This is a genomic window from Chloroflexota bacterium (genome assembly GCA_026389585.1).
Lineage (GTDB): Bacteria > Chloroflexota > Dehalococcoidia > UBA2247 > RBG-13-53-26 > JAPLHP01.
In genome coordinates this window covers 1-56,022 of record JAPLHP010000075.1, presented here as the reverse complement: position 1 = coordinate 56,022, position 56,022 = coordinate 1, and the positions used below count along the sequence as shown (strand labels likewise).

Here is a 56,022-nt window from a genome sequence, read left to right as displayed (position 1 = left end):
GGCTTTGCCCTTACTAGGATTTCTGGGTATCTGTCTGACATTGTGGGGCTGTTATCTCTGGACATCCATGAAGAATAGACATTGGCTTTTTGTGTTATGGGGTCTGCTTAGCCCCATAGGTCTTCTCGGCATAGCTTTGCTAAAGGACAAGTCAGCAAATGCCACAACAAAGGATGACACTTCTTCAGGAGGAGAAGTAAAATAGCGCCAAAGCTCAGCCATAATGAATCAAGCCGATTGGGAGGTTATCTATGAATACTATTGATGCGCTCAATTCCCGATACTGCTGCCGAGCTTTCAAACCTGACCCAGTAAGCAAAGAGACGGTGCTGAAGATTCTCGAAGCCGCCACGCGAGCCCCTTCGTGGGCCAACACGCAGCCTTGGGAAATCTACGTTGCCAGCGGTGAGGTGCTGGAACGATTGCGCCAAGCGTATTTGAAGAATCTCCAAGAACAAGCGGCAGGCCATCCGGACCTTCCTCGCCCACAATCATGGCCTCTTGCCTTGCAAAAGCGTACAGAGGATCTAATGGACAGACGTTCGCAACTCCTTGGGATTGCCCGTGATGACAGTGCTGGGCGAAAGACCATGATGCAGGCCAACCACAAATTCTTCGGTGCTCCGGTCGTGATTTATCTATGCATGAATCGCGCCCTCACTCCGTGGTCGGTATTCGATCTCGGGTCGTTGTCTCAGAGCATCATGCTGGCAGCCAGAGACAATGGCCTGGATACGGCAGTGGCGGTTATGCTGGTGGCCTATCCCGATCTGATCCGGGCTCATTTGGAAATCCCTGACGATCTGTCAATCATCATTGGGATAGCGCTCGGCTCCAATGACCCAAACAATCCTGGAAACAGGTTCCGCAGCCCGCGCCGCTCACTTTCAGAGGTCGTGCACCTCAAGGGTTTCTGATAATGCTCCTCTAAACGAACAATTGTCGGGTTGACAGCGAAACCCGCCAGCGTTTCGGTGGTGTCAGTCCGGCGCCTGTACGTGGTCAGTGGGTGCATATTGTCAGCGCCTTTGAGGCACTTGGTCTCCATGGGGTTCGAGAGCAATTTGTGCTATGACAGCCACATAGCGACGTCTTGAAGTCTCGTTTCGTTCAGGCCATCACGTCTCGCGACCAGATAGGTCACAGAAGCCTGTTTCATTCAATGGGTCACAGAGGCCCATTCCGGGCAGTGCTGCGACGACTGATATCAGTTCATCAGGCGTTGCAGGATTAGCTCATTCCTGGGTGTGTCTGTTCTCGCCGGTTGGGGCATGATGGTTGCCACTGGTTGAGTGGAGTAACGAGGGGAGACTACGCAGTCTTGGTGCGCTTGTTTATCAACACCTTGGTAAGCTGGTAGTCAGTCTCCAGATTCAGCCAGAACCGTGCGGGTATCTCCGGCATGACATCCTCAAGTTGCAGGGCAGTCTCGGCGGTGATGGCTTTCTTCCCGTGGATAATCTCATTTAGCGCGTTTAGCGGCCGTCCCATACATCTCGCCAATTCCTTCTGAGACATGCCTCGCGCCTTTAGTTCCTCCGCCAAATACTCTCCAGGAGGGATAGCAACATCAGGATAAGCATCAGTCTTAGTCACCATGGTAATCCTCCACATCCATAATGCGCACTTTGTCTTCTTGAACCTTCTCGACAATAAGCCGATAGTTCCCGGTGAGAGTCATCGAGTACTGCCCAGCGCGATTGCCTTTCAAAGCGTGCAACAGCAACGCCCGGTGCCCGTACAGATGAGTGAATTTCTCCGTAGCTCTCAGAACTGTCAGCCGTTGAATATACCTTCGCCCGATTGGAACGCCGAAAAGCCGGGTAGCCTCTGAAAGATTCACACTTGCATTGGCCAGACGGTTTGACGAGAATTCTATCTCCACCTTTACACCCTATAGGTATAACATAGCTCAACACCTTCAGCCTGTCAAGCACGAGCCATAGGGTCAGGCTCCCCACCTACGCCTTTGTATTACATCCTTCGTCCCCAGCACATGACCATGTCACCATATCCAAACGCACGGCGGGTGAACACATTGAACCAATTAACCCCCTTTCATAAAGTGGCTGCCAGGACAACTCTATCTGACTCCGGTAAGGATGCTTGCCCGCACCGTACTTTCACAGGCACTGAAATTGGTGTAAAATAAGCGTCCAGTAACGTTCCCCGATAGCTCAATGGTAGAGCGGGCGGCTGTTAACCGCTAGGTTGTAGGTTCGAATCCTGCTCGGGGAGCCAGCTTCATTCCAATAACTTGTCTCTGGAAATAGCTGTGTACTTCGTAGATGTCTTGCGTAACCTTAAAGGTCAGATCTATATTGGCTTCACTACTGACCTAGACAGACGTGTGCGGCAACACCAAGATGGGGAGGGCGGCTGGACCAAGGGACGAGGCCCAGGCAGCTTACGCGAACATAGGCTATCGGGCGACGCGAGCTGACGAGCGTGTCTTAGGCCGAATCACGATATCAAGATCGGCGTCGAGGGCTTCAGCCACTCTCTTGACAGTTGAGAGTGAAGGTAGAGAACCGGCGCTCTCCAATCGAGCTATGGCTGACTGTTTGGTATGCACCTTTCTGGCGAGCTCTTCTTGAGTCAATCCCTTGGATAGCCGCAACCGGATCAAGTCACTGGCAAGCTTATACTCCGGCTCCAAGGCCTCGTATTCATTCCTGAACTCAGGATCCTTCATAAGTTGCTTCTTGTGTTCTTTCCAGTTCATGATCATCTCCTTCTCGTCAGAAACTCGGTCCGTCTATCCCTGGCCGTTCGCAAGTCTTGTTGGGGGATTCGCCCCGACTTCTTCATGAATCCGTGGAGGAGAATGAATACCCCTCTCGATCCCCCACACCATGCCCGTCATTATAACAATATTGTTATAATGTTGTCAACGTATCTAAGGTGAGGGTTCTGTTCGGTTGAGGTTGATTTTGATAAGCAGTCATGAGGGAAAGTCCATCACCACCAACCTTTATCGAACAGAACCGAGCCATTCTTGCACACTCGATCCAGATCCCCCCAGAGGCCCTGGTTGCGCGCTCAGGATAACCGCCCCTCCCACCACCGCCGGAGGACCTTGGCTACCTCCACCGCAACTAGAATCGTTAAGGCAAATCCCAAGCATACCCCCCAGTCCTTCGCCGTCATCGAGAAGGTCTTGAACAGACTCTGCAGAGGTGGCACATAGATAACCAGCGTTGTTAGTCCAAGGGAGAGTCCTACTGCCGCCCATAGCCACCTATTGGTAAAAAGACCGATTTCAAACAGAGAGCGCTTTTCGGAACGCGAATTGAAGGCATGCACCAGCCTGGTAAGCAACAGAGTGACAAAGCATATGCACTGTGCCTCAACCAGGCTCCTTCCCGAATCGATTGCCCAGACGAAACTGCCCAGTGTTACCCCCCCTGTCCATATCGCACTGCCAACAGTAAACCCGAGGACGGAGCGGGAAAACATCACATCCTTAAGCTGCAAAGGCCGTCGTTTCATGAGGTCGGGCGTTGGCGGATCCACTGCCAGAGCAACGGCTGCCAATCCATCACCGATCAGGTTTATGAACAGGATCTGCGCCGCCACGAGAGGTAAATCACTAGCTTTCAATCCCAGGCGTGTCCCCGCCAGAAGTGCAATTGCCAATGCCAGTACCTCTCCCATGTTCCCGGAGAAAAGGTACATGAGATACTTTTTGATGTTATCAACTACGCCTCTCCCTTCCTCTACTGCCGCCACAATTGAGGCGAAGTTGTCATCAGTGAGCACCATAGCTGCTGCTTCCTTGGTAACATCCGTACCGGTAATCCCCATAGCCACTCCGATGTCAGCTTGCTTCAAAGCCGGGGCATCATTCACCCCGTCTCCGGTCATAGCCACAACATGGCCTCTCTTGTGCAAGGCTTCGACAACGCGCAGTTTATGGGCAGCCGAAACCCGCGCATAGACCTCTATTTTTTCTACCAAAGATTCAAATTCTGTATCGCTCAAGCCATCCAGTTCAGTGCCGCTAAGGACAACGCCCCCCTTAAGCAAACCTAATTCCTTCGCGATGGCAACAGCAGTCAGTCTATGGTCACCAGTTATCATCACTGACTTTATGCCCGCTTCGTCGCAGAGCTTTATCGCCTCCCTGACTTCTTCTCGCGGCGGGTCAATCATTCCAATCAGACCGACAAAGACCATATCCCTTTCCACTGTCCCGCCCGCTTCCGCATCAGGAAGCCGCTTGTAGGCCATGCCCAGGACCCGCAGGGCTTCACCTGCCATCACTTGAGCTATGGAAAGGATTCTATCCTTGCCCTCTCTGGTCAGCTCTCTTTCCTGATCGTCAACGTAGATGTGGCTGCAAGAATCCAGAATCGATTCCGGTGCCCCTTTGGAATAGGCAACCCCCCCTGCGGGTGTCTGGTGAATTGTGGTCATCCTTTTTGTCTCGGAAGAAAAGGGGATTTCTTGAAGGCGAGGGAATTGCTTGTTAAGGTCTTGTTGCCACAAACCAGCCTTGGCAGCTAACGTCACCAGAGCACCCTCTGTGGGATCGCCATTGATATGCCATGCGTTATTGAGTGAGGCCAAAGAAGCGTCGTTGCATTGAGCACTTATACGGAGCAACATCTGCAAAGCCGTGGATTGATCGGGGTTGAGAGAGATGCCGTCATGGTGGAATTCCCCTTTAGGTTCGTAACCGATCCCGGTGACGTCAATGAATCTGCCACCCACATGAAGACGGCGCACCGTCATCTGGTTCTGGGTAAGCGTACCGGTTTTATCGGAACAAATGAATGTGGTGCAGCCCAGGGTTTCCACTGCTGCCATCTTCCTCACCAGGGCATGGCGCCGCAGCATCCTGCGGACCCCCAGTGACAGGCAGATGGTGACTACAGCAGGCAGGGCTTCAGGGACAACAGCCACAGCCAGACTTATGCCCCAGAGGAACATCTCGGTAACTCCTTGCCCCCGCCAAATACCAACCCCGGCCAAAACAAAGCTCAAGACTAAGGCCCCAATGCCTATCCACTTCCCGATGCGATCAAGATTAGCCTGGAGTGGAGTCTTCTCCGACTTGACTTCCTGCAGCATGGCGGCAATCTTGCCGAACTCGGTAGTCATGCCAGTAGCGGTGACAATAGCCATGCCCCGACCATAAACAACCACCGTTCCGGCAAATACCATGTTTTCTCTTTCACCCACGTTCAATTCGCCCGGCAAGGTTGCGGTGATTTTCTCTACGGGGATACTCTCTCCAGTCAGAGGCGCTTCGTCTGTCTTGAGGTTGATGGCCTGAACGAGTCGGGCATCGGCCGGTATCCGATCACCAGTACTGAGGAGGAATATGTCCCCGGGCACCAATTCTCTGGCGGGAACCTCTGTTTCCCGCCCATCTCTTAGCACAGTCGCTGTAGGTGCAGCCATTTTCTTAAGGGCATCCATCGCCCGCTCCGCCCGGTACTCCTGAACAAAGCCCAGGGCAGTCGCAAAAACCACAATGGCCAGAATGACAACTGCGCTAGCCACCTCACCTCTGATGGCAGACAAGACCACCGCAACGAGGAGGATAATGACCAGGAAGTTTTTGAATTGCTCCAGGAACATCAGCCATGCGGCAACGCGTTTCTTTTCCACCAGCTCATTAGGACCAAACTGAGCTACACGGCGTTGCACTTCCTCACGGCTCAAACCCTGCAGGCTTGAACTCAAGGTTTTAATGGTTTCTTCTGCTGTCAGGCTGTACCAGTTCTTCTTTTCCAAATTGATACCAGTCCCTTTATGATTCAGGCAGAACCAAAGAAGGATGCTCCGCTATACTTCCACGCACTTCACCCGATCTTACATCAGCAGGCGTCATAGATTCAAGACTGCAGAGCCATCCATAATCCGTGGATTCTCAAAGTGGGTGTCAGGTCCCAGACCTGACCCGGAAAACGGAGGCGCAAGTGACAGACGAATTCCATCCCCCTGTCATTCCCTCTCCCTTTGATGGGAGAGGGCTAGGGTGAGGGTGATATTTCTACTGTCATTGCGAGTCCTTCACTCTGGGAAGGGTCCGCGGAAGAGCGACGAAGCAATCTCGGGGTGGTGTGATGCAGCGTGCATGGTCCTCCACCCTGTAGGAACAGCATGTAGGGATAGAGCTTTAGCTCTGTCCGAGGTCGCGAACCAGGGGCAGTGGACAGAGCCCCTACTGAAGGGAGACCCTTCGCCTTCGCTCAGGGTGACAAACCGCCCGAATGTCAGAAGTGTGTGTCAGGTCCCCGACCAGACCCGAATGTCATTCCCGCGAAAGCGGGAATCCAGGGTGTCTTTGCAAGCATCAGATCGAAGCATAGTTGCACTGGGATATCTCTTCCAGTAGAATAGATCAGTTTTGAAGGCAGGGGGCATGCCCTCTCATGGCAGTAGAGCAAATCTATCAAAATATTCCAGGAGTTTGAACATCTCTATTGAGGAAGTGCTGTGGATATCATAAACGCTCCGGTTCTCGTTCTCAACCAGGGCTATCAACCCCTCAACATCTGCCGGGTCCGACGGGCAGTAATCCTGATCATTAACCGCAAGGCCGAGGTAATCGAAAATGGCCGAGGTGAGATACACGCTATCAGTAGTTCCTTTCCTATACCCTCAGTAGTCCGTCTCACGCAGTTTGTCAGACGTCCTCGTTTGCAGAAAAAGCTGACGCGTTTCGAGGTATTCAACCGTGACAAACATACCTGCCAATACTGTGGGCGTGAGATCAAGGATTTAACCCTGGATCATGTTATGCCGCGCAGCCAGGGGGGCACTCACGATTGGGGAAATGTAGTTAGCTGTTGCCTTTCCTGTAATCTGAGAAAGGCCGGGCGAACACCCACGCAGGCAGATATGAAGCTTATCCACCACCCTATCCCACCACCACCCACCACCTTCTCCATTCCTTATCAACACCTTAGCGGCCATAAAGAATGGCAGAAGTTCCTTCCAGCAGCAAACTAGGGTCGCATCAGGTCATTATCTGCCGTTTCGCCAAGTTACGTGAGTGCCAGGTCCCCGGAAGCTGTCTCCTAAGTCCACACTGTTGTCATTGCGAGTTCTTCACTCTGGGAAGGATTCATCAGAAGGACGAACCCCCCGTGTCTTTGCGAGAAGTCCCTCTTCAGAGGGACGACGAAGCAATCTCGGGGTGGTGTGATGCGGCGCGCATTGTCACTCCAGCCTGTAGGGATAGAGCTTTAGCTCTGTCCGAGGTGGGGAACCAGGGGCAGTGGACAGAGTCTCTACTGAAGGGAGACCCTTCGCCTTCGCTCAGGGTGACAAACCGCCCGAATGTCAGAAGTGGGTGTCAGGTCCCCGACCTGACCCGAATGTCATTCCCGCGAAAGCGGGAATCCAGTGTCGTACGGGCGATTCGCCATTCTGCTTGGCCATTGTGTCATTCTGACGTCGCCCACTGTGTCATTCTGAGCGCAGCGAAGAATCTCGATTGTTACTCTGCCTTGTGCCACCAGGCACTATGGTCTGGGGGGCTTTTGCCCTTTTTTCTTCGTTGGTTCCCCAGAGTCCTTCCGTACCACTTCAGCAGCAGGTAATTCGACCGTTGCCTGACTTTCCAGCTCTACTATTACTGTCTCCTTCAAAACATTTACGCCGGTTACACTCCCCTCACCCACGGGAGTGACCACCGACTGACCTATACGAGGCATTTTTTCCTTCATCAACCGATAATACGCGGCCTCATAACCAAGGCAGCAGAGCAAGCGTCCGCAGGCACCAGAGATCTTTGCCGGCTCCAGAGAAAGGCCTTGATCCTTGGCAGTCCTGATAGAAAGGGGATTGAATTCAGTCAAGAAAGTTGTACAGCACAGAGGATAACCGCATCTGCCAATTCCCCCCATTAGTTTAGCTTCATCTCTGGGTCCTATCTGGTGAAGCTCAACACGCATCTTGAGAGCACTGGCCAGATCCCTCACCAGCTGTCGAAAGTCAACTCTCCCCTCCGCACTGAAGAAAATGGTAACGTAGCTACAATCCAAATTGCTTTCGGCACCGCGAAGCTTGATTGGCAAATTGAGATTGCCCGCTAGCTCGGCGCACTTGGCCAGAGCTTCCTGCTCCTTCTGGCGTCCCTTTTCCTGCTGTTCCACGTCTTCAGGGCTTGCCTTACGCAGCACTGGTTTCAGCGGCTCGGTTAGCCCGCTGGCCAGTACCTGCTTTGGCGCGATGACCACTCTGCCTATAGTATGGCCACGTTCGGTCTCCACGACCACGCGGTCATTGACCTCCATGTCAACTCCTGCGGGGTTAAAGTAGTAAACCTTTCCGGCCCGCTGAAAACGAACACCAACCACGTCTTTTCTTTCTTCTACTGGAGATACCATGTCTATTCCCTCTTCCTTTTACGTCTAGTCAACCTTATGTTTACCGCTCTCGCATGCGCATCGAGTCCCTCAGCCTTGGCAATGTTTGCCGCCGCCGGACCTATTGCCCTCAATGCCTTACCATCTATGGCTATCACGCTGGTCACCTTGAGAAAATCGTCTACTGTAAGGGGAGAACCAAAACGCGCAGTGCCCCCGGTAGGCATTACATGGCTCGGCCCGGCAACATAATCACCAACAACCTCGGGGGAGTCCTCACCTATGAAGATACCCCCGGCATTCCTCATCTTCTCCGCACAAGACCACGCATCTTTGACCATTAAAGAGAGGTGCTCCGGAGCATAGTCATTAATCAACTCTGCCGCCCGTTCCACATCATCAACCACTATTATGCCACCCCTATTTTCCAATGAAGCGGTGATGATATCCTGCCTGTCCAGTTCGACCAGTTGCTTTGCCACCTCCTGGTTCACCCGCGTTGCCAGCTCTGCCGAAGTAGTAATCAAAATGGCAGAGGCCAGCACGTCATGCTCTGCCTGAGCCAGGAGATCAGCAGCACAAATGGCAGGATTGGCACTCTCATCCGCCAGAATGATTGTCTCGGTAGGCCCGTAGAAGCCGTCAATATCAACCATGCCATAGACCATCCTCTTTGCCAACTGCACAAAGATGTTCCCTGGACCGCATATCTTGTCCACCCTGGGAACCGTTTGAGTTCCAAAGGCCAGAGCAGCAATAGCCTGAGCACCGCCAATCTTGAAAACACGGTCCACCCCAGCAAGTTCGGCAGCAACCAGCGTCGCTGGAGATACCCCATCCTGCCCTGGAGGGGTGGCGACTATGATCTCACTCACCCCTGCCACCCTCGCTGGTATGGCAGTCATCAGCACAGTTGAAGGATAGGAAGCCCTGCCTCCAGGGACGTAGATGCCTACTGTCCCAAGCGGGCGAATCCACTGTCCCAGGCCGCCTTCGGCAAAATCAACCCAGCTCTGGCGCTTGCAGTTCATGTGGAAAGACTTGATCCTTTGTGCAGCCAGCTCCAGCGCGGATAGAAGCTCACTCCCCACCTTACTGCGTGCCCGAGCAATCTCCTCGGGCCTTACTTCCAGAGCAGCCAGTTTAACCCCATCGATCCGCTTGCCATAATCAAAGAGCGCCCTGTCACCACTTGCGCGAACCTCAGCGACAATGCGCCCCACAACCTCCTGCAGAGTAAGCTCCTCACCAAAAGCTTCCCTCACCTTCAGCTTCAAACCCGGAGAGATTTCCTGCAACTCCAAGGGAGTGCGCACCAGCAGGTTGGCCCTGGCATCCGCTATGTTATAGATTATCTTCACAATATGATCCCTCAGTGTAATCGATTGACAACAGCTAACAGTTATTTATAGGCAGGCCTGCCCAGCGACTTCTCTCAGAGTGCATGTTCCAGTACCAGGGTCTCCGTAATGGCAGGCAGTTGCTCCTTCTTGATCTCCATCTCACTGACACCCAACCGGCGTACATTCTTCCTGCCCTTCAGAAAATCATCCACCCCGGCTACGGGATAGCTACACTTGTCAGTCTTGTAATGCATAGGAATGACCAGTCTGGGTTTCAGCTTTTCGCAGACCTTCGTCGCTTCCTTAGCATCGATAGTATAGAATCCTCCTACAGGCACAAGCAAGATATCCGTATTCCCAATCTCTGCCGCCTGGCTGCTATCGAGCTCGTGCCCCAGATCGCCCAGGTGACATATCTTTACCCCATCCACAGTAAAACAGAAGATTGTGTTGTCTCCTCGCTGTTTTCCTTTCACTGCATCGTGATAGCTGGCAATCCCTTTGAAGTCTATCCCTCTTGCCTTCCTGCTTCCAGGAGTATCAAGCACATCTGGTTTCCCTTTCACATCCGCCACATTATCATGGTCGTGATGCTTGTGGCTCACCGTCACTACATCAGCCGATTCCTGTATCTGACCGTAATCAATACCTCCTCCTAAGGAATAGGGATCACAGACTATCTTAACACCCGTATCCAAGCTTACCAGGAATGCGGCATGTCCCAGCCACTTGATCTTCATGATTCTCACCTCCCGGTAGAATCTGCGAGTAAAGCACGACTTTGCATCTTCCTCATGTCAACATTACCAAGGCCAAGCATGTCGGATATCCCCGATGATGTATCATTCAACCTGGAACTCACTACCAGGCTCACTCCGCAGCCAAAGCAAGGACAAGATTGATTAGAGTCCGTACTGTCACCCCTGTTGCCCCCTTCACCACATAACCCTTCTCTTTGCTGGTATAGGAAGTGCCTGCTATATCCAGATGAACCCAGGGGCTATCACCGGCAAATTCACTCAGGAACTGGGCTGCAGTAATGGCACCTCCAAATCTTCCCCCGCTGTTCTTGATATCAGCCACCTCACTCTTGTTTTGTTCCTTATACTCTTCATACATCGGCATCTGCCAGAGATGCTCGCCTGCTTCCTCTGCCGCTTTGATCACTTCATTCAACAGTTTCTCATCATTCGTGAACGCACCGGTAGCTACATCTCCCAAAGCCACGCGGCAGGCACCGGTTAGGGTAGCTACATCCAATATGGGAGAAAGCCCCGATCTATCAGCATACGATAGCGCATCGGCTAGAATCAGCCTTCACTCAGCGTCTGTACTGATTATCTCGATAGTCTTACCGTTCATGGCTTGAATTACATCACCAGGCTTGAGAGCTTTCCCGTTAGGCAGGTTCTCTGTAGCCGGTATGAAAGCAGTGACATTGATTCTTGGTTTCAGCCGCCCCAGCGCCTGTAGAACAGCCATAACCGTAGCCCCTCCTGCCATATCACCCTTCATTTCACCCATGTCTTCTGCCGGCTTGATCGAAATCCCCCCTGAATCAAAGGTTATCCACTTGCCCACCAAACCTACCGTCCTCTGAGAGGAACTATCGCCTTTATACTGCAGCACTACGAATTTCGGGAGTTGCTGGCTCCCCTGAGCCACACCCAGTAAGGCCCCCATCCCCATTTCTTGCATCTGCTCTTTCTCCAGAACAGTACATTGGAGATCCAGTTCAACAGCCATCTTTCTGGCTATGTCCGCCATATCGCCGGGGGTCATAAAGTTGGCTGGTTCATTGATCATGTCCCGCGCAAAGGTTACAGCCTCCGCAATTACCCTGCCATTCTTGCAGCCTCTCTCCAGTTGAGCGACTTTGCCTTCATCCCTTTCTATAATCAGGATTTCCTCAATACGGCCATTATCAGGCTCCTTGGATATGTGCCTCCGGAAGGTATAGAGGCCCAGGATGCTTCCTTCAACTATGGCCTGAGCAGCCTTTTCCGGCTCAATGCTGCCTACCCCTGCTCCATGAGCAATGGTGGCTATCCTCTTTATCCCCTTTCCCCTTGCATAACGGCATGCCTCGGCAGAAACACGCCTGATCCTGTCCAGGGTCAGCTGGGGTTGCTTCCCCAGGCCAGCGACTATTACCCGCCTGGCCGGAATCCTGCCCAGGGTATGAATAAGAGTACATTCACTGAGTTTGCCCTTGATTTCACCACTGGCGATAAGCTGGCTAACAGCCCCGTCAAGCGCTTTGTCCACAACTCCCGTAGCACCGCCAGGTTGCAGAATTCCTTCAAAAATGTTTACCACAATGGCATCAACTTCAATCTTGGTGACATCACCAAGTACTACCTTGATATCCAGGGTTGTCCTCCTTTCTCAACAGGGGCTATTGATCTATCAGGTGCACGATCTTATCTATTATTGGAGTGATATCCTTTGAGGTATCCACTGTAAAATGATTGCGGCCTATCCTCTCAACAGAGAACCTCATTCTATTATAAACTTCCCAATCAGCCTCTGAATGGTCTGACGGATCTGCCCTTCTTAAACGGCCCTCCAGGCGTTGATATACCACCTCTGGAGGGGCCTCGACTCGTACCATGATCAGCTTCGCTCCGGTCTGCTCAACAATATGGTAGAGACGCTCACGGTGATGCTCTTCCAGATTGGTAGCATCCAGAGCCAATGTTATCCCCCTCCTCAGCAATTCCTCCAGAAGCTTGTACACAGCCTGGAACAGATGCAGGCTCTCCTCCTTACTGTAGCAGGGAGATGGAAACATTACCTTGCGCAGGCTATCACTTTCCAGGATCGCCAGAGGGACTCTCTCAGACAGCCGACGACAGAAATAGGACTTACCTGTTCCAGGCAGTCCGCTAACCACAACCATGGCAGGCCTGACCACAGGCTCCGGCAATTCTCCCAGGCTCTCCCTCAGCCGTCGAACATCATCAGCCACTTCACTTCTGTTCATCGGAGCAAATTATATGGCATTTCAAGATCTTTTGAAATGATCGGGGGCAGTGCCAGGCGAGCGGTCAGCAAATGCAATCGACAGGCGACAGGGGAGAACGCCTATAGAAAGCTGCGGTCCAACAGTAGCCGATTAAGCAGGATGCTCAACTTGTTTCCGCCTGTCTTCAAGTCATCTGTAAGGCCAGCCGTTAACCTCTTGGTTGCTATCAGGGCAAACAGTGCAATGCCAGCGGCCATCGTTTCCCATGGCAACCCCATGGCCCAGCACCCCACCGGAAACAAGGCAAAACCAGTGAGCATACCCAGAGGAAGGCTGAAGCTGGGGGGACCACCGAACTTGAGACGCTCGTCCAGTGTCCGCCTCCGATCTAGAAATCTGGGCAAAGTTCTTACTATGACACCGATTAATATTGGAACCAGCAGGAAAGGTATCGCCTGATAGGCCAATGCCGCCGCCATGCCCAGGCCGGTAGTGTTCGACTTCTCTCCCCTGAAATTGAGGAATACAGACCACATCTCTCCCACTATCACTGCCAGCCCCACCCCCGCCACCACACCCGGCCCCAGATCAAAAACCCTATCAACCACAACTACAGCAATACCACCTTTGGCAACATCCCAGGCAAGACCTATGAACCCCTCAGAGCGCCCCACCTTTCGCCACAGGCTGATATGCATATCTTCTTCTTTTGATAGATCAACACCCCGCACCCTTCCTATGAGATAAACCACAGGTATGGCTCCATACAGGTAAGCACCGATAATCCATAGCGCTGTCCACATAACATGCATATCAACAGTCCTTAATCGATATCTATGGAGCTATTTAGAAGAATGTCTTTCCAGGAAATCCTCACCCTGCTCAGTCTCCTGGTGCGCTATCTTGCGGTCCAGCAGCGCCGGCCCAAGAAGAACGAGGAGGGCTACTAACAACAGGACAACAAAACTGGGGAAGCCAATACTTCCACCGCTGGAGGAAGCCATCATGGTCAGAATGACAAAGCCAGCAGCCAGCAAAACCCCGGCCTTAAGCCACCTTTTCTTTAGACGTGCGAAGAGGATCACAAGGCCAGCCAGCGTGAAGAAACTCAAGGCTATCCACGGCTCCAAGCCAGAAAGCGATCCGCCATCACTCTGAAATAGCTCCTGTTTCCATTGCGCTGTTAAGAACCAGCCAACTACAGCCAACAACGGCAGGATCGTCAATGAGCCAAGCAGCCAATCGCGTTTCAACGTTCGTAGTACTATAAGAACACACAGCAGGCCAACCACAAAGAAATAGACTACCACAGCCAACCATAGCCACCATGATCCGGCAAGGTTATCACGGCTTAATGCCCGCTCTAGAATAACCAAACCTACTGCCAGCAGAGGCATCAAGGTATAACCCAGCCAGGTAAAAAACCAGGTAGGTCTACCATGTCGCCACCCATAGGCCACTACACCAACTACAGACAAAAGGATAACCAACAGCCAGCCAAGGTTTGACCACTGATGAAAAACAAACAGTAGCGAAAACAGGACATGGGGCAGAGCAGACATTAGTGCTTGTGGCCAATTACTGCTGCTATGCACCTCATTTAATTCACCCGCTACAGCTTTCAACGATCCAAAGTCCCGGGCCGCTATCCGGATTGCCTCTTCCTCCGAAAATCCTGACTCCTTTAGTTCCTCCACCCGGTCTTCAAAATGGGTGTACAACTCGGAGAGGATTTCCTTTTCTGAAGAGGGATCAAGCTTGAGGTATGCTCTAGCCCTATTGAGGCACCTTTTAGGTTCTACTAACTCCATTACTTTGCTTCGTTAGTTGGCTGTTGGTTGCATAACCAGATTCACTGCTGAGGAAAAACCTAGCCACTCAGCTATCTTTGCCTCCAGGAATTCCAGCCCCCTCTCGGTCGGGTGATAATACCTCCGCTCCTTGCCGGAGGGAAGCCGCTCCCACCTGCCTATAACCAGACCAGATGTCTCCAATCGATGCAACGCCGGATATAGTGTACCCTCTCTGAACTTGAAGTAACCCTGGCTCCTTCTCTCCAATTCTTTGATGATCTGGTACCCGTACATCGGCTGGTCCTTCAACAAAGAAAGAAGTATGGTTTCAGTGTTTCCTTTTAGAAGCTCTCGTCGATTTTCCATAGTTTAGACCTCTCTCCACATATCGCAGCAAACTCGTCAATCTCTACGACGACGCAATCAACTCAAACCAATCCCCGCAGTAATATCAAAGATACAACTCCGCTCTTAGATTTGACCAGAGCTTCCAATGAAAGCTCAGATTATCACAGGAACCATGTCTACAGCAAGCGCAGGGGGCGCAGGCGACGACCATGAGGGGATGGCTCAAACCTACGCCAAATGCTGATGATGGGCTTCGACCCCCGACTCCCTGATCAGAAGTCATTCAACAATAGTCTATAATGTGCCATCCGCATGTCCCCTTGCGCAAGTCTCCATAACTCCTGGTGGTTTGAGCCAACTTTATCATCTGTCCACCACGTCATGAAATCTTAAACACACGTTCGCCATGCCTGACATTCATGCACAGTGTTAACAGCCCAGCCCAGCCCGTAATCTCAGAAGGGGACACATCAATAATGCCAGAAGCAGGAAGAGACTCGGTCAGAGAATGTCTGGATGGTCTCGTCACAGCCCTTGACTACCACCCAAAGAGTGCCGTGGGTATGTTATCTCACCTCAATCAGACTCTATCGGACCAGGGAGTGTCTCCCTTTGAGGCAGAAGCATACTCCAGGTCGGGTGAGCAATTGAAGCTCCGGATCCAGCTTTCTCCGTGGCGGAAAATGGGAAAGGTGGTCGGAGCAGTCGCTGTGATCAAAGACCTCACCGGGCACAGGCCCACCGAGGAGGCTTCACATGACAGCAGCGAGCGGTTCCGCAATCTGCTCGAGACGACTAGTGACCTGGTGTGGGAATTGAATGAGAAGTCTGTTTACACTTACGTCAACCCCAGAGTGAGGGACATACTGGGCTACGAACCTGAAGAAGTGCTGGGGAAAACCCTCTTCGACCTCATGCCTCTACAGGAAGCAAGCCGCCTGATTAAGGTTCTTTCATCTGCTGTCGCTTCGCAAAAACCCTTCAAATTCGTCCAGATGGCGAAATCCCGTAAGGACGGCCGCACAGTTCTCCTGGAAAGTAGCGGCGTACCATTTTTTGATGGGAACGGAGTACTCCGTGGCTATCGGGGTATCCACAGGGATATCACGGAACGCAGGCAGGCAGAAGAACAAGTTCAGCAAACCTTCAGACAGCTGGAATCGACCGTAGAGAGTGTAATCCAGGCCATATCATTGACAGTGGAAATGAGGGATCGCTATACAGCCGGTCACCAGGAGCGGGTGAAGCAGCTTGCCTGTGCCATAGCCCGGGAGATGCACCTTCCATCAGAGAAGATCCAGGTCATCCGCGTAGCGGGACTCCTCCACGACCTGGGTAAGATATTCATTCCCAGTGACATTCTCACCAAGCCCGGCCGGTTGACCGATGTGGAATTCGCCCTGATCAAATCCCATCCACAGTCAGCCTATGACATCTTGAAAGGCATAGAATTCCCCTGGCCGATTGCCAAGGTCGTTTTCCAGCATCATGAAAGACTCGATGGATCAGGCTATCCTTCGGCTCTTCAGGGTGAAAATATCGAACTGGAGGCACGGATCATTGCTGTGGCCGACGTTGTGGAAGCCATGACCTTCCACCGGGCCTACCGGCCAGCTCTCGGTCTGGACGCAGCCTTGAAGGAAATAAACAAGTGTAAGGCTGTGCTTTACGACCCGACTGCGGCGGAGGCTTGTCTGGACGTCTTCCTCGACCACGGGTTCAAGTGGGGTTGAGTCTGACGGATGGCTGACCTGTTGCATCTACACACGCGTTCACATCCTGTTGAAACCTCAATGGCTCTGATTTACGTCGCTGCGTAGCCGTTACCACAAAGGCCAACCCTCCTGAGCAAATCGAAATTTCCCCTGTAACCGCATGCCCGCAGCCTGATGGACATAATCAAGTGGTTTGCAGTAAGCTATCCCCAGTTTCATGAGATAATGGTTTCGGGAATTGCCAGACCTCAATGTTGAAAGATGACCAAATCCTCATAATCACCAGAGAGCTGATGGAGTCACTCAGAGAAAGGTTGCTCCAACCCGCTGAGGCCAGTCAGTGCCGCGAAGAGATGAAGAGGATACTGGAGATCAAAGAGGCCCTTTTCTGGCGGGCTGATGCAGGGAGGTGCTGCGTTGGCGGCGCTATGTCAGCTAACCTGTTTGGAGAAGTCCGCCTTCTGGAAGGAGCATTGGAAGCCTTCGACGCCGGGGATTACGGCAAAGCAGCTTCGCTGGTGGGAGAATTTGCCCATCAGGCAGAGCGCAACGGCTAACTCTAAGAGAGGAACATGGCAATGGCCAGATCTGTCATAGTGATCGATATGGTTAGGGGTTTCCTGAGCGAGTGATGTGAGGAGTTGAAATGCAAGTGAGGTGCCCTTGGAAGCTGTAGAGCTGGCTAAGAAGATTGTCGAAACAGCTGCAGATAAGCAGGCCTCGGACGTAGTGCTGCTGGACACAAGAAAGGCCTGCTCCTTTGCTGACTATTTCGTTATCTGCAGCGCGGATAATGACCGGCAGATAGAGGCTATCCATGAAGCCATTGATGAGGCATTAAAAAAGGAATCTATCAACACCTACCACTACGAGGGGACAGCTAGCTCTGGATGGGTATTGCTGGTCGTGGGAAACATTATTGTCCATATATTCACCCCATTATCGAGGGAATACTACCAACTGGAGAGTCTGTGGGGCGAGGCCCCTGTCATAGTCAAGATGATCTGATAGGTTCAGACGATGAAACAGAACCTGCGAGAGGCCATGCTTTGTGAACAACTCCCCAACTCGCAGGTGCGCTGCCATGTCTGTCAATGGGAATGCGTTATCAATCCCGACAAGTTCGGGTTATGTAAAGTACGTCAGAATAAAGAGGGAAAGCTTTACACCATGAACTATGCCATGGTGTCTTCAGCGGCTGTCGATCCCATCGAAAAGAAACCTCTCTTTCACTTCTTCCCCGGCAGTCAGGTTTTCTCGCTGGGTGGCTGGGGGTGTAACTTCCACTGTCAGGACTGCCAGAACTGGCAGATAGCCTGCGTAGAGGAACTTCCCGCTGGCTCTCAAATCATCTCTCCCGAAGCCGCTATAGAGGCGACCAAACGAAATGATTGTGCCGGCATCGCCTGGACCTATAATGAGCCGGCCATCTGGTTCGAGTACACCCTGGATTCAGCCAGGCTGGCCAGACAGAATAAACTCTACACGGTTTATGTGACCAACGGCTTTCTTACCGCAGAGGCACTGGACATCATCGGCCCTTTCCTCAATGCCTGGCGGGTGGATATAAAAGGCTTCTCCGACGCTTTTTACCGGAACCTGGCCAGGGTAGCTAGATGGCGAGGTATACTTGAGGTTGCCAGGCGCGCTAAGGAGAAGTGGCGCATGCATGTAGAGGTGGTGACCAACCTCATCCCCACTATGAACGATGATGAGGAGCAGCTAAAGGGGATAGCCTCCTGGATTGTGGCTGAGCTGGGCGAGTTGACTCCCTGGCATGTCACCCGTTTCTACCCGCACCACCTGATGAACCACCTGTCACCGACTCCTACAGCCACCCTGGAGCGAGCCCTGGCTATTGGGCACGAAGCCGGACTGCGCTTTGTCTATGCTGGCAATATCCCCGGCCACCCTGGCGAGAACACCGTCTGCTACTCCTGTGGTAAAATCGCCATAAAGCGGTGGGGCTACCAGGTCCAATTGCTGGGCCTTAGTGGTTCCAAGTGTCAGTCTTGTGGCGCCGATTTGAACATAAGATCAAGAATAGTTGAAAGGTGCGCCTAGATGGACCCCAATAGCAGCGAACCAACAAAACGATTGCACCCACTGACCCGCCTGGCCAAGGAAACCGTGGAAAGTTATGTCAAGGGGGGTTATGTCACAAAACCAATAGCGCTGACGCCTGAGATGAAGGACCGGGCAGGCGTATTCGTTTCCATAAAAAAATTCGGGGAACTGCGAGGCTGCATCGGCACATTTGAGCCCACTCAATCAAATGTGGCTGAAGAGATTATGAACAATGCCGTCAGTTCAGCCACACGGGACCCCCGTTTCCCCCCGGTGACACCAGCCGAACTTCCCCATCTGAGCTACAGCGTAGATGTCCTCAGCAAGCCAGAGCCAGTGGAGAGCCTAGACCAGCTTGACCCGAAGAGATACGGGGTCATCGTGGAGAGTGGGAGGAGGAGAGGGCTGCTGCTTCCCGATCTTGAAGGCGTCGATACTGCAGAATACCAGATTGACATCTGCCGCCACAAAGCAGGGATACTTCCACAGGAGCCTGTAAAGCTCTACCGCTTCCAGGTCGAAAGATACTCATTTGAGTGATCCCGTTGGGCTTCTTTTCCGCCAGGTCCACAACACGTTGATGCTGAAGTTCCACACCATGCCAACCCCGATGGCAATGGCCAGGGCTGCCAGGTCATAGAGTCCCAAAATTCTGGTAAGCGGAGTGTAGATTGCATAGTAGAGGGCGATAGCACCCCCGCTTACCAAAGCAAACTTAAAGGCACGCATCAGGGTGGCTTCCATGCTCTTTACCCTTCTGTCTCTAAAGGTCCAGATATCATTCAGGATAAAGTTAGAAAGTGTGGCAGCAGTGTAGGCAATTATCAACGCCACGAGGTCCTTCAGATGGGCAATTCTGGTGAAGAACCAGAACGTACCCATGTTAACGCCCGTCCCACTCAAACCGACAAGGCCGAACTGGACAAACCTCCTCAGCCCCCATTCCTTAGCCACCAGAGCAAGCCCACGCGCCAAGAGACTTGGCTTCTTTCCCTCAGCAGGATGGTCTTCCCCTCTCATCATTAACCCCTAACCTCGGCTGCCGTGCCAGAGCTACAGTTATTTGGCCAGTGGATAAAATGGTAACCACGAAGAAGCAGAGTGTCAACAAGAGGCATCAAGCCGCCACTAATCACAGGCAGAGAGCGATGATACTTCGCTTCTGTTGTTAAAGCTGGAAACGAGATGCTATAATTCCCCCATCGAAGTTCGGCCAGTCCGAACTATTTTCACTTTTAGGAGATACCTCTTATCATATTCATCGCTGTTGTCGGTGGTAGTGAGTGTTCCGTTGAGCAGGCGTGTCTCGCAGAAGAAGTGGGACAGAGATTAGCCAAGCAGGGGGTTGCGCTGATATGCGGCGGATTGGGCGGGGTGATGGAGGCAGCCTGTAAGGGAGCCAGGTCGGCGGGAGGGTTAACCATAGGCATACTGCCAGGGGATAATCGCCATGCAGCTAATGCTTATGTAGATGTCCCCATAGTCACCGGCATGGGGTATGCGCGTAACGCCATTGTGGTCAAGTCAGCCCAGGCAATAATCGCCATAGACGGCAGCTATGGTACCTTATCTGAGATTGCTTTTGCCCTCCAGGGTGGCATTCCCGTGGTAGGATTAGATACTTGGTCACTGTCTCTGCACGGGCAGATGGATGATGCTCTGATTCCGGCCCAGAATGCCGAGGAGGCAGTGAAAAAAGCTGTTGATGCTGTCAGATCCAGGAATAAAAAACGGAAATGATGAAGACAAACGCAGACACTATTGAGAGCATCAGGGCGCGGGAGATCCTCGATTCCAGAGGCAATCCCACGGTCGAAGTTGAAGTAACGTTGCATAATGGCACCTTAGGACGGGCCGCTGTTCCCTCAGGAGCGAGCACCGGAAGCCACGAGGCAGTGGAGCTCCGTGACGGAGACAAGAAGAGGTTTCATGGCTTAGGAGTACTCCAGGCAGTGAAACACGTCAACCATGATATCAGTGGGATGGTGATAGGCATGTCTGCGCTGGATCAGGCTGTCATTGACCAAAAGATGATAGAGCTCGATGGCACTCCTGATAAGTCCAGACTGGGTGCCAACGCGATTTTAGGAGCATCATTAGCTATTGCCCAAGCTGCCGCAAACTCTTCGGGCATCCCTCTCTATCGTCACCTTGGTGGTGCGGCAGCTTGCACCCTGCCTGTGCCCATGATGAACATCCTCAATGGAGGCAAACACGCCCAGGACTCAACTGATCTCCAGGAATTCATGGTCATGCCCAACGGGGCAAAGAGCTTCGCCCATGCCCTTCGAATGGGCAGTGAAGTCTACCATTCCCTGCGATTGGTTCTAAGGGAAAAGGGATTAAACACCAATGTGGGTGATGAAGGAGGATTCGCGCCTTCCCTGAAGTCAAACAGGGAAGCAGTGGAGCTGATCCTGAAAGCCATTGAAAAGGCAGGTTATCGGCCCGGCACAGATTGCCTTATCGCTCTGGACCCCGCAGCAAGCACATTCTACGACCAGGGTAAATATGTCCTCGCTAAAGAGGGGGGCTCCTTCAGCAGCCAGGAGATGGTGGACTATTACGCTGAGTGGGCATCAAGTTATCCCATTATCAGCATTGAGGACGGCATGGCAGAGGATGACTGGGAAGGATGGCAACTGCTTACAGAGAGACTGGGGAAGAACGTGCAGCTTGTGGGCGATGACATCTATGTCACCAATGCTCAGCGTCTGGCCCGCGGCATCGCTGAACGATCCTCCAATTCAATCCTCATCAAACCCAACCAGGCAGGTACACTGACGGAAACGATCAGGGTTATTGAGAAAGCACGGCAAGCAGGCTGGACAGCCGTGGTCAGCCATCGCTCCGGTGAGACAGAGGACACCACTATCGCCGACCTTGCCGTAGCCATGAACACCGGCATGATCAAGGCTGGCGCGCCCTGCCGCTCAGAGCGGAATTGCAAGTACAACCGCCTGCTCAGAATCGAGGAGGAATTGGGCTCGAAGGGCCACTACGCTGGAGAGCAGGCATTTCATAGCCTGAGGAAAAATTAATGGAGATAGTGCCAGGGATCTATCAGTTGAAACTGCCGATTCTCCTGCTTGGCGACCAGTTGGCAGTCAACGCCTACCTCATTCAGGGAGACCATGGCTGGCTTCTGGTGGACACCGGCTGGAATACCAGGCAAGCATTTGCTGCTATGGAAAAACAACTGGCTGAGATCGGGGTTGGTTTTGATAACATTACCCAGATCATCATCACCCATTTTCACCCTGACCACTACGGCCTGGCAGGACGGCTGGTAGAACTGTCAAAGGCAAAGGTGGCCCTCCACCGGGTGGAAAGGGATTTCATTGACTCCCGATATGTCAACACAGACAACCTACTCGACGAAACAGCCAGCCTGCTTCGTCTCAATGGAGTGCCAGAAGCAGAGCTGCCCCGCCTTCAGAAGGCATCAATGGGAGTAATGCAATTTGTCATGCCTATGTCTCCCGAGATAACGCTGAATGGTGGCGAAATAATTCATCAAGGCAGCTTCGACTTCGAAGTGATCTGGACACCAGGACATTCCCCGGGGCACGTCTGCCTCTACGACAGGTCAAAGAAGATATTGCTATCAGGAGACCATATACTACCTGCTACATTCCCTAATATCAGCTTACACCCGCAGTCAGGGCCTGACCCCCTCAGCCACTACCTCCGCTCACTGAGAACTATCGAAACATTGGATGTTGACCTTGTCCTCCCGGCACACGAGTATGTCTTCACCGGTATAAGGCAGAGAATTAAGGAATTGCTCCACCACCATGAACAAAGAAGTACCGCCATCGCCAATGTCTTGAAAGAAGGGCCCAAGACAGCCTATGATATTTCCCTTCAAATCCCCTGGATTGTCAATGGCCTCACCATGTCTTTTGGGGAACTGCTCCCTCTCGATAAACGCCTGGCGGTAATGTCAGCTCTGGCCCACCTGGAACCGTTGTGCGCCGAGGGAAAGGCAGAAAGAGTCCACAATAATGGCACCATCCTCTATAGAACCCCGGGGGTCCAGTGAAACTTACTGGCATGACCAATACCACCATCGTAGAGGTGCTCCATGGATAGAGCGCTACATTGTGCTCAGGCTTTCTGCCAACAGCCATTGGTGATATCATATTCCATGAAGTATCCATTGATATGCTTAGTCGCAGCCAAAGACTGCTGAACAAGGTAGGTGATTCTATGAAAGGCAATATGTATGGGCTCTGTTCTTAAGTGGCGCCAGAAGAAAATGGCCAAACACAAGCACAAAAAGATGTTGAAGAGGACCGCTTGGGCGAGACGGCATAAATAGGTCTTCTGACAAATAGAATAATACAGACACTTGAGTACGCTACGAGCGACCAGGAGCATTAGGCTGCTGGTATACGTAGTAAAGCAAGAAGGGAGGAAGGCAAATGGCAACCAAGATTGGCATTAACGGTTTTGGTCGCATTGGGAGGTTGGCCTTCAAAGCTATCAAGGAACGCTATCCTAAGAAACTGGAGGTGGCTGTTGTCAACGACCTCACTGATGCCAAGAGCAATGCCCACCTCCTCAAGTACGATAGCAACTATGGCATTTATCCAGGCAAAGTAGAGGCCACCAGCGACTCTATCATCGTTGATGGCAAGGCAACCAAGGTCCTGGCTGAACGAGACCCCGGCAGGATCGAGTGGAACAAATATGGGGTGGAGATTGTAATCGAATCCACCGGGCTATTTACTGATGGTGCAAAGGCATCAGCCCACTTCCAGGGCGGTGCAAAGAAGGTAATCATCTCCGCTCCTGCGAAAGACGAGGACATCACCATTGTCCTGGGCGTTAATGAGGGGAAATATGATCCCGCCAAGCACCGCATCATTTCCAATGCCTCATGCACTACCAACTGCATCGCTCCGGTGGTCAAGGTACTGCATCAGAATTTTGGCGTGAATAAAGGACTGATGTCTACCATCCATGCTTACACCAACGACCAGAGGATCCTCGATACGGTGCATAAAGACTTGCGCCGCGCCCGGGCAGCGGCTATGAACATCATTCCCACCACCACTGGCGCCGCCAAGGCTGTAACCCTGGTCCTTCCCGAACTCAAGGGTAAGATCCATGGGGTTGCCTTCAGAGTTCCGGTCACCACCGTGTCCCTCTGCGATTTCGTAGCTGATCTAGGCAAAGAGGTCACTGCAGCAGAGGTGAACCAGGCATTCAAGAAAGCTGCTGAAACCAACCTGAAGGGTATACTGGAGTATTGCGAAGAACCGCTGGTCAGCATCGATTTCAAGGGCAATACAGCAAGCTCTATCGTGGATGCCGAGAATACCCTGGTCGTTGCTGGCAACATGGTGAAGGTGCTGGCCTGGTACGATAACGAATGGGGCTATTCCTGCCGCCTGGCTGACCTTGTCTCATACCTGGTGGATAAAGGCCTATAATTACAGTACCTTACCACTGACTCGAGACAGCCGAGTAGAGGCCACAGGCGTTAACCCTTCATACCGGGCTTCTCAGTACGCTAACTTGAGACCACATGAACAAGGTCAATCATCTACCTCTCGGCTGAGGCTTGATGACGTCTGCGTTTCGGGGAGAAAACGAAGCAAAGGAAGAAGATAGCCGCCGCAGTCAGCACAATGGTAGCGCCGGAAGCCAGGTTAAGCCAGTATGAGAGAAATAGTCCCGCCACACTCGATACCACTCCCAGGAGCACCGAGAGCAACATCATCCGAACAAAGTTGCGCGTCAACTGAAAGGCCGCCGCGGCCGGTATGACCAGAAGCGCTTCCACAAGGATTATGCCCACAATCTTTATGGAAATAATCACGGTCAGCGCCATAAGGCCTAAGAGCAGAAAGTAAAGTGTACGTACCGGAAGGCCGCTTACCGCCGCCATCTCCTCGTCAAAACTCATGAAGAAGAACTCCTTAAACAGGAGAATGACCACTACGATCACACCGAGACCCAAACCCAGGATAAGCCAGATATCAGAACTGGATACTGAGAGAATGGAGCCAAACAGATAGCCAAAAAGGTCCACATTGTAGCCCGCCTTGAGTCCGATGAAAAGCACGCCCAATGCCATGGAACTGGCAAAGAAGATTCCAATAGCAGTGTCCTCTGAAACCCTACCTTTCTTACTCACCCAGCCGATGGCCATGGCCGCAGCCAGACAGAAGGGGATGGCCACACCTATCGGATTGACCCCCAGCAAGTAGCCCAGGGCAACACCACCAAAGGCAGAGTGGGAAATGCCAGCGCCGATGAAAGCCAATTTCTTCAAGACCACATACGTGCCGATGACCGAGCAGACAACTCCCACCAGCACCGCAGCCACCAAGGCCCTCTGCATAAAGGCGTAATGCAGGATATCCATATCACTTATGCTCCTCTACCACACGATGCGGAATCCTGCCGTGAGCCAGGATCTCCATCTCACACCCATAGACCTTCTCCAGCGTCCCGGTGGTGAATACCTCAGTGGGTGAAGCATGTGTATACAAAGTCTGATTCAAACAGGCCAGCTTCTCTACGTGCGAGGAAACGACCGCTATGTCGTGAGTCACCACAACGATAGTCAAACCGTGCTTCTCCTTCAGCTCCTTCAGCAATCCATAGAACTGTTCCTCACCATGCGCATCCACACCGGCTGCCGGCTCATCGAGCAGCAGCAGTTTGGGCTCAGTGGCCAGTGCCCGGGCGATCAACACCCTCTGCTGCTGACCGCCTGACAACTGAGCCAATTGCCGCCGGGCAAAGTCCTTCATCTGGACAGCTTCCAGCGATTTCAAGGCAATGGCTTCATCAGCAGAGGAAGGACGCTTGAACAAACCGATGCGACCATACCGTCCCATCATGACTACGTCGATAACAGAAACAGGGAAAGTCCAGTCGCCATTGCTTCTCTGAGGGACATAGCCGATGAGATGATGCTTGTAACCCAGTTTGCCCGGTGTCACTCCGAACACCTTCACCTGGCCTCTGTCCGGCTTCACCAGGCCGAGGATGACCTTGATCAAGGTAGTCTTGCCGCTGCCATTGGGGCCAATGAGACCCAAAAACTCACCGTCTTCTATCTCCAAGCTGACAGCCTCCAGAGCCGTGGTCTCCTGGTAGTACACCCAGACATCTTCAAGGCTGACTACACTCGATATTGTCACTGCATCGCCTGCTTCATTTGGTCCAGGTTATATCTCATGAGGTTAATATAACTGTCCCTGCCTGGCAGGTCAGCACCACCGATAGCGTCAAGAAAAAGAACCTGGGATCCGCTCTCGGCAGCAATAGTGTCTGCTGCCTTAGAGCTGAACTGAGGCTCAGCAAAAATGGCTTTCACCTTGAGCTCCCGTGCCAGGTCAACCACCTGTTGGATATAAGCCGCTGAAGGCTCCCCACCTGGCGACTCCTCTATCACGGCTGCCTCGACCAATCCATACCTCCCGGCAAAGTAGGTCCAGGAAGGATGAATGGTAATGAAATCTCGGATAGAGAACAACTGCGTTGTGTTTCTGATCTCCTCATCCAGAGACTTTAGTTCGACAACGTAGGCAGCGGCATTTGCTATGTAAGCATCCTTGTTCGCTGGGTCCACCATAATGAGAGCTTCTGCAATGGCCTCAACCTGCTTCTGTGCCAGGAGAGGGTCAGCCCAGACATGAGGATTCACCCCTCCTTCATGCTCATCACCAGTAAGCAGAGCGCCTTCCATCGCAGGTATCGCAGAGGTATCCACCACCACCAGATCGGGGCTGGCTGCTGCCTTGACCACCTTCTCTGCCCAGAACTCCAGTCCTGCCCCATTGATGACGAGAAGCCTCGCCTCAGCAATCGTTTTCACTTGCTCCGGCAATGGTTCCCAGGTATGTGGATCTGCTCCAGGTGGCAGGAGAGTGATCACCTCCACCCTATCTCCAGCCACGTTCTTCACAAAATCCGCCAGAGGAAATATTGTCGCTACAACCTTGAGTTTCCCCGTGCTCGCACGTGGCGCGCAGGCAACAGCACCCAGAACCACAAGCAAAGCCAGTAACAAGACAGCAATGCGTTTACCGAACTCAAATCGTGGCTTCACCAAACCAAGCATTATTTCTTCTTTTCACAGCACCGCAGTCAACGGCAGCGCTGACAAAGACCTGAGGATTCGGTCAGATGATGCTCAGCCTGAAATCCCAATCTCTGAGCAATCTGACTCTCCTGACGGCACAACGAATCATCAGTGAACTCCTGGAGTATTCCGCAGCCACGGCATACCAGAAAACGATGGCAGCCCGGCTCCTCAAGCAAATCGCATTTAACGAATCCGCCGCGTGACAGGACTTTATGTACCAGGGTCAAGGAACACAACAGGTTAATCACCCGGTAGACAGTGACAGGGTCCAGATGCTCGCCATGCTGTTGTACCATTCTTTCAATGTCATAGGGCGAAACGGGTCCTGCAGCATTCTCAATCGCCTCAAGTACCTGCTTTCGAGGCCTGGTCACCTTATAGCCTCTGGAGCGCAGCACCTTTATGGAATACTCAACGAAAGACATTCACAGACTCCAGTCCCACAACAGCCAGCCAAACTATAGCACGACCAGAGAGCAAATGCAATAGTATTGCATTACGGTCACAACCCAGGGTCACCAATCATTACAAGGGCTACTACACACATCATCAGGGCCTAGCAGGCACTTGCGGATATTGTGCCACCGTTTTCTGCAGCTCAAACCCTTATTATCTCGGTCTTTATCTCATCGCCGATGGTCAGGATGCCGAAGGAGTTCCTGCACCGACCCGGGTTAAACAAGAGAGCTCCGTTAATATATTCATTCACCAACTGGTGCGAATGACCGTAAATGATAAGGTCCACATTGTCGAATATATCTCTCACCTTGCCTGCCAATCCCCAGGGCGGACCTGAACCATGAGTCAGCCCTACCCTTTTCCCGCCGACCATGAACTGCTCCTTTCGGGGCAGCATTCTCTTGATTTCATTCGAGTCCATGTTGCCGGCTACCGCCTTCACTTCCGCCAGCGTTCTGAGCCCCTCCAGCACCGCCGTTTCGGTGAAATCGCCAGCATGCACGATGAGGTCCACCTCACCTAGAGCTTTCAGAATCGGGGACGGGATCTGTCCGAGCGAATCAACGTGGGTATCAGAGAGGACGCCAATTTTCAACGTGCACCCCCATCACAATAGCATGGCTGTTTCTATTCATTCCAGGCTGCAACACCGCTTATTCTATCACGGTGGGTGGTCCCGTAACACCGTTCCGAGCACAATGGAGTCACCTTAACCAACCAATGGTGGACTTAAACCAGTTATGCTAAAGTCTATGATAACGAAGAGCAACAGGAGGGGGAATGGAATCAGAGGAATCTGCTGCAATGACCGACTTCGCCAGGAAGTTTGAAGAGAGAACCAGAGAGGTATTCAGTTCAGAGACTAATCGGGAAAGGGTAGGCAAGCTGGCATACGAGAACTACAAGAAGTGTTTTGGCTGTTCTCAATCGATGTTCCAGGCATTTCAAGATGTTCTGGAACTTAGGGACGACTTCTGGTTCAAAGCGATAGGTGGGCTCCAGGGTGGAGGAAGCTGCGGCTTGACCTGCGGCGCATTGACCACAGGCTTCGTGCTTATCAGCGCCAGAGTGGGACGAACCAGCATCGACCAGGGGCTTGAGGCTATCCTGCCGGCCTTCGAGCCCTCGCACCAGCTAACTCTCTGGTTCAAGCCGATGTTCAAGAGTACTGTCTGTTCAGAAATCACCGGTGTCAACTGGTTTGACATGAATGAAGTGGTTAATCACTATTTTGGCCCACGGGGTCCGGAGACCATCGAGAAGTGCGCCACTCTGACCGGGACGACAGCGCATAGAGTGGCAGAAATCCTGAGCCAGTTGTAGCTTTCAAACACGGGCGGAGAGTTCTTTGATATCTAGCGCCCCAGCTTTTTCCTCACCGACTCCACCTTGCCGCTCATGGTCGGGGGCTTGTCTCTCCGGTCATCGATATTAATGGTAGTTACCGCCCTCTGACCACATGCTCGCTCACAGAAGTGCTTCCTGTGCCGATGGGAATAACACTTATCTCTGCTACTGCCATCTTAATCACCTCAACAATTCTTGTTGGGGTCATTCTGGCAAGCAAGGAGCATAATGCAAACTACTCTTTGAAGGAGGCGGAGATTTTCACTGCCTCTGAGTCGCAGGACTCGATACATTTGCCACAGCGGGTGCAGTCAGTACAGTTCTCTATCTCCTCCAGTTTCTCGATTTTGGCCGGGCAGACCTTGAGGCAGTTCTCACAGCGGGTGCATTTACTGAAGTCCACCTTCACTTTCAATATGCTTACCGGATTGAAGGCACCAAATATGGCACCGAGCGGACAGAGGTAGCGACACCAGAACCGCCCGATGAGAAAGAAGGCCACCAGCGCTACTGCCAGCGTCGCCAGATGGACATAAAAGAAAGTCCCGAAGTCAAGATCAGGCGACACAAACCGGTGCGGGATGGCGGCAAACAGGCTGCCCGCCGGACAGACCTTGCAAAAGAGGGTCTCCGCAGCCAGCCAGGCCAGAAGTAGAACCACCCCCAGGACCAAAAACTTGGTCCAGGCAACACGGGGGAGCCGGAATGTGTCATCACGCCGTCTTATCCAGGCAACCAGGTCCTGCACTGTGCCAAAGGGGCAGGCCCAGCCACACCAGAACCGCCCCAGGGCCAGACCAAACAGGCCCACCACACCCAGGGCATAGAAGGGAAACTGCTGCAGAGCAGCGTAATGCTGAAAGACGCCTATGGGGCAGGCGAAGGCGGCTGCAGGGCAACCATAACAATAGAAGAAGGGGCAGGGGATGCCTGTTTTCAGGATTTGTATGAAGCCAATATTAGCCAGGGCCAGGGCAAGGAACTGCGTCAACCACCGTAGCCTCCTCATTGGTTCTCAGCCACCCAGCCCCAGGCAGGAAGTACACAGAAACCTGACAAAGCTGTGAACGAGGCCATACTGGGCTGCAGCAAAGACAGCCACAGAGGCAATGAACAGACCCAACAGCACTAAGCGAAGGGTGAGCAATCTACTCCGCTTCATATCTCGAGTCTCCCAACATGCGCCATCCTCAGGGCTGAGGGCTCCACTGGCTCAGCATTGCCTGAGCATCCTGATAGAACCTGGCAGGTGGCGTGAAGCCAACCCATTTCCCAATCCGTGTTCCATCTGGCGAGAGAAAAACAATCGCAGGAATGCTCACTATGTTGTAGTTCGAGGCCAGCGTCTTATTCTTGTCCACATTGATCTTCAGGCAGACGAGGTTTTCATTCAGAAAGGCACTCAGTGCATCATCAGAATAGGTATCCCTGTCCAGTTGCCGGCAGGGACCACACCAGTCAGCATAGAAGTCTATCATTATAGGCTTGTTCTCACTTTGCGCCCGGCTCAAGGCATCATCCATGTCGTAGAGCCAATTTACTTTCGATTCGGCTCCTCCACTATTTATAACGCAACCTGCCGCACTGATAAGAAGCAGGGCTACCAGGGATACCAGAAAGGCAGCCTTCACAAACCTTGTGAGTCTATCCACGCCTGCCGTATTCACTATATTCACTAATCTAATAACAAATAATCCTCAAAGGGTAATCCGTGTGCCGGCGTTATTGAAGAAGAAATTCTGACCAAACTCCTGAGCCAGCCGCACTGCTGCCATCATGCCGGTGCAGTGAGATACCCCTAACCTCTGCACCCCAAGCCCTTTCAGATCAGCGATGGTCATCTCCAGTTGCGCCTCAGACGCCCGAATGAGGTGCGTTCCTCCGACCACGGTATGAATAAGATCCACGCCGGTGACACTCCGGGCATGACGTAGAGTATTGATAACCCCACGGTGAGCACAGCCCAGAATAACCACCAACCCCTTATCTGTCTTGATGAAGATGGCCTGATCATCAGCCAAAGGATCAGGAAAAAACTCACCACCCTCTCCAACGTAGAGACCAGGGTCGATGCTCTCGTAGTCAGTAGTCATCGGAATCTCGCCGCTGGTGACCACATTCTCCGACAGCCACACGGGATCGTGAGTGAGTTGAAAGTCGGCACCCAGGCTTTCCAGTTCCACTTTCTGGCATGGTATTCCAATATAGGCAGGGGCTTTATCCTTAGCTATCTGTAGATACTTCGCCGTCCACACATCAGGATGCGCAATCACCCTCACCCGCTTCCCGATCTTGCCCAGCGCCCTCCGCAAGCCAGCAGTGTGATCGTAGTGTCCATGACTGAGGACTATGGCATCTATTTGAGTCCACTCTACGTCAAGAAGGTCGCCGTTATTAACAGCAGAAACACTCTGTCCCGCATCCAGAAGAATCCTGACATTACCCACCTCCACCAGGACACTCAGTCCCCACTCCCCGAGCAGTCCCCGCGGCACGGCTGATGAAACCGCATTCTCACTCAAAGTAGTTATACGAAGTCCCATTTTGCTCACCCCTCACTAGATTTTTTGCCGTCCCTGATAACCAGAGAGCCCACAGGGCAAACCTGCACACATTCAAGACAGGAATCACAACTAGAATCAATCAGCGGAATATTATCGAAAGTGCTCACCCTGGTATCAATACCTCTATGGGCAAAATCAATGCTGCCGATACCCCGCTCATGGCAGACCCAGACACACTTGCCACAAAGAACGCACTTATTCGGGTCGTAAATAAATAGGGGATGACTGGAATCTACAGGCAACGACATGGGAATGCGCCGGAACCTCTGCAGTTTCATCTTGAACCCTTCGCGGGCGGCAATTCGCTGCAGTTCACAATTCCGATTCCTGGCACAGTGGCCACAATCGAGATGGTGATGCGAGAGGAGGAGCTCAAAGGCAGTGCGGCGCAGCCGTTTCACCTTGGGGGTAGTGGTAAGGACCACCATCCCCTCCTCAACGAACTGACTGCAGGCAGTCACCGGAGCCCGCCTGCCCTTGATCTCAACGAAGCAGAGCCGGCAGCCGCCAAAGGGCAAATCGGCTTCCCGGATGGCACAGAGATTGGGAATATAGATGTCGTGATCCAAAGCCGCCCAGAGGAGCCTTTCTCCTCTGCGGGCCTTGACTTCCCTGCCGTCGATGGTCAGAACGACTTCTTTTGCTATGGTCTCCTCCAAAAACGAATATGCTTGTTCTAATTGCCAGACCCCGCCTCAGGGGATATAATGACCCCGTCTCAGGCAAAATCAGTTCATTTTACCATCACAACCTCTGATATTATAAACAAGTTGGCAACAGTCATGACCGTGGCCTATTGCACAGAAGGAGAAAAACGCAATGGTGATCGAGATAAGTGACAAGGACTTCGAGCAGCAGGTCTTGAAATCCAGTCTCCCTGTCGTAGTAGATTTCTGGGCCCCCTGGTGCGGCCCCTGCCGCATGATCGGCCCTATCGTGGAAAAACTCTCAGAGGAATTCAAGGGGAAATTGAAGTTCTGCAAGGTCAACGTGGATGAAAATCAGCAACTGGCCCAGAAATACAAGGTGATGAGCATACCCACGCTGATATTCTTCAAGAATGGCCAGTTGATCGAGCAGAGTATGGGGGCCGTTCCTGAGAAAACGCTCCGTTCGAAGGTGCAGGGGCTACTTTAGTAAAACCCCACAAAATCTGCGATTTTGCGGGGATCCCCCTCCAGCAAGTGATCCCCGCCAGTAAGCTGGCGGGCAGAGATGGTAATGGATTGGCCTATCTGCTGGGAACAAAAGGCTCTATCTTCCGGTAGGCCCGTTTCCACGGCTCCCGCTGCAGGGAAATGTAATCGCTGAGCGCCAGCCTCAATGTGTTCGTTGCCAGAGCAGCACAGTGAACCTCGGACTCAGGCAAGCCATCCAGGGCATTTAGAATATCATCCTCGGTGATCGCCAGGGCCTCGGTGATGGTTCTCCCCTTCACCAGCTCTGTTGCCATGCTGCCACAGGCAATAGTCGGTCCACAGCCATCAGTGACGAATCTGGCATCCACGACTCTGCCGTCCCTCACCTGGAGACAGATCTGAAGAGTATCCCCGCAGGATCGGCTCGCCCTTCCGAACCCATCGGGACGTTCGAATTCGCCCACGTTCCTCGGATTCAAGCTGTGGGCAATCACCTTTTCAGAGTATGTTGCCCCTGCGTCATCCATAACAGGCCTCTCCAGTTCTTCGAGGGGAACTGCCTCCGAGAATATCTCCCCTGATCTCTCCGGGACAGGTCATCTGCCAATAGTGGCTTTCAGTCCCACGTCTGCGATGACCTTCTCACACCGCTTGACAAGGTCGTCAGACGGAAGCGGCGTCTGCTCCATAGGATACTGCCGGCCCAGCCTGCCATATTTGGACTTTCCCCAGATGTGATAAGGAAGCAGGGAGACCTTCTCTGCCCCGATCTCAAGGCCCAACCTGGCTACCGCCTTCAGGTTTTCCTCAGAGTCGTTATATCCAGGGATAAGGGGCACCCTGAGCCAGGTTCTCACCTTGGCCGCAGTCCTCCGAGCATTATCGAGAATGAGCTCGTTGCCCTTACCTGTTCCCCACTGGTGCCGCGCTGCATCCATATGTTTGATATCGAAGAGGGCCAGATCCGTATAATCCAGAATCTTGGCCAGCACCTCCCAGGGTGCATATCCCGAGGTTTCGATGGCAGTGTGAATTCCCTTTTCTTTGCAATCCTTCAGCAATTCCAGGGCGAATTCCCACTGCATGAGAGGATCACCACCAGAGAGGGTGACACCACCTCCAGAGTTCTGATAGAAAAGACCATCAGCCTCAACTTCCTTCATCACCTCTCCTAGAGTCATCCACTGGCCGGTGACCGCCAGGGCCCCGGTGGGGCAAACGTCAGCGCACTTCAGGCACAGATTACAGAGTGAGCGATTGAGCTTCCGCCCCCCCTGATCCACCACTATCGCATCTACCGGGCATACCGGCTGACAGCGGCCACATTTGGTGCACTTGACATCGTTGGTAACAATCTCAGGGTAGTCGTTCCAAGACTCAGGATTAGAACACCAACGACAGCGCAGGGGACAACCCTTGAAGAAGACAGTGGTCCTGATACCAGGACCATCATGAATGCTAAATCTCTGAATATTGAAAATCAGACCCAACTTGGGCGGAGTCTGGCTGTGCTCCAGCGATGATTCGATCTTGAACCTCCTTCCCATATAATAGGATAGCCCAAGCCTCGTTCAGGTTCAAATTGACAGAGGTACCTGAATATAGTGCCGTCACCCTGGCACTCTGGAGTTATGTTAAGTTGAAAAGTCCTTTTCTGCAGGCTGTCTTGGAACATCGTGGTCCTGATATAACCTCGTCAACTTGACAGACACCGCTCAGCGACCTAAATTGTTTAACTGCATATCCTACCCACGTTCTGATAATGCACTGCAGCATCAAGAGATCTTATGCAGAGTGGGGTATTACCCCCAAATGAATTTGAGGCATCAGCGACTGTTAGTTGTGAGCAGGGCAGTGTACCGAAAGACATCTCGTCCCCTGTTCATTCCAGGCACCAGGCAGAATACCACAATCCAAAGAAGTGATTGAATAATGGGTCTTTTGGCCAGCCTGTTTTACAAATACCGCAGGGTTATCAAGGCCATAAGACTGTTCCTGATGATTGCCGGGCCGGGCATTATTGTGATGGTGGCAGACAATGATGCCGGTGGCATAACCACCTACATAGTTACCGGTTCCAAATTCGGTTACGGTCTGATCTGGTTTGTCGTGCTGCTGGGGCCGGTGGCCTATGTTGTCCAGGAGATGACAGTGCGTTTGGGAGCTGTGACCAAGCGCGGTCATGCCGAGGCTATCTTCGATTCCTTTGGCCCATTTTGGGGGTGGTTCTCCCTCCTCGATTTGTTCCTGGTGGATTGGCTGACTCTGATTACGGAGTTCATCGGCATGACCGCAGCGATGAGCATCTTTCACGTCCCTCCCATTGTCACCGTGATCTGCGTTTCAGTCCTCATGGGAGCAATGGTTATACAGGGGCGCTACTGGACCTGGGAAAAACTGGTGATGCTGTTCTGTGTCTTGAATCTGATCTATATCCCCACTGCCTTCCTCGTTCATCCGTCGGTTTCCAGCATTCTTCGGCAGGGCCTGGTGCCCGGCTTTCCCGGCGGATTCAATAATGAGATTTTCTTCTTCCTGATGGCTAATATCGGGACCACCATCGCCCCCTGGATGATCTTCTTCCAGCAAAGCTCAGTGGTCGATAAACGCATGCAGGAAAAGGATATCCCCTGGGAACGGGTGGACACTGCTTTCGGCTCGGTATTCACCGTGGTGGTGGCCGTTTTCTGCATTATCGTGAGCGGGACGCTTCTAAGGGGTGTCAACATAGATAGTGCTGCCCACGCCGCCCAGGCACTCAGAGGAGTAAATCAATATGTGGGCACGTTTCTGGCCATCGGCCTTTTTGATGCAGGACTTCTCGGTGCTATTTGTATCTCCCTGGCCAGTTCCTGGGCTTTTGGCGAGGTTTTCGGCTGGGCACATTCACTGAATAACAAGATCAAAGAAGCTCCGTGGTTCTATATCATCTATTTCTTGGTGTTGATTACCGCCGGCACAGTGGTCCTGGTATCCTCCTCGAAAGTGCTCGTTATCATTACACTCTTCGTGCAGGTGGTTGCCGTAACCCTGCTCCCGGCTGCACTGGTATTCCTGCTACTGCTTCTTAACGATGCAGAGGTGATGGGGAAATACAAGAATACTCTGTTTCAGAACATTATTGGCTTCAGTATAGTAATAGCCATTGTTATCCTGTCGACATTGTATGCCGTGAGCGCGCTTTTCCCCGGGATATTCAAATGAGAGAGCTCAGTTGCGGGAGGGATAATCTATGGTGCAGGACTCCAAAGGGTTAATATGGTAGACAAATGAAGCACTTCCTTCAGGGCAGATTTCACAAATTCACAGAGATCAACAGGAAGTATAGTACACCGCGTATAAAACAGACCAGACTGGTCAGCATCGCTCTGCTGATGCTCCGACTTTACTTGCTGGTCCTCGTGGGAGTATTGTTTTATAAGTTCTTCACGACGGTGGTAAAGTAAACCGTGGCTTTCAGGTGAATGATAAACAATAGCATTTCGGCAAAGAGCAAGCAGCACGAGCAGGTTTATTTCCTGACTGAACTTCTTGGAGCGAGGGTCATCCGAAATGGCAAGAGGATTGGCAGGCTGGCCGATTTTGTTATTGTGGAAAACGGCAGAGTACCGGTAGTGACCCACATTTACGTCAACCGCCCGTTTGGTAACCCCGCCCTTCTTATTCCGTGGGACAGAATCCGGTCGCTAACCACCAGAGAGATCACTACTGATATTGATTCACTGCAGAAGTATGAGGCGAATCTTGGCAAGGAGACCTTGTTGAAGGACTATATCCTGGACAAGAAGGTTCTGGACTTGGAGGGCAGGGAGGTGGAGGTGGTTTACGACGTGAAAATGATCCTGGTCAACAACAGACTATATGTGAGCGAAGTAGACGTCAGCAAATACGGATTACTTCGACGGATGGGGCTGAAGAGGATGGCTGACCTGATCAATAGCATGGCTAGCAGGATGAAGAGGGAAACGATTTCCTGGACTTACTTCCAGGCCCTGCCGACGCATATTAGCAGCTTCAAAGGAGACGTTAAGCTGAACATCCTGAAGGAGCGACTGTCCGAGATGCACCCCGTTGATCTGGCAGACATCCTTGAAAGTCTGGACCAGGAACAACGGGCTTTGATCTTTGATGAACTCGATACCAGCCACGCATCGGATACTCTGGAGGAAATCGACCCCAGTGTGCAGAGAGCCATCCTTTCCTATCTAAGCAAGGAGAAAATAGCTAAGCTCATTAACGAGATGACGCCGGGCCAGGCCGCGGATGTTCTGGCAGTTCTGCCATCCTCGGAGGCAAATGCCATCCTAAAGCTGCTGGACAATGAGAACGGCAGAAAGATCCAGTCTATATTGGAAAGACATGAGGAAAAGATCCTCAACTATGCCACTTCGAATTTCCTGAAATTCGGGCCAAATATGACCATCCAGCAGGCAGGCAGAGAGTATCGCCGCGTCGTCAAAGATGCCGACGTAATAATGTATCTCTACGTTGTTGATGAGCAGGATAAGCTGCTGGGCGTCATCGACGTTCGAGACATGCTCAAGGCAAGCGAGAATGCCCTGTTGAAAGACGTTATGACTGATGTAGTGGCAAGCTTGAAGCCCACAAGCACACTGAGGGAAGCCTCGGCCAAGTTCACGCGATATGGCTTTCGGGCCATTCCCGTCGTTGACGATGACACCGGCAAGATACTCGGGGTAGTTCCCTATCGGGACATGATGAATTTGAAACACCGCTTTCTGGAGTAGCCAGCATCTTATCCTGATATCTACTCGAAAACTGGCATCGAGTCAAAAGGTTTGCCTTGTCTCTTATTCCCTAGTGGACGGTCGCAGGTCATTGATACCGACCTTATTATGTGATTCGACTCCGATAGACTTCTAGGTAACTGCTCTCGGATAGAGCCGACCGGCAATGATAACCAGCACTATTGTGACCGATGCCAGAACCCCGAAGTCGAGAGCCAAGCCGAAGGAACTAGTGCCACCACTCAACATCAAAGCCCGCAGTGCATCTACCTCATAGGTCAGCGGGTTACCATGTGCGATTACCTTCAACCAGCCAGGCATTATCGAAATGGGATAGATGGCGCTGCTGGCGAAGAAGAATGGCATGGTCAGCACCTGGCCAATGCCCATAAACCGTTCACGTGTCTTGACTAACAGGGCGATAATAAGAGAGAAGGCGGAGAATGCGGCCGCCCCCAGCAAGATAGCTGTCAGCACTCCGATCAGGGCTAGGGGATTCCAGTCTATCTTCACACCTAGAATGGCGGCCAGAACATAGACCAGGATGGACTGTGGAAGGGCACGGACTCCACCGGAGAGCGCCTTGCCCAGCGCCAATGCCGTTCGTGGTGTAGGGCTGGCCAGGAACTTGTGGATAATCCCCAGGTCCCGCTCCCAGATGAGCGACATGCCGCTGAAGATGGCGATGAAAAGTACGCTCTGGGCCAAGATGCCAGGGGCCAAGAAATCGATGTAGCTCATTCCTGGGGTGGGGATGGCATGTATGCGGGTGAACACCTGCCCGAATACGAGCAACCAAAGCACCGGCTGTACTGCCCGAGTGATCAGTTCCGTAGGATCGTGCCGCAACTTGCGGATCTCAAGCTCAGCAATGACCCAGGTCTTATAGACAAATCTGCTGACTGTGATCAAGGGATTCATTGGCTGTTTCAGTGCCTTTTCAACCGAGCCGCTTGGCGGTTCGCCTTGTTTGACGGGTCTCACGGTAATTTGCTCCTGACTCCGGTTCCAGTTTGTCACCGGCAAAGTGGATAAAGACATCCTCCAATGTGGCACCATTCATGCCAATGGATGCTTTGAGGTCAGCCGGTGCTCCCAGTGCAACGAGCTTCCCATGGTGCATAATCGCCACACGAGTGCAGAGGTGGTCCGCTTCCTCCATAAGATGTGTGGTCAAGAAGATGGTAGTGCCGTATTCAGCACGCAGTTGACCGATGTGCTCCCACAGCGCTTTGCGAGCCAAGTGGTCCAGTCCCACCGTTGGTTCATCCAGGAAAAGAACCTTGGGACGATGAAGAACGGACTGCACAATCTCCAGCCGACGGATCATGCCGCCGGAGTAGGTGCGCACCAGCTTGTTGGCAGCATCCTCCAGCCCCATAAACGAGAGCCCTTCCATAACCCGCGATTTGCGTTCGGCGCGCGGTACGTCGTAGAGCTTGGCAAAGACCATCAGGTTTTCATGGCCAGTGAGCGTGCCGTCTGCTGAGATAAGCTGGGGCACATATCCAGTGACACGCCGCACATCCGGGGCTCGGCGGGTGATGCTGAAACCAGCAACACTTGCCTCGCCAGACGTTGGTAGCAGCAGGGTGGTGAACATCTTGATGACCGTGGTCTTGCCGGCACCGTTGGGGCCAAGCAATCCGAATACCTCACCAGGCTCTACAGAAATAGTCAGGTTATCCACAGCAGTGAGGTCTCCAAAGCGGCGGGTGAGTGCGACAGTCTCTAAAATTGGATTTGGCACTGAATTACCAGCCCTCTCCGGCTGCAGCAGCCCTCTCCGGCGCGAAGACAATGCGTAACGCTTGTAGTGCTTCCACGATCTTAGCCTGCTGTGCAGATGACAATACTGCGAGCGCTTCCATTAGGTGTGCCTCAGCGATGCGGCGCGCCCGCTTGAGCTCGGCGAGCCCGCGTGTACTTAGCCTTAGACTAATGTAGCGGCGGTCGGCCGGAAGCACCCGACGGACGACCCATCCTCGGGTAACTAGCACATCGACTCCCTTGGACATGGAGGGCAACTCCAGCCCAATGTGCTCTGCAAGTTCGGAAAGTGAAGCGCCCTCGTTCCGGTAGAGATATATGAGGGCACGCAATTGGGGCACTGAAAGGCTGGGCATCCGCTGGCTGCGCATTTCCATGCGGATGCGGTGCATCACGAGAGGAACCACATCCATCAGCAGCGCAGCACATTCGACATCGGGGGCCAGCACATCAGTTTCCTTATGCAATAGTTTCATACTGAAAGTATATACTCACCACCGAGTCCCGTCAATAGGACAACCTGCCGCCCGGAGATCGGCACAGGGAAAATGTCCGATTCTATTCGCAACTTGACATCGGGTCGCTGGGCAAGTCATACTCTCGGCCAACTGGGGAGAAATTCTGCGTACCCTGCATTGCTGATCGGGTTTCATGCATGGAGGGTGATATCACCCAGTAGAAAGCAAATCAAGGAGGCAAAGGTGAGAAGCGTCGTTATAACGGGGGTCTCGGGCTATCTGGGTGCCCAGCTACTCAAAAGGCTGGATGAGGAAAAGGAAGTGGAGACTGTTGTTGGCATAGACATCAGGCCGCCCAGTTACTCCACTAGCAAGCTCAAGTTCTATTCGCGGGATGTACGTGAGTCCTTAATTGACATCTTCGCTCAAAACAAGGTGGACACGGCGTTGCACCTGGCTTTCATTGTCCCGCCAAAAACCCACGTTGATGCCCACGGCATCAATATAGGTGGGACACAGAGTTTCCTGCACGCTTGCGAGGCGACGTCGGTGGAAGCCCTTTTCTACCAAAGCAGCCATACCGTTTATGGGGCGCACCGTGATAATCCCGCACTGATCACCGAAGATCAGCCACTGAAGCCCACTCCCAATTTCCCCTATGGTGAAGACAAAACCGAGGTTGACCTGATGTTTCAGGAGTACGGGAAGGCTCACCCGAAGCAGTGCGTGACCATTGTGCGCGTCGTATCAGTGACAGGGCCGGAGGCCGGTCCCTCGGGTCTGAATGTTCTGTTCATGCCAATAACGATGTACTGTGCCGGGTATAATCCAGGGTGGCAATTCATATACGAGCAAGACCTGGCCAGACTGGTAGTAACTCTGCTCAAAGAAAGGCGCGCGGGGATCTTCAACGCAGGCGCCGATGGGTCTGTGAGCTACAGAGATATGCTGAGGGCTACTGGCAAACCGTCTCTCGGTCTTCCTTCGTGGGTCTGGTCACCACTGATAAGCATCAGTTGGGCACTGCGTATCCAGAAGAAATCCCCGGCCGGCGGTCTCGAGTACATGAAGTACCCGATACTGGTCAACACCGAGAAGCTCACCAAGACGACCGGATTCAAGTTCACCTATAACTCGCGCGAAGCCTTCAAGCTTTTTATGGATGCCAAGATCGCTGGTGCCAAGGCTGCCAAAAAGTCCTGAAGTTGCCATTGCAGCACTTTTGGATGTCGTGTGCCAAAGGGGGTATGCTTCATTAGAACAATGGCTGGTTGGGAAGAGGACGCCCTGAGTAACAATAAGTGGACTGTGGTGATGATAGGCAGGGCAAATGTCAGCAGGCAATGAAGCCCAAGATAACCTGGCAGAGTTCAAAGCGAAGATAGAAAAGGAGCCTATCAGCTCCTTTCTGGATATGAAACTGCTCGAACTGGCACCAGGTCACGCCAAGGTGACCATGAAGCTGCGACCGGGATACCTTACCTTCAATCAGTTCATCTTTGGCGGCATCGTCATGTCTGTAGCTGACCAGGCTTTTGCCTTTGCTGTTAACTCCATGGGCCGTCCCAGCATCGCCACCCAATTCAACATTCACTTTATCGCCGCGGCATCACCGGAGGATGAGCTTACCGCCGAGTGTCGGGTTTTGCGTAAGGGAAGGCGAGTGGATATCGCAGAGATGACAGTGACCAATCAGGAGGGCAAGCTCATCGCCAAAGCTACGGGAACAGCCATACCAATGGCCTAGTAGTCAACACAAAGCTGGTAAGGAATGGGCAAAGGAAAAGGTACACATCTCTGCCCACCCGATCAGCAACCTATAGGGCCCAGAAGCCCTGTAGCACAATCCGCATTGTAGATAGAGAAAATCAGAGGCATCCCCCAACCTGGATTCCCTTTTGCACGGGAATGACATAATCGGCTAATGACACACGAGGAGAGCCAGCGGGGTCAGAGAGCGATGCAGCAAGCCCAACAGGCAGGATGCAGCCATCCTTCATGGCCGGTCACTTGCCCAGGGAGGCCAGCCTCTCAGTGAAGGCCCGGGCAAGGCTGTCAAAAGCTTCGGAGTTATAACGCTCTATCAATCCTTCGTCGCAAAGCCTGGCCAGCTCAGGGTCCAGGGGCAACTGACCCAGGAGCGGGGCGCCGGCTGTTTTCGCCATCTCGGCCCCTTTGCTCTTGCCGAAGATCTCCAGCTTCTTCCCCGTCTCAGGCAAGACGAGGTAGCTCATGTTCTCCACCACTCCCAGCACGGGTATCTTCATCATCTGCGCCATCTTGACCGCCTTCCTCACCACCATAGCCGTCAAATCCTGCGGAGTGAGGGCAATGACAACGCCTGAAAGAGGAAGAACCTGCATTACAGTAAGAGGAGCATCAGCCGTTCCGGGAGGCAGGTCAACAAAGAGGCAATCGAGATTGCCCCAGAGCACATCCTGCCAGAACTGCTGGATTACCTTGCCGATGAGAGGGCCACGCCAGATAACAGCGTCATCATCATGAGGCAGCAGCAGGTTGATAGACATAACCATGATTCCCGATTTCGATGGCACAGGCAGTATGGCCGCATCGCTGCCGCCCGGATGGGAATCGATACCAAACATCCTGGGGATACTTGGACCGGTGATATCGGCATCCAGTATGCCCGCCCTGCCGCCCTGACGGTTGAGGGCAATGGCCAGCAGACTGGTGACCAGGGACTTGCCGACCCCTCCCTTGCCACTCATCACCGCAACAATATGCCGAACCTGGTTCAGCTCCTGGGGTGGGGCATCAACGAACTCTATGCTTACCTCAGCTACCTTGGGGAGACTCTCCACAGCGCTGCTGGCTCTGGTCTGAACCCAATCCTTGACGCCGGGATTCAGTCCGGTGGAGGCCAGGGTCACCTTCACCTTACCACCTTTTATCTCCACGCTACGAACCATATTCAGGTCCGTCAGGCTGCGAACCACCTGCGGAAGAAGCACTTCGCCCAGCGCAGCTTTCACCTGATTCTCAGTGGGCATCGGCGCCTCCTACAATCATAAAGTGATACATATTCATGATCATACGTTAACACATGCTGATGTACAAGAAAATGAGGGAGGGCACGGGGACTACGCGGTGACCTCTACCGAGGCATAGCCCACCACCTGGGAGTGATCGCCAGTGATGTCTCCTGAGGTAGCATAGCGCAAGAGACGGGCCTTCTTTGCCCCCAGAGCCTTACAGGCAGTCAGCATACTCATCACCGGCCCGGGGCCGCACATAGTGATGCTGTGGCTGATCACTGTCTCCTCCAACCGCTCCGGCTCCAGATTGAGGATGGCTTCCAGAGCCAGGTGGTCTTTCTTGCTGGCCATCGACTGGGATTCGTAGTGACTGAAATCAGAGCTGGCAATTATGACAGCGTTTTTCCCCTTGAGAGCGGCAGCTACAGCCCGGCCCAGTTCCCGGCTAACCTCCCAATCCTGCCTCAGCATAGAGATGGAGACAATCCGAAATCCGTTTTCGTAGATATACTGGAGGAAAGGCACCTGAATCTCGATAGAGTGTTCCATGCTATGGGCCAAGTCATCCAACCGAGCCCACCGTGTGGCAGAGACAATCGCCTGCCCCACCTCAACATCAATCTCAACAGAACCCAGCGGCGTCTGCCACGCATCCTGTCCACCAACAGCCACGGCTGCTCCCAGGCCGCGATGGTTGGGCCCCAGGATAACCACAGTCTGAGGCTTTCCTTCTGCGGCTATTTGAAAGAAGCCATTCGCCGCCACAGGACCGGAGTAGATGTAGCCCGCATGAGGGCTGACCAGCCCCAGGATACGCCTCTCCACCGCCCTGGCAGAACCAGGGAGCGCCCCCGGACCCAGGGGGTGCTTGAAGCAATCCTCAATCTGGCGGCGCAGTCCTGCTGCTGAACCATCGTAGAAGGAACCGGCTACCGCAGGCTTTCTCATTTCTTTCCTCTGCCGGCATTATACGCCCTAAAATGGGGCAGTTTCAAGCGATGATCATAAAGGTGGAGAGTAGAGTGCCTTAACGAAGTCAAAGGCTCAGGCTACTTAATAAAATGCGCCAGCTTCTGTTCCAGGTCCCTCTGCCTCATAGCGATGGTCAGATCACCGCGGGTCTTCTCCAGGATACCCCGGACTACATCGGTTAACCTTCTCAAGCCATAGGTCAGGGCATCCGGGAAATCCATAGTCACCAGGACACCGTAGATATCATCCATGCTGGACAGAAACTCCTCACAACTCGAGGGATCATCTTTCCTGATGACATCCAGCAGATGGCGCCGCATCTCTCCCACCGCTTCTCCCAGCCCATGAAGGTAGGCGGCATTGCTAACGCTCAATGACTCAGGCGTGGGCAGAACACCGTTCGTAACCAGCGCCAGGGTGATACAGCCTTCGGCATACTCCTTCTGGGAATCATGAAGGTAACCGGTATGGTTCATTTCACCGTGCTGGGACAAGGCTTCACCCGCCTCCTGCAGATGGGCCCGGGCAGTTTCCAGTGAAGAACGCGCCTGGTCAAACTCACTGCGATGAACAGCACGGATGGAGTTGGCACTGTAGCGAATGGCCTCTCTACAGAGCCGGAGCGCCTTCTCCCGAGACGCGTCCCTAGCCGCAAAATCCGCTCGAATCCTCTGGGCGATTTCCTCCAGATTGGAAGTTGATTTAGACATATTCTACCTCCGCCAATAAGATTTACTTCAGCCTGGCCGCCAGCCTTCGGGTTGCCTCCTCCACATCATCCTCTCCCAGCACAGCACTGATCACCGCCACGCCAGTGGCCCCTGCTTTCATGACCTCTTTTACATTGGTATGATCTATGCCCCCGATGGCTATCAGAGGCAACGATACCCTTGATCTAACCCGCCTTAATGTCTCCAGTCCCACCAGCTTGAATTTCTCCTTTGACAGTGTGGGGTATATCGACCCCACGGCAACATAGTCAGCACCACCGGCCTGGGCCCTAACCGCCTGGGATAAACTGGTGGCAGAACAGCCGATAAGACTGTCTATGGGCAGAAGCCGGCGCGCCTCGGCCAGCGGCAAATCCTCCTGCCCCAAATGAAGTCCGTCAGCCCCTGCAGCCAGAGCTATATCCAGATAGTCATTAACAATAAACAGTACGCCCTTCTCAGCACAAATCTCCTTGAGCCTCCGGGCAATCTCCAGCACCTCGCCTCTCATAAGATGCTTATCGCGCAGTTGGATTACCTTCGCCCCGCCGCGAATCGCCCGGGCAGCCACCTCTACTGCATCACGCCCCTTCAGCGCCTGAGTATCGAGAACAAGATAAAGCCCGCTCAGCCGGCTCAGCTTATCGTGCCGGAGCAATTTTGAAACGAGCTCCTGCTCCAGCTCATAGGCTTCAAAACGGAACCGCTGCAGCTTCGCTGGCTTCGCCCCAATAGGGGCGCTTGAAAGGCGGGCGAACTCCTCCAGAACCCTTATCGACTCCTGGACCCTTCTGGAATTGGCCGTCACCAGAGCAACGAGGTCCTGGTGTTCGGTTCCTGCGGGCAATTTTGCGGGGGCACCGACATCCTCCGCCACCCTTCGGGCCGACAGAAGCTCCTGCTCCAAGGGCTGAACGTCTCTAACCAGCTTATGGCGCAGGGTTTTCAGCCGCCGACAGAGCGCAGCGTCATTAAGAAGGAAGCGGGCTACATCTTCAAGTACCCTGAGTCCTTCTCCGAGACGGTCGATATTAGCATCGATAAGACGCAGCACTAAACCTCAGTCAGACCGGGCTGAAGATCCTTCACCGACTCAGGCATGTCTCCTTCACGGGCAGCCTGGATCATATCCTGAACCTGCGAAGGCATCTCCATTCCCATTTCCCCAAACTTCTTCTCTGTCCACCGGCCAATATTGCGGGGGTCTTTATAATAATCCGCTCCGGGACTGTCTGGCTCGCCAGACTCCTCATGAATGGTGGCCAGCGACTTATGGTAAGCAAAGCTGGAGATAAGCCGGCTCAACTCCCGGCTGCCGCAAATGGGGCAGGCCGGAGACGGAGACTCACTAACGCTCCTGACAAAGAAACTCGATTTCTTCTGACACGAACGGCAACGAAACTCGTAAACCGGCATGACGACCTACTCTTCCATACCAGCGCCGGAATCAGACTCAGACGGAGAATCGGCGGCAAGCTCCTTCTGCTTCATATCGGCCATCACTCCCCCGGGATTTTCCCCCCTCTCCAACCGTTCCACCATCTCCTGATATTCGGGGGCTTTTTCCCCCTCGGTCCCACCCATTCTCCGGGACCACTCGATCAGGGACGTGGGGTCATTGGCCATCATCCTTTTGGTCAGATCAGGATCAGAGAGGATATCATCATAAATATCCATATCTGTCCTGCCCATAGCAAAAGTGGAAAAAAGGCGAACCAGGTCCTTGCTTCCACAGGAGTTGCAGGCGGCTTCAGGTGTTGTGGAGAACCCCCTGACATACACTGATACTTTGCGACGGCAGCTCTTGCACCGATATTCATAGACTGGCATAGTCTCCTCTCCTTGAAAAAACCACATCTGCCTCAGGCAGAAAGGCAACCTAGCCACCACACCCCACAACAATCATAAGTCCCGCGATCCGCTCCTCTGCCTTAAGGGCCTACAACCTGATTTTAACATAAAGGAAAACAAACGGTAAAAGCCATTCAATAAGGTCGGGGTGTCATAAGGCTGCTGATGCCAGGGGTTGACAGACACTATTGCCTGTTTGTATTATCCTAGTCGGCTTCCGCATACAAGCTTTCTGGGACACAACTGGTACCCGAACGGGGTAAGGGCGAGATACTTATAAAAAGGGGGGGGCAATGTGGGAAGGGAATCGGCATCATAGTGGATTAGTTTCCCAACACGAGGATGATGAGTTCAAGAAGTACATCCGTGACATCAAGGACTGGCCGAAGCCAGGCGTGACATTTCGCGACATAACACCTCTTCTGCGCAAGGGTAACATCCTTAAGAAAGCCATTGACAAGATGGCGTATCGTTTCAAGAACGAAGAGATTGCCTTAATAGTTAGTATGGAAGCCAGGGGCTTTATTCTTGGAGCCGCGCTGGCAAATGAACTGGAGTGTGGTTTTGTGCCAGTCCGTAAGGAAGGAAAACTTCCGTATGAGAGACTCACGACGAACTACACACTTGAGTATGGTTTAGGCACATTGGAAATGCATGTTGACGCCATCGACGAAGGCCAGCGTGTCCTAATTGTGGATGACGTCCTGGCAACCGGTGGCACAGCCAGAGCGGCTGCCGACTTGGTCAAAGCCTCCGGCGGGAAGCTCATCTGCGCTGCATTCCTGATTGAATTGACCGAGCTTGGTGGTAGAAAACTTCTAGATTGTCCTGCGTACTCTTTAATAAGGTATTGACAGAACACAAATGACATGCCCCCAAGATCGAGGCAAGGTACAGAAAGCTCATCGGAGCTCAAGGGCTGCTTAATAAGGCGATCTCCAAACAACTTCAGTAGTGTCTCGAACCACCCGGTTCATAGTGCGCCTTTCGCCAGTCTCTCAAGGGGTGGGCAGGGATGTCCGCCCTTCTTGTTTTGTCATATGCGCAGGCATCTCAGCTGCGCCTCGTAGAACTCTAAGCTATCCACACAGCGATATCACCGACCTATTGACATTATATGATGATAAGGCTATATTATCATCGGCATGAATAAGGAAAGGAAAGCCAAGCCTGCCTTCACAACTACCCCACCCTCAACTACATCACCTTTCCCTCAGATGGGTGAGGAGTTATCCAGAGACTATGTCCTGCCTTCACTGAATTGCCTGAGATGCGGCCATCAATGGATACCACGGAAACGTGATAGGCCACGAGCTTGCCCCAGGTGCAAGAATCCCTATTGGGATAGACCACGGGCGGTATGAGGGGTGCTGATGGGAGCTATGGAAACGGCAGGAAGGAGGCAGAAAATGGGCAAGAAGGGCACAACCCAAACCCAGGCACAATTGGAAACACTGTGGCAGAAGCTCGATAAGTGGGTAGCCCTTTGGCAGCAAGAGCTTGGGGGTTGCCCCCCAAATAAAGACGAGGCTTCGCAACCACAAACAAGATGAGTTTGAAACAAGGTAAAAGTGGATAGAAGGCTGGGATGGTTCATCTTCCTATGCAATTCTCCAGGCTTTGGCCCCCCCCAATAGCCTGGACATACCCTTCTGCACATGCCCATCCCAGCCTTTGTTTCACTCGCTAGCCTGGAAGAGAACAAGGCTCTTGGGCTTTGGATATTAGACGGATTGATAGAACTTCGGCCTGTCCCCTGAATTCACTGCCACCTATGATTTAGAGCAGCAGACTACTACTCCGCTATTCTGACTAAGCTTGCTTCCTTCCCAAACTATCGATGAGGGAGGCATTTATGTGAGCTTGGTATGCCTCATTGAATCCCAGCGCTTGGCAGTGTCTTCTGGTCATCTCCAGAGTTCAATGACCCGGGAGATACTGGCGGTAGAAGATCCTCCAGTCAATTCCCTCAGGTCAAAATTGACTGGAGTGCCCTGCTCCAATATACTAATTGAGCAGCTTTGAGGCTCTGGCTTGGGCCGTTCTCTCTTAGCTTCATTGGTTGCCGAGGTAGCTCAGGTGGTAGAGCAGCGGACTGAAAATCCGCGTGTCAGCAGTTCGACTCTGCTCCTCGGCACCAGTTTTTCTTCACTCAACACTCTGCGCAAGGACTTCCTCAAGTCCCGAAGGCAGGGACTATCACCACGAACCATCACCTGCTATGATGGTTACCTTCAAAGAGCCAGCAGTGTTGTAGGCTTACACGTAACAAGTCGTGACATAGCCCAATTCCTGCAGTCGCTACGTTGTCACAACGGTGGTAAGCACGCATACTACAGAACACTCCGAGCCTTCTACAACTGGCTATATTCCACAAGGTCCGGCTACAACCTCAAGACTCAAGACAACCCCATACTCGCAGTCGAACCTCCAAAGGTCGAGAAGAGGATATTACCCAGCGTCACTGAGCAACAGGTGAATGCTCTCATCGATGCTCTGGATAACCCACGAGACAAGTGCATTGTCAGTCTCCTAGCTGACAGCGGCATGAGGCTCAGCGAATTGGCGAGTATCAAAGCAGACGATATTAACTGGGATACCTTCACCATCACTATCATTGGCAAGGGCAATAAGCAGCAGAGAGCACCATTCGCAGAGAGGTCTGCAACGCTGTTAAGAGCACATCTAGGCAGCGATCACAAGACGGACACAATCTGGGGGTGTGAATCAAGATGGTATTAAGACTATGCTCAGAAGGCTGCAAGAGGCCACTGGTATCAAGTGCAATCCTCACAGCTTCAGGAGAGGCTTTGCCTGCAATTTGCACAGGAAAGGGCTGTCTACCCTCGACATCATGCACCTTGGAGGCTGGCAGGACTTGAGCATGGTTTTACGCTATACCAGAAGCATCACCTTTGACGACTGCTTGAAACACTATAGGTTAGTGCTCAACTGACAGCAGCTTCACTGCCTGCCGACATGCTGCCAAAAGCAGGTTTTGTCTTGGGCATGGAGATTATGCTGAGGGGGATATAGTGGCTGTTTCAACGCCAGCGGATTTTTTCGGGATTTCCAGAGTGTGGAATCATCTGGGAGATCAGGGAGAGATGCAATTGATGAATCAAGTCTGAGGGCAGTCTGAAGCTGTGTCGGTCTGCACTCTATTGAGACCCCGAGGTTTCGGAGCCGGAGTGAGTTGTTAAGCGTTGATGTGCAGTCAATACTTCTCCACTTCAAGATTCAAGTTAGCGAACTTTGATGCCCCATAAAGGTCTGGAAATAGCGAAGCATGGTTTATGTTCATTCTGTTTAGCGATCTCAAAGCTGTTTCTCGTTCTGTTTCGGGAAGTTCGATTTTCCTCAATCGGACCTTTTTCTCGTCTTCAGGGAAATTCGCAACTACCCATTCCTCAAGGTCCATCCCAGACGGTGAGCGGGTGAAGAGGGCACGTTGGTTAACAAGCCGAGGATTGTCGTCAGAAAAAGGCTCGACACACTCAACTATTGGTGGGCGGGTACTTCCCGTGTGATGCTTGGCTATCTCCTTGGATTTGCGCTCAGCTGCAGTTTTAGAGACTCCAAAAACCATGCGACGTCCTCTAGAGCTTGGTTCGTTTGATTCATATGCGAAGAACGCCGCTACAAAGGGGGATTCAGTCCAATCCAAAAGTGGAGTGGCTAGGCCATGATGTTGACCTAGGGCCCACCAATCATTCTCACTTGCCATTCCGGGGGGATTACTGCCACGACGACCTCGGGTTGCATACGTGAACCGCAACAAATGTTCATTAGCTGCTTTTGTGTCTCCTGCTTTGCCCAGCCTTCTAAGAACCCTATCTAGGGTTGGTTCCAAGAGCCAAGTTGAATCACGTTGCCCTCTCCATACATACTGAGGAAACAGCAATTTTGAATCTATGAACGCTACGAAATCGCCCCAGTCAGAGGCTCTCAAATGCTCAATGCCGTGCTTAGACGATATATTATTCATTCTATGCCATGCCCAACATTCATCTTATTCTGTGATCGCAGTGCAGATGATACAATGGGGTTAGGGATAGAGTCAAGAGCGATGATCTGTTACACATGATACGACACAGTATAGACTTATCACGATCGCAGCACTAACCCCAATTTGGACACAAAGACAGTCCTCCGCCTCAAATCGATTCTGTCTTCGGTCTGGAGATTGTATGAAGGAGGCTTAGAGGGCTGTTTCAATTGCAGTAGGATATTTGGAAGAGTCCATACCTATGCACCAATATGATCATTGATCAGGTATAACTCATATGTTACAATCTGTTGTCCAAGACCACGATACGATTCAATGTCGTTGTCAGCAAACCACCCTGGCTTTTGGACGGATGCGAAAGGAGGCAAGTGCAAGTGGGAGCGAAGACTGAGGGAACAAGTAAGGGAAGAACAAAAGGAAAGAAGCAAGGATCAAAACCACATGGCCCAAGAGACATCCACGGTGCCTTCAGGTCAAATCTAGAGAGCTTAGAGATATTTGTGGGCAGGGTCGCTCCCATAGCCAAAGAGTACGACAAAGCAACGTCAGACAAAGTGTTGGAAACATTGGAGGAACTCATCAGGGGAAATGCCATAAAGCAGGAAACAGCCGAACCTGAAAGCTCCAAAAGCAAGGTTAAACCAAAGAAAGGAGCCCAAGACGGCGTCAAGATCATAATAGACCATAGATCGTACGCAAAACTTCTTCAAATCACAAGTAAGATCCCTCTTCTTACTGCTACGCAGATTGACCTACTATATAAGAGTTCGCTTGTTATGTTGCTGAGCTACTTTGATTTTCTAGTGTCTGACTTGATTCACTGTTACTACCAGAGCTACCCAGAGAGCCTTTCTGATTCTGAAAAAGACCTATGTCTGAGATTAGACGAACTACGGCTTTGTAGTGATCTGACTGAAGCAATGAATTGCGTCGTAAACAAGGAAGTAGACAAGGTTTTGCGGGACAACCTGGAGACTCAAAAGAAATACCTTAAACAACGGCTTGGCATTGAACTTCAAGAGGACATCGTGAATTGGCACAGAATCAACGAGGCAATAGAGCGAAGAAACCTAATAGTTCATAACAACAGCAAGATTAACAGGTTCTATTTGAAAAACGCTGACATTTCGATTGCCCCTGAGAAACCAAAGGATTTGAGGGAAGGCAAGCAGATTGGTGTAACGGAAGACTACTTCTCAGGGGTCTTCAACGAGATCTATCTAGCAGGAGTTGTATTGCTTCAATCTTGCTGGCGGCATTGGAGAAAGGATGATATTAGGTCTGCTGACGGCACTCTGCTCGCAGACTGTTACGATGCGCTCTGTAAGCAACAATGGAATGCTGCGGAACGAATTTGTCTGTTTGGCAAGCAACAAAAGATTTCAGACGGAGCCGTTCGTCTAGGGTTAGATGTGAACTACTGCCAATCCCTCAAGTGGCAGAATAGAACCAGTGAATTACAGAAACAGCTTGCCACATATGACATGTCCACGCTCAGTCCAATGTATAAGCTGGCACTTTGTGCACTAGAGAGTGACAGGGATGGCTTCTACGCTAATCTCCCTAATGCAATCATCGTGGATGAAATGGAAGAAGACTATTTTGCTCAATGGCCTCTGTTCAGGGAGCTCAGAGAAGACCCAGACTATGAGCAGAGGGTAAAGTCAGCGTTCATGTCTATCCCCCTGAAGGGAGAGGGAAATACGGTTTCTTCAGACTAAGCTAGACAGACGACTCATTCCAGAGAGCCCAACTCCGCTGAGGTAATTTGGAGAAGACCGAAGATGAAGGTTATTTAGTCTTTATCTGCCCTCATTTGTAGCCTTTCCACACTCCAATGACAACATCCCCATTTGAAAACCGCTGTTTTTACTATTCGCATCCCAAGAGCTTCTGTCTTGGGGCACAGAAACCAATGGAGCAGGTGCAAATGCCACTCGCAATGCTAGCGACAAGAATCGAGGCATCAGCTTCAAGGTCAGCCAAACGTCAGTGACGGATTCAGACTGCACTCACAATATGCCTCTTCCCCCAGCAACAGGGCATCACCCATCATTCACCATTGCTTGAAGCATTTCGGGCACTTCAACTACCAGTCTGACTCCAGTCAGCAGTTCGACTCTGCTCCTCGGCACCAGTCTATAAGAATAGTTTGACGTTCAACAAAGCCACACTGGGGCAAGGCTAGACGGCAATAAAGAGGCGGACTCGACCAGATCTATTCGATTCTCTTTACACTACCGTTGCCAGATACTTCCTCTGTCACTTGAGGGTTTCCCTTATAGCAGACGTCCACATCTCCATTAAGCCTGACATCCAAGCTGTCACTCACATTAAGACTAACCCTGCACTCTGGAGAATCTGTATGGAAAGTGGTGGCATTAATCTCCACCGTACATTCAGTACTTTCAAGCCCTTCAGCTTCGTAAACGCCAACACCCCTACTAGTAATTGTCTGTTTATCTGCTTTGCCTGACAGGCTGACAATGCCCAAATCAGTGATCTCAGTGGTAATCTCCTTGGCTACAAGGTTCTGAATCGTCACTCCGCCAATACGGTTCGAATTGATCTGCAAGCCCTCTGTCACCACAAGGTTATCAGTAGTCATGTCCCCAAAACCACTCGAGTTGATCACCAGGTTCCCTTCGACAACAAGATTGTCAATACTGATATCCCCGTAACTAGTCAGATCCATCTCCAGACCCTCGGTGTGTAAACCACTAGCAGCTATTGAACCAAGACTACTATTAGAGATGCTGTTCAAGTCTTTTGCCATTAGACGAAAGTCCATATCCCCCTCGCTGTATCCAACCCCATAGCCCTCTTTGAAACCAATGGTCAATTTGCCAGAAGAAACATTGGTTGTAACCAGAGTCATCAGGTTTTTATATGTTTCTATGCTTATGGAATCCTTGTCACCCTGCTCAATAACTAATGTTCCACGCACTGTAAGTTCTACACTGTTGAAGCTTTCTAAGTCTCTCACCTCAGTAGTCTTATTCCCTGAAGGATCCACTATAGTCTGTGCTGAGCTACATGAGCTGAAGGCCACAATAGGAAGCCCCACCAGGCTGAAGACAATAAGCAACTTGATAATGTCGTCTATTACTCTTATCCTCACTAGTCTTCTTCGCATCAGGGACTCCTTTCCTTTCATCACTGCCTCTACCTGCTCTTCTGACTTTGGCAACACCCTTTGAGGCATCGTGTCCATACTAGCAGGACATGGTCACGAGGAGATTATACCACTCATCCTCAGCTTGGATACAAAAAGAGTCCTCCATCTCAAACCGTTTCTGTCTTGGGGCAGGGATTTCTCTGGAGCGAGAGCAAGTGCCAGTCGCAACAAGGTGAAGAGGGCACGTCCAGCCGTCACTCACAACCTCTTCGAAGGGACTTCTCAACCCACTCTCCTGTCTGCTATATTCTGAGTTGATGGGCAACGAAAGAAGGGACTGGCCGAACCAATGACCGAAGCCTACCTGGATATCGAAACTACTGGCCTATCTCCGTACTTTGACGACGTAACAGTCGTCGGCATCTACGTCGTTGGGGGGAGTACTCCCAGGTTTGTGCAACTGGTAGGCGAGGAGGTAACCAGAGAGAGACTCCTCAAAGCGCTGGACGGAGTAGATACCATTTTCACCTACAACGGCAAGCGCTTTGACCTTCCCTTCATAAAGGCCCGCTTAGACGTAAGCCTTTCGACCCAATTCCACCACCATGATCTGATGTACGACTGTTGGCGGAACAATCTCTACGGCGGTTTTAAAGCCGTAGAGCAACAACTGGGCATCCCGAGGCGACTAACGACCATTGGCGGATTTCAGGCGGTGCTGCTCTGGTGGAAATACAAAATCGACGGCGATCAGACCGCCCTGGATCTGCTGCTGGAGTACAACAGAGAGGATGTCGTGAATCTGAGAGTGTTGAGGGAGAGACTAGATGGATGTTGACCCATGGAGAGTGATGCATTGTGTTCAGACGGCTTGAGTTCGTAAGACACACGTGGTTCCTGGCGCTTGCTGGCGGGTTTGCTCTTTTCGCAGCTATGGACGCAGCGCTGGTCGTCACAAGTAACCCCAACCTCCTGCCAACCGTAATTCTCCTCGGTGCCTCCCTCGTGCCCGTGACGTTTGTGATCTATGTTTACCAGCGTGTTCAAGTGAAGAATGTCCCCGTACCAACCATCGCCGTCATAGTCTTCCTGAGTGGCGCAGTGGGACTGATTGTGGCCGGACTGGTTGAGTATGCAACGCTGCGCAAACTGGGATTCCTTCAGTTGCTCGGTGTGGGCGTGATCGAGGAAAGTGCCAAACTAATCATTCCAGTCGCAGTGTATCTACGCGGCCGCTACCGTTCGGAAGCTGATGGGTTGCTCTTCGGCGTCGCCAGCGGCATGGGATTCGCCGCTCTGGAGAGCATGGGGCATGGCCTCACAGCTTTTCTGCAGTCTCAGGGGAGTATCGGCTCCCTTCAGGAAACGCTCCTTGTCCGGGCGCTGGTCTCTCCCGTCGGGCACGGGGCCTGGACGGGCCTCGTGTGTGCCGTCATGTGGCGGGAGCGGCAACGGGCGGGTCACAGCGTTCTGAACTGGTCAATAGCCAGCGCATTCCTGGCTGCCGTCCTGCTACACGCCGCGTGGGACATACTGGGGTCTTTGACCGGTCGCATATCAATCCGTTGGGTCGGCATTGAGTTCATCGGCTTGATTGCTGTCGGGTTGGCCAGTCTAGGTCTGCTCATTCGGCGCATGCGCGAAGCCGGGCTGAGGCACCCCTCTCACTTCAGTGTCATCTCGTAGGGCTTGAGATCATCCTCATGCTCCTGGTGTTGTGCTGCCTGGTTGGACAATTGCCCAAATCGATGTAGAATATTGGACAATGTAACAAAAATTACATGGAGGAATAGAGTGAAAGATGCTGCACAGATGAATGGGAACGAGAAAACGTGGGAACGCCTGGTCGTAACCTACACGATCCTGGAAAGGGCCAGAGAGCTGGAGCTAGGCCAAGCTGGCCTTTCGCTTCCTCAGGCGGCAGTCATATACTTCCTGAAGACAGTCGAGGGGCCGCTAACACCCTCTAAGCTGTCACGCCTGATTTATAAGGAGCCCCACACCCTCTCCGGGCTTCTGAGCCGCATGGAAGCGCAAGGCCTCGTGAAGAAGACCAAGGACTTGAAGAGGAAGAACCTGGTCAGAGTGTCATTGACCAAGAAAGGCGAGGAGTCCTTCAAGCGTCAAGTGAATGTGCGAACCGTCAGGAATGTCACCTCCTGCCTCTCAAGCAAGGAACTTGCGAGTCTGAATGAACTCCTGGACAAGCTCTACGCTAAAGGTATTGAACTGCTTCGAGAGATGCAACCATATCCATACGGCACTACGCCCCACTGAGAGAGCGGCGTACGCAGGTTAGCTCAAGGGTGCTTCATAGAACTGCAGCATCAGCAGAATCTTCTCGGTACCACCCCAACCCCAGCCTGGATACAAAGGTGGGAATAGGCTGAAGTTCTGCTAAGCACCACACCCGGGGGGCCTACCAGCGATTTCTGTGCACTTTCGCTTCGTCGTATCGACTAGTCGGTTTGGGCCGCTCTGAGACGGGGTATCCGAAGGGAACAAAGGAGATTGGAATGACATGGTCTGGCAGATTCAGTAGCTTGCGCACTTCCGGAATAGCGTTGGGGAAGACAGCAGTCCAGACTCCTCCCAGTCCCTTTGCATGAACCGAGAGAAGAATGTTCTGTGTGGCAGCACAACAGTCATGCAGATAGAATCCGCCGAGCTTGTCCAGCTTCTTATCGCCACAAACAAGGATCCCCACAGGTGCGCCCTTGGCAGTGTTCCCATTGATTTTGAGAAAGTCTTCAAGGACTCTTCCGCTCAGCAGAACGAACTGCCATGCTTGCTCATTCACCGCTGATGGGGCATTCATTGCCGCTTCCAGCACATCTTTGATGTCCGCATCGGAAACGGCATCGGATTTCCACTTCCTGACACTCCTTCGTGAGACAATCACGTCCAGGATGCTATCCATCTGTCCTCCATTTCTTCTAGCACCTTCTCCTTGGTGTGACCCGCCTGCCACCATTGTACCAACCAACCTCAGCTTGGATGGAAAGGGGGATTGGCTGAGGTTCTACGGGGTGATGGTTATAGTGAGTGCTATTCAGTCTTGGGGTGATCGTAGCTTCACCTTGGCAGCCTCAGGGCGACCACTACGCCCCGTGCCAGCCTCGTATTCTACCTCTTGGCCTTCCTTGAGGGAAGAATAGTCCACACCTTCGAGCTGACTCTGATGAAAGAAGAGGTCTTTCCCTTCCTCAG

62 protein-coding genes, 2 tRNA genes and 2 pseudogenes are annotated in these 56,022 nt (G+C 52.3%); 27 read left to right on the top strand and 39 right to left on the bottom strand.

What is annotated here, in order from left to right; all coding sequences use genetic code 11:
* The first annotated feature begins 251 nt into the window (after positions 1–251).
* Complete coding sequence (locus tag NTZ04_06595) at positions 252–917, top strand: nitroreductase (protein ID MCX5991977.1); 666 nt, start codon at positions 252–254, stop codon at positions 915–917.
* A gap of 394 nt (positions 918–1,311) precedes the next feature.
* On the opposite strand, the gene NTZ04_06590 is transcribed toward NTZ04_06595, so the two are convergent.
* Together NTZ04_06590 and NTZ04_06585 are read right to left on the bottom strand one after the other, a co-directional pair.
* A complete protein-coding gene (locus NTZ04_06590; GenBank protein ID MCX5991976.1) occupies positions 1,312–1,599 on the bottom strand; it encodes a HigA family addiction module antitoxin in 288 nt (95 codons plus the stop codon).
* The gene (locus tag NTZ04_06585; GenBank protein ID MCX5991975.1) at positions 1,589–1,885 is read right to left on the bottom strand and encodes a type II toxin-antitoxin system RelE/ParE family toxin; all 297 of its coding nucleotides are present in this window, start codon (positions 1,883–1,885) and stop codon (positions 1,589–1,591) included. The genes NTZ04_06590 and NTZ04_06585 overlap by 11 nt, the downstream gene beginning before the upstream one ends.
* A 281-nt stretch (positions 1,886–2,166) precedes the next feature.
* Between NTZ04_06585 and NTZ04_06580 the strand changes: the two genes are divergently transcribed.
* Positions 2,167–2,241: transfer RNA gene (locus tag NTZ04_06580), tRNA-Asn, on the top strand.
* A gap of 181 nt (positions 2,242–2,422) precedes the next feature.
* Here NTZ04_06580 and NTZ04_06575 read toward each other — a convergent pair.
* Complete coding sequence (locus tag NTZ04_06575; protein ID MCX5991974.1) at positions 2,423–2,725, bottom strand: helix-turn-helix transcriptional regulator; 303 nt, start codon at positions 2,723–2,725, stop codon at positions 2,423–2,425.
* Positions 2,726–3,042: 317 nt separating this feature from the next.
* Positions 3,043–5,745 carry a cation-translocating P-type ATPase gene (locus tag NTZ04_06570; protein MCX5991973.1) on the bottom strand — a complete coding sequence of 901 codons (2,703 nt, stop codon included), beginning with the start codon at positions 5,743–5,745 and terminating at the stop codon, positions 3,043–3,045.
* A 705-nt stretch (positions 5,746–6,450) separates the two neighbouring features.
* On the opposite strand from NTZ04_06570, the gene NTZ04_06565 reads away from it, so the two are divergent.
* Positions 6,451–6,966, top strand: coding sequence for an HNH endonuclease (locus tag NTZ04_06565; GenBank protein MCX5991972.1), 516 nt, complete (start codon positions 6,451–6,453; stop codon positions 6,964–6,966).
* Positions 6,967–7,481: 515 nt separating this feature from the next.
* On the opposite strand, the gene NTZ04_06560 is transcribed toward NTZ04_06565, so the two are convergent.
* The 8 genes and pseudogenes from NTZ04_06560 to NTZ04_06525 form a co-directional block, all read right to left on the bottom strand.
* Positions 7,482–8,348: a stage 0 sporulation family protein gene (locus NTZ04_06560; protein MCX5991971.1), complete on the bottom strand. Its 867-nt coding sequence runs from the start codon at positions 8,346–8,348 to the stop codon at positions 7,482–7,484.
* 2 nt (positions 8,349–8,350) lie between these two features.
* Positions 8,351–9,688, bottom strand: a complete 1,338-nt coding sequence (hisD, locus tag NTZ04_06555; protein MCX5991970.1) for a histidinol dehydrogenase — start codon at positions 9,686–9,688, stop codon at positions 8,351–8,353.
* Positions 9,689–9,762: 74 nt separating this feature from the next.
* Entirely contained in the window at positions 9,763–10,410 is a 648-nt protein-coding gene (locus tag NTZ04_06550; protein ID MCX5991969.1) for an MBL fold metallo-hydrolase, read from the bottom strand.
* Between the two features lie 130 nt (positions 10,411–10,540).
* Positions 10,541–11,989 (bottom strand): annotated as a pseudogene (locus NTZ04_06545) (leucyl aminopeptidase).
* A gap of 79 nt (positions 11,990–12,068) precedes the next feature.
* On the bottom strand, positions 12,069–12,641 hold the full coding sequence (locus NTZ04_06540) for an ATP-binding protein (protein ID MCX5991968.1): 573 nt from the start codon (positions 12,639–12,641) through the stop codon (positions 12,069–12,071).
* Between the two features lie 116 nt (positions 12,642–12,757).
* The gene (locus NTZ04_06535) at positions 12,758–13,441 is read right to left on the bottom strand and encodes a glycerol-3-phosphate acyltransferase (GenBank protein MCX5991967.1); all 684 of its coding nucleotides are present in this window, start codon (positions 13,439–13,441) and stop codon (positions 12,758–12,760) included.
* A gap of 39 nt (positions 13,442–13,480) precedes the next feature.
* The gene (locus tag NTZ04_06530; GenBank protein MCX5991966.1) at positions 13,481–14,449 is read right to left on the bottom strand and encodes a permease prefix domain 1-containing protein; all 969 of its coding nucleotides are present in this window, start codon (positions 14,447–14,449) and stop codon (positions 13,481–13,483) included.
* Positions 14,450–14,461: 12 nt separating this feature from the next.
* Positions 14,462–14,797: a PadR family transcriptional regulator gene (locus tag NTZ04_06525; protein ID MCX5991965.1), complete on the bottom strand. Its 336-nt coding sequence runs from the start codon at positions 14,795–14,797 to the stop codon at positions 14,462–14,464.
* Between the two features lie 458 nt (positions 14,798–15,255).
* Here NTZ04_06525 and NTZ04_06520 point away from each other — a divergent pair, with 458 nt between their 5' ends.
* The 5 genes from NTZ04_06520 (at position 15,256) to amrA (ending at position 19,101) form a co-directional block, all read left to right on the top strand.
* Positions 15,256–16,512: an HD-GYP domain-containing protein gene (locus tag NTZ04_06520; GenBank protein MCX5991964.1), complete on the top strand. Its 1,257-nt coding sequence runs from the start codon at positions 15,256–15,258 to the stop codon at positions 16,510–16,512.
* A gap of 233 nt (positions 16,513–16,745) precedes the next feature.
* Positions 16,746–17,051, top strand: a complete 306-nt coding sequence (locus NTZ04_06515) for a hypothetical protein (GenBank protein ID MCX5991963.1) — start codon at positions 16,746–16,748, stop codon at positions 17,049–17,051.
* A gap of 100 nt (positions 17,052–17,151) precedes the next feature.
* On the top strand, positions 17,152–17,502 hold the full coding sequence (gene rsfS, locus NTZ04_06510; GenBank protein ID MCX5991962.1) for a ribosome silencing factor: 351 nt from the start codon (positions 17,152–17,154) through the stop codon (positions 17,500–17,502).
* A 12-nt stretch (positions 17,503–17,514) separates the two neighbouring features.
* Positions 17,515–18,558 carry an AmmeMemoRadiSam system radical SAM enzyme gene (gene amrS, locus NTZ04_06505; GenBank protein MCX5991961.1) on the top strand — a complete coding sequence of 348 codons (1,044 nt, stop codon included), beginning with the start codon at positions 17,515–17,517 and terminating at the stop codon, positions 18,556–18,558.
* Positions 18,559–19,101: an AmmeMemoRadiSam system protein A gene (gene amrA / locus NTZ04_06500; GenBank protein MCX5991960.1), complete on the top strand. Its 543-nt coding sequence runs from the start codon at positions 18,559–18,561 to the stop codon at positions 19,099–19,101.
* On the opposite strand, the gene NTZ04_06495 is transcribed toward amrA, so the two are convergent.
* Positions 19,090–19,584 carry a GtrA family protein gene (locus NTZ04_06495; protein ID MCX5991959.1) on the bottom strand — a complete coding sequence of 165 codons (495 nt, stop codon included), beginning with the start codon at positions 19,582–19,584 and terminating at the stop codon, positions 19,090–19,092. The two genes, amrA and NTZ04_06495, sit on opposite strands and share 12 nt — an antisense overlap.
* 228 nt (positions 19,585–19,812) lie before the next feature.
* On the opposite strand from NTZ04_06495, the gene NTZ04_06490 reads away from it, so the two are divergent.
* The 5 genes from NTZ04_06490 (at position 19,813) to gap (ending at position 24,002) form a co-directional block, all read left to right on the top strand.
* Positions 19,813–20,301, top strand: coding sequence for a TIGR00725 family protein (locus NTZ04_06490; protein MCX5991958.1), 489 nt, complete (start codon positions 19,813–19,815; stop codon positions 20,299–20,301).
* On the top strand, positions 20,298–21,602 hold the full coding sequence (gene eno, locus NTZ04_06485; GenBank protein ID MCX5991957.1) for a phosphopyruvate hydratase: 1,305 nt from the start codon (positions 20,298–20,300) through the stop codon (positions 21,600–21,602). Before NTZ04_06490 ends, eno begins: the two co-directional genes overlap by 4 nt.
* Positions 21,602–22,606, top strand: coding sequence for an MBL fold metallo-hydrolase (locus NTZ04_06480; GenBank protein ID MCX5991956.1), 1,005 nt, complete (start codon positions 21,602–21,604; stop codon positions 22,604–22,606). The genes eno and NTZ04_06480 overlap by 1 nt, the downstream gene beginning before the upstream one ends.
* Before the next feature lie 183 nt (positions 22,607–22,789).
* The gene (locus NTZ04_06475; protein ID MCX5991955.1) at positions 22,790–22,885 is read left to right on the top strand and encodes an AURKAIP1/COX24 domain-containing protein; all 96 of its coding nucleotides are present in this window, start codon (positions 22,790–22,792) and stop codon (positions 22,883–22,885) included.
* Positions 22,886–22,988: 103 nt separating this feature from the next.
* Positions 22,989–24,002: a type I glyceraldehyde-3-phosphate dehydrogenase gene (gene gap, locus NTZ04_06470; protein MCX5991954.1), complete on the top strand. Its 1,014-nt coding sequence runs from the start codon at positions 22,989–22,991 to the stop codon at positions 24,000–24,002.
* A gap of 113 nt (positions 24,003–24,115) precedes the next feature.
* On the opposite strand, the gene NTZ04_06465 is transcribed toward gap, so the two are convergent.
* The 5 genes from NTZ04_06465 to NTZ04_06445 form a co-directional block, all read right to left on the bottom strand.
* On the bottom strand, positions 24,116–24,940 hold the full coding sequence (locus tag NTZ04_06465) for a metal ABC transporter permease (protein ID MCX5991953.1): 825 nt from the start codon (positions 24,938–24,940) through the stop codon (positions 24,116–24,118).
* Between the two features lies 1 nt (position 24,941).
* The gene (locus NTZ04_06460) at positions 24,942–25,718 is read right to left on the bottom strand and encodes a metal ABC transporter ATP-binding protein (GenBank protein MCX5991952.1); all 777 of its coding nucleotides are present in this window, start codon (positions 25,716–25,718) and stop codon (positions 24,942–24,944) included.
* A 2-nt stretch (positions 25,719–25,720) separates the two neighbouring features.
* The gene (locus NTZ04_06455; GenBank protein ID MCX5991951.1) at positions 25,721–26,647 is read right to left on the bottom strand and encodes a zinc ABC transporter substrate-binding protein; all 927 of its coding nucleotides are present in this window, start codon (positions 26,645–26,647) and stop codon (positions 25,721–25,723) included.
* A gap of 26 nt (positions 26,648–26,673) precedes the next feature.
* Positions 26,674–27,096, bottom strand: a complete 423-nt coding sequence (locus NTZ04_06450; GenBank protein ID MCX5991950.1) for a Fur family transcriptional regulator — start codon at positions 27,094–27,096, stop codon at positions 26,674–26,676.
* Between the two features lie 173 nt (positions 27,097–27,269).
* Positions 27,270–27,725 carry a metallophosphoesterase family protein gene (locus NTZ04_06445; protein ID MCX5991949.1) on the bottom strand — a complete coding sequence of 152 codons (456 nt, stop codon included), beginning with the start codon at positions 27,723–27,725 and terminating at the stop codon, positions 27,270–27,272.
* A gap of 185 nt (positions 27,726–27,910) precedes the next feature.
* Between NTZ04_06445 and NTZ04_06440 the strand changes: the two genes are divergently transcribed.
* A complete protein-coding gene (locus NTZ04_06440) occupies positions 27,911–28,453 on the top strand; it encodes a C-GCAxxG-C-C family protein (GenBank protein ID MCX5991948.1) in 543 nt (180 codons plus the stop codon).
* A 32-nt stretch (positions 28,454–28,485) separates the two neighbouring features.
* Here NTZ04_06440 and NTZ04_06435 read toward each other — a convergent pair.
* From NTZ04_06435 to NTZ04_06410, 6 genes and pseudogenes are all read right to left on the bottom strand, one after another.
* Positions 28,486–28,652 (bottom strand): annotated as a pseudogene (locus NTZ04_06435) (hypothetical protein).
* Between the two features lie 60 nt (positions 28,653–28,712).
* Positions 28,713–29,468, bottom strand: coding sequence for a 4Fe-4S binding protein (locus tag NTZ04_06430; protein MCX5991947.1), 756 nt, complete (start codon positions 29,466–29,468; stop codon positions 28,713–28,715).
* Between the two features lie 24 nt (positions 29,469–29,492).
* Positions 29,493–29,639: a hypothetical protein gene (locus tag NTZ04_06425; protein MCX5991946.1), complete on the bottom strand. Its 147-nt coding sequence runs from the start codon at positions 29,637–29,639 to the stop codon at positions 29,493–29,495.
* A 28-nt stretch (positions 29,640–29,667) separates the two neighbouring features.
* Positions 29,668–30,129 carry a thioredoxin family protein gene (locus NTZ04_06420; protein ID MCX5991945.1) on the bottom strand — a complete coding sequence of 154 codons (462 nt, stop codon included), beginning with the start codon at positions 30,127–30,129 and terminating at the stop codon, positions 29,668–29,670.
* A gap of 45 nt (positions 30,130–30,174) precedes the next feature.
* On the bottom strand, positions 30,175–31,020 hold the full coding sequence (locus tag NTZ04_06415; GenBank protein MCX5991944.1) for an MBL fold metallo-hydrolase: 846 nt from the start codon (positions 31,018–31,020) through the stop codon (positions 30,175–30,177).
* A 5-nt stretch (positions 31,021–31,025) separates the two neighbouring features.
* Complete coding sequence (locus tag NTZ04_06410; GenBank protein ID MCX5991943.1) at positions 31,026–31,700, bottom strand: 2Fe-2S iron-sulfur cluster-binding protein; 675 nt, start codon at positions 31,698–31,700, stop codon at positions 31,026–31,028.
* Between the two features lie 136 nt (positions 31,701–31,836).
* Here NTZ04_06410 and trxA point away from each other — a divergent pair, with 136 nt between their 5' ends.
* On the top strand, positions 31,837–32,178 hold the full coding sequence (trxA, locus tag NTZ04_06405) for a thioredoxin (GenBank protein MCX5991942.1): 342 nt from the start codon (positions 31,837–31,839) through the stop codon (positions 32,176–32,178).
* A gap of 94 nt (positions 32,179–32,272) precedes the next feature.
* On the opposite strand, the gene NTZ04_06400 is transcribed toward trxA, so the two are convergent.
* Both NTZ04_06400 and NTZ04_06395 read right to left on the bottom strand, forming a co-directional pair.
* Positions 32,273–32,707 (bottom strand): iron-sulfur cluster assembly scaffold protein, encoded by a 435-nt coding sequence (locus NTZ04_06400; GenBank protein MCX5991941.1) that lies wholly within the window; start codon positions 32,705–32,707, stop codon positions 32,273–32,275.
* A 69-nt stretch (positions 32,708–32,776) separates the two neighbouring features.
* Entirely contained in the window at positions 32,777–33,727 is a 951-nt protein-coding gene (locus tag NTZ04_06395) for a glycyl-radical enzyme activating protein (GenBank protein ID MCX5991940.1), read from the bottom strand.
* A 385-nt stretch (positions 33,728–34,112) separates the two neighbouring features.
* On the opposite strand from NTZ04_06395, the gene NTZ04_06390 reads away from it, so the two are divergent.
* The gene (locus NTZ04_06390; protein MCX5991939.1) at positions 34,113–35,384 is read left to right on the top strand and encodes a divalent metal cation transporter; all 1,272 of its coding nucleotides are present in this window, start codon (positions 34,113–34,115) and stop codon (positions 35,382–35,384) included.
* A 260-nt stretch (positions 35,385–35,644) separates the two neighbouring features.
* Positions 35,645–36,928, top strand: a complete 1,284-nt coding sequence (locus NTZ04_06385) for a CBS domain-containing protein (GenBank protein MCX5991938.1) — start codon at positions 35,645–35,647, stop codon at positions 36,926–36,928.
* Between the two features lie 132 nt (positions 36,929–37,060).
* On the opposite strand, the gene NTZ04_06380 is transcribed toward NTZ04_06385, so the two are convergent.
* Genes NTZ04_06380 through NTZ04_06370 form a run of 3 tightly spaced genes read right to left on the bottom strand, consistent with a single transcriptional unit; the run spans position 37,061 to position 39,174 of the window.
* A complete protein-coding gene (locus tag NTZ04_06380) occupies positions 37,061–37,849 on the bottom strand; it encodes an ABC transporter permease (protein MCX5991937.1) in 789 nt (262 codons plus the stop codon).
* Between the two features lie 19 nt (positions 37,850–37,868).
* Entirely contained in the window at positions 37,869–38,678 is an 810-nt protein-coding gene (locus tag NTZ04_06375; GenBank protein ID MCX5991936.1) for an ATP-binding cassette domain-containing protein, read from the bottom strand.
* A gap of 4 nt (positions 38,679–38,682) precedes the next feature.
* The gene (locus NTZ04_06370; GenBank protein MCX5991935.1) at positions 38,683–39,174 is read right to left on the bottom strand and encodes a MarR family transcriptional regulator; all 492 of its coding nucleotides are present in this window, start codon (positions 39,172–39,174) and stop codon (positions 38,683–38,685) included.
* Between the two features lie 225 nt (positions 39,175–39,399).
* Here NTZ04_06370 and NTZ04_06365 point away from each other — a divergent pair, with 225 nt between their 5' ends.
* Together NTZ04_06365 and NTZ04_06360 are read left to right on the top strand one after the other, a co-directional pair.
* Complete coding sequence (locus NTZ04_06365) at positions 39,400–40,359, top strand: NAD-dependent epimerase/dehydratase family protein (protein ID MCX5991934.1); 960 nt, start codon at positions 39,400–39,402, stop codon at positions 40,357–40,359.
* A gap of 127 nt (positions 40,360–40,486) precedes the next feature.
* Positions 40,487–40,903, top strand: coding sequence for a PaaI family thioesterase (locus NTZ04_06360; protein ID MCX5991933.1), 417 nt, complete (start codon positions 40,487–40,489; stop codon positions 40,901–40,903).
* 259 nt (positions 40,904–41,162) lie between these two features.
* Here NTZ04_06360 and NTZ04_06355 read toward each other — a convergent pair whose 3' ends face one another.
* From NTZ04_06355 to NTZ04_06330, 6 genes are all read right to left on the bottom strand, one after another.
* Positions 41,163–42,167, bottom strand: a complete 1,005-nt coding sequence (locus NTZ04_06355; GenBank protein ID MCX5991932.1) for an Mrp/NBP35 family ATP-binding protein — start codon at positions 42,165–42,167, stop codon at positions 41,163–41,165.
* Between the two features lie 90 nt (positions 42,168–42,257).
* Positions 42,258–43,100 (bottom strand): AmmeMemoRadiSam system protein B, encoded by an 843-nt coding sequence (amrB, locus tag NTZ04_06350; protein MCX5991931.1) that lies wholly within the window; start codon positions 43,098–43,100, stop codon positions 42,258–42,260.
* A gap of 101 nt (positions 43,101–43,201) precedes the next feature.
* Positions 43,202–43,834 carry a haloacid dehalogenase gene (locus NTZ04_06345; protein ID MCX5991930.1) on the bottom strand — a complete coding sequence of 211 codons (633 nt, stop codon included), beginning with the start codon at positions 43,832–43,834 and terminating at the stop codon, positions 43,202–43,204.
* 22 nt (positions 43,835–43,856) lie between these two features.
* A complete protein-coding gene (locus tag NTZ04_06340) occupies positions 43,857–44,888 on the bottom strand; it encodes a thiamine phosphate synthase (GenBank protein MCX5991929.1) in 1,032 nt (343 codons plus the stop codon).
* Positions 44,888–45,250, bottom strand: a complete 363-nt coding sequence (locus tag NTZ04_06335) for a zinc ribbon domain-containing protein (protein MCX5991928.1) — start codon at positions 45,248–45,250, stop codon at positions 44,888–44,890. Before NTZ04_06335 ends, NTZ04_06340 begins: the two co-directional genes overlap by 1 nt.
* Before the next feature lie 6 nt (positions 45,251–45,256).
* On the bottom strand, positions 45,257–45,664 hold the full coding sequence (locus NTZ04_06330; GenBank protein ID MCX5991927.1) for a hypothetical protein: 408 nt from the start codon (positions 45,662–45,664) through the stop codon (positions 45,257–45,259).
* A 314-nt stretch (positions 45,665–45,978) separates the two neighbouring features.
* Between NTZ04_06330 and NTZ04_06325 the strand changes: the two genes are divergently transcribed.
* From NTZ04_06325 to NTZ04_06310, 4 genes are all read left to right on the top strand, one after another.
* Positions 45,979–46,539 carry an adenine phosphoribosyltransferase gene (locus NTZ04_06325; GenBank protein MCX5991926.1) on the top strand — a complete coding sequence of 187 codons (561 nt, stop codon included), beginning with the start codon at positions 45,979–45,981 and terminating at the stop codon, positions 46,537–46,539.
* A 519-nt stretch (positions 46,540–47,058) separates the two neighbouring features.
* On the top strand, positions 47,059–47,238 hold the full coding sequence (locus NTZ04_06320) for a hypothetical protein (protein ID MCX5991925.1): 180 nt from the start codon (positions 47,059–47,061) through the stop codon (positions 47,236–47,238).
* Positions 47,239–47,749: 511 nt separating this feature from the next.
* Positions 47,750–47,825, top strand: a tRNA-Phe gene (locus NTZ04_06315).
* 308 nt (positions 47,826–48,133) lie between these two features.
* On the top strand, positions 48,134–48,427 hold the full coding sequence (locus NTZ04_06310) for a tyrosine-type recombinase/integrase (protein MCX5991924.1): 294 nt from the start codon (positions 48,134–48,136) through the stop codon (positions 48,425–48,427).
* Positions 48,428–48,902: 475 nt separating this feature from the next.
* Here the strand turns inward: NTZ04_06310 and NTZ04_06305 are convergent, their stop codons facing one another.
* The gene (locus tag NTZ04_06305) at positions 48,903–49,673 is read right to left on the bottom strand and encodes an FRG domain-containing protein (protein ID MCX5991923.1); all 771 of its coding nucleotides are present in this window, start codon (positions 49,671–49,673) and stop codon (positions 48,903–48,905) included.
* A gap of 395 nt (positions 49,674–50,068) precedes the next feature.
* Here NTZ04_06305 and NTZ04_06300 point away from each other — a divergent pair, with 395 nt between their 5' ends.
* Positions 50,069–51,415: a hypothetical protein gene (locus NTZ04_06300; protein ID MCX5991922.1), complete on the top strand. Its 1,347-nt coding sequence runs from the start codon at positions 50,069–50,071 to the stop codon at positions 51,413–51,415.
* Between the two features lie 497 nt (positions 51,416–51,912).
* On the opposite strand, the gene NTZ04_06295 is transcribed toward NTZ04_06300, so the two are convergent.
* Positions 51,913–52,830: a DUF2807 domain-containing protein gene (locus NTZ04_06295; protein MCX5991921.1), complete on the bottom strand. Its 918-nt coding sequence runs from the start codon at positions 52,828–52,830 to the stop codon at positions 51,913–51,915.
* 331 nt (positions 52,831–53,161) lie between these two features.
* Here NTZ04_06295 and NTZ04_06290 point away from each other — a divergent pair, with 331 nt between their 5' ends.
* The 3 genes from NTZ04_06290 to NTZ04_06280 all read left to right on the top strand — a co-directional run bounded on the left by NTZ04_06290 (position 53,162) and on the right by NTZ04_06280 (position 55,089).
* Complete coding sequence (locus NTZ04_06290; GenBank protein MCX5991920.1) at positions 53,162–53,650, top strand: ribonuclease H-like domain-containing protein; 489 nt, start codon at positions 53,162–53,164, stop codon at positions 53,648–53,650.
* A gap of 20 nt (positions 53,651–53,670) precedes the next feature.
* The gene (locus tag NTZ04_06285) at positions 53,671–54,498 is read left to right on the top strand and encodes a PrsW family glutamic-type intramembrane protease (GenBank protein ID MCX5991919.1); all 828 of its coding nucleotides are present in this window, start codon (positions 53,671–53,673) and stop codon (positions 54,496–54,498) included.
* Between the two features lie 108 nt (positions 54,499–54,606).
* On the top strand, positions 54,607–55,089 hold the full coding sequence (locus NTZ04_06280) for a MarR family winged helix-turn-helix transcriptional regulator (GenBank protein MCX5991918.1): 483 nt from the start codon (positions 54,607–54,609) through the stop codon (positions 55,087–55,089).
* Positions 55,090–55,231: 142 nt separating this feature from the next.
* On the opposite strand, the gene NTZ04_06275 is transcribed toward NTZ04_06280, so the two are convergent.
* Positions 55,232–55,732 carry a nitroreductase family protein gene (locus tag NTZ04_06275; GenBank protein ID MCX5991917.1) on the bottom strand — a complete coding sequence of 167 codons (501 nt, stop codon included), beginning with the start codon at positions 55,730–55,732 and terminating at the stop codon, positions 55,232–55,234.
* A 132-nt stretch (positions 55,733–55,864) separates the two neighbouring features.
* A partial coding sequence (locus NTZ04_06270; GenBank protein ID MCX5991916.1) for a cold shock domain-containing protein occupies positions 55,865–56,022 on the bottom strand: 158 nt, incomplete at its 5' end.

What these genes read in the sequence shown, in the direction of transcription:
- NTZ04_06595 (MCX5991977.1), top strand. Translation starts at nt 252, where the DNA reads ATGAATACTATTGATGCGCTCAATTCCCGATACTGCTGCCGAGCTTTC.
- NTZ04_06590 (MCX5991976.1), bottom strand. Translation starts at nt 1,599, where the DNA reads ATGGTGACTAAGACTGATGCTTATCCTGATGTTGCTATCCCTCCTGGA.
- NTZ04_06575 (MCX5991974.1), bottom strand. Translation starts at nt 2,725, where the DNA reads ATGAACTGGAAAGAACACAAGAAGCAACTTATGAAGGATCCTGAGTTC.
- NTZ04_06560 (MCX5991971.1), bottom strand. Translation starts at nt 8,348, where the DNA reads ATGGTATCTCCAGTAGAAGAAAGAAAAGACGTGGTTGGTGTTCGTTTT.
- NTZ04_06550 (MCX5991969.1), bottom strand. Translation starts at nt 10,410, where the DNA reads ATGAAGATCAAGTGGCTGGGACATGCCGCATTCCTGGTAAGCTTGGAT.
- NTZ04_06535 (MCX5991967.1), bottom strand. Translation starts at nt 13,441, where the DNA reads ATGTGGACAGCGCTATGGATTATCGGTGCTTACCTGTATGGAGCCATA.
- NTZ04_06530 (MCX5991966.1), bottom strand. Translation starts at nt 14,449, where the DNA reads ATGGAGTTAGTAGAACCTAAAAGGTGCCTCAATAGGGCTAGAGCATAC.
- NTZ04_06525 (MCX5991965.1), bottom strand. Translation starts at nt 14,797, where the DNA reads ATGGAAAATCGACGAGAGCTTCTAAAAGGAAACACTGAAACCATACTT.
- NTZ04_06520 (MCX5991964.1), top strand. Translation starts at nt 15,256, where the DNA reads ATGCCAGAAGCAGGAAGAGACTCGGTCAGAGAATGTCTGGATGGTCTC.
- NTZ04_06515 (MCX5991963.1), top strand. Translation starts at nt 16,746, where the DNA reads ATGTTGAAAGATGACCAAATCCTCATAATCACCAGAGAGCTGATGGAG.
- amrS (MCX5991961.1), top strand. Translation starts at nt 17,515, where the DNA reads ATGAAACAGAACCTGCGAGAGGCCATGCTTTGTGAACAACTCCCCAAC.
- amrA (MCX5991960.1), top strand. Translation starts at nt 18,559, where the DNA reads ATGGACCCCAATAGCAGCGAACCAACAAAACGATTGCACCCACTGACC.
- NTZ04_06495 (MCX5991959.1), bottom strand. Translation starts at nt 19,584, where the DNA reads ATGATGAGAGGGGAAGACCATCCTGCTGAGGGAAAGAAGCCAAGTCTC.
- eno (MCX5991957.1), top strand. Translation starts at nt 20,298, where the DNA reads ATGATGAAGACAAACGCAGACACTATTGAGAGCATCAGGGCGCGGGAG.
- NTZ04_06480 (MCX5991956.1), top strand. Translation starts at nt 21,602, where the DNA reads ATGGAGATAGTGCCAGGGATCTATCAGTTGAAACTGCCGATTCTCCTG.
- NTZ04_06475 (MCX5991955.1), top strand. Translation starts at nt 22,790, where the DNA reads ATGGGCTCTGTTCTTAAGTGGCGCCAGAAGAAAATGGCCAAACACAAG.
- gap (MCX5991954.1), top strand. Translation starts at nt 22,989, where the DNA reads ATGGCAACCAAGATTGGCATTAACGGTTTTGGTCGCATTGGGAGGTTG.
- NTZ04_06465 (MCX5991953.1), bottom strand. Translation starts at nt 24,940, where the DNA reads ATGGATATCCTGCATTACGCCTTTATGCAGAGGGCCTTGGTGGCTGCG.
- NTZ04_06455 (MCX5991951.1), bottom strand. Translation starts at nt 26,647, where the DNA reads ATGCTTGGTTTGGTGAAGCCACGATTTGAGTTCGGTAAACGCATTGCT.
- NTZ04_06450 (MCX5991950.1), bottom strand. Translation starts at nt 27,096, where the DNA reads ATGTCTTTCGTTGAGTATTCCATAAAGGTGCTGCGCTCCAGAGGCTAT.
- NTZ04_06440 (MCX5991948.1), top strand. Translation starts at nt 27,911, where the DNA reads ATGGAATCAGAGGAATCTGCTGCAATGACCGACTTCGCCAGGAAGTTT.
- NTZ04_06425 (MCX5991946.1), bottom strand. Translation starts at nt 29,639, where the DNA reads ATGAAGCGGAGTAGATTGCTCACCCTTCGCTTAGTGCTGTTGGGTCTG.
- NTZ04_06415 (MCX5991944.1), bottom strand. Translation starts at nt 31,020, where the DNA reads ATGGGACTTCGTATAACTACTTTGAGTGAGAATGCGGTTTCATCAGCC.
- NTZ04_06400 (MCX5991941.1), bottom strand. Translation starts at nt 32,707, where the DNA reads ATGGATGACGCAGGGGCAACATACTCTGAAAAGGTGATTGCCCACAGC.
- NTZ04_06395 (MCX5991940.1), bottom strand. Translation starts at nt 33,727, where the DNA reads ATGGGAAGGAGGTTCAAGATCGAATCATCGCTGGAGCACAGCCAGACT.
- NTZ04_06390 (MCX5991939.1), top strand. Translation starts at nt 34,113, where the DNA reads ATGGGTCTTTTGGCCAGCCTGTTTTACAAATACCGCAGGGTTATCAAG.
- NTZ04_06385 (MCX5991938.1), top strand. Translation starts at nt 35,645, where the DNA reads ATGATAAACAATAGCATTTCGGCAAAGAGCAAGCAGCACGAGCAGGTT.
- NTZ04_06380 (MCX5991937.1), bottom strand. Translation starts at nt 37,849, where the DNA reads ATGAATCCCTTGATCACAGTCAGCAGATTTGTCTATAAGACCTGGGTC.
- NTZ04_06370 (MCX5991935.1), bottom strand. Translation starts at nt 39,174, where the DNA reads ATGAAACTATTGCATAAGGAAACTGATGTGCTGGCCCCCGATGTCGAA.
- NTZ04_06360 (MCX5991933.1), top strand. Translation starts at nt 40,487, where the DNA reads ATGTCAGCAGGCAATGAAGCCCAAGATAACCTGGCAGAGTTCAAAGCG.
- NTZ04_06355 (MCX5991932.1), bottom strand. Translation starts at nt 42,167, where the DNA reads ATGCCCACTGAGAATCAGGTGAAAGCTGCGCTGGGCGAAGTGCTTCTT.
- amrB (MCX5991931.1), bottom strand. Translation starts at nt 43,100, where the DNA reads ATGAGAAAGCCTGCGGTAGCCGGTTCCTTCTACGATGGTTCAGCAGCA.
- NTZ04_06345 (MCX5991930.1), bottom strand. Translation starts at nt 43,834, where the DNA reads ATGTCTAAATCAACTTCCAATCTGGAGGAAATCGCCCAGAGGATTCGA.
- NTZ04_06335 (MCX5991928.1), bottom strand. Translation starts at nt 45,250, where the DNA reads ATGCCGGTTTACGAGTTTCGTTGCCGTTCGTGTCAGAAGAAATCGAGT.
- NTZ04_06330 (MCX5991927.1), bottom strand. Translation starts at nt 45,664, where the DNA reads ATGCCAGTCTATGAATATCGGTGCAAGAGCTGCCGTCGCAAAGTATCA.
- NTZ04_06325 (MCX5991926.1), top strand. Translation starts at nt 45,979, where the DNA reads ATGTGGGAAGGGAATCGGCATCATAGTGGATTAGTTTCCCAACACGAG.
- NTZ04_06320 (MCX5991925.1), top strand. Translation starts at nt 47,059, where the DNA reads ATGGGAGCTATGGAAACGGCAGGAAGGAGGCAGAAAATGGGCAAGAAG.
- NTZ04_06305 (MCX5991923.1), bottom strand. Translation starts at nt 49,673, where the DNA reads ATGAATAATATATCGTCTAAGCACGGCATTGAGCATTTGAGAGCCTCT.
- NTZ04_06295 (MCX5991921.1), bottom strand. Translation starts at nt 52,830, where the DNA reads ATGCGAAGAAGACTAGTGAGGATAAGAGTAATAGACGACATTATCAAG.
- NTZ04_06290 (MCX5991920.1), top strand. Translation starts at nt 53,162, where the DNA reads ATGACCGAAGCCTACCTGGATATCGAAACTACTGGCCTATCTCCGTAC.
- NTZ04_06275 (MCX5991917.1), bottom strand. Translation starts at nt 55,732, where the DNA reads ATGGATAGCATCCTGGACGTGATTGTCTCACGAAGGAGTGTCAGGAAG.